Source organism: Thermostichus sp. MS-CIW-36 (assembly GCF_054059035.1).
The window spans coordinates 1-57284 of record NZ_JBSSBR010000011.1; the positions used below are offsets into that span (position 1 = coordinate 1).

Annotated in this window: 48 protein-coding genes, 2 tRNA genes, 1 pseudogene and 1 riboswitch (1 of these 52 running past the window's edge); of the genes and pseudogenes, 27 read left to right on the plus strand and 24 right to left on the minus strand. The window is 59.2% G+C overall.

The genetic code is table 11. From position 1 onward, the window contains the following. Positions 1 to 178, plus strand: a pseudogene (locus ACVWVQ_RS06690) (RNA-guided endonuclease InsQ/TnpB family protein); the annotation flags it as partial. A gap of 152 nt (positions 179 to 330) precedes the next feature. Here ACVWVQ_RS06690 and ACVWVQ_RS06695 read toward each other — a convergent pair. Beyond that, positions 331 to 2049: a transglutaminase domain-containing protein gene (locus tag ACVWVQ_RS06695; RefSeq protein ID WP_457507551.1), complete on the minus strand. Its 1719-nt coding sequence runs from the start codon at positions 2047 to 2049 to the stop codon at positions 331 to 333. A 342-nt stretch (positions 2050 to 2391) separates the two neighbouring features. Here ACVWVQ_RS06695 and ACVWVQ_RS06700 point away from each other — a divergent pair, with 342 nt between their 5' ends. Next, positions 2392 to 3246: a sulfite exporter TauE/SafE family protein gene (locus tag ACVWVQ_RS06700; RefSeq protein ID WP_457507553.1), complete on the plus strand. Its 855-nt coding sequence runs from the start codon at positions 2392 to 2394 to the stop codon at positions 3244 to 3246. A gap of 54 nt (positions 3247 to 3300) precedes the next feature. On the opposite strand, the gene ACVWVQ_RS06705 is transcribed toward ACVWVQ_RS06700, so the two are convergent. Continuing rightward, positions 3301 to 3522, minus strand: a complete 222-nt coding sequence (locus ACVWVQ_RS06705; protein ID WP_414357796.1) for a hypothetical protein — start codon at positions 3520 to 3522, stop codon at positions 3301 to 3303. Positions 3523 to 3646: 124 nt separating this feature from the next. On the opposite strand from ACVWVQ_RS06705, the gene ACVWVQ_RS06710 reads away from it, so the two are divergent. From ACVWVQ_RS06710 to ACVWVQ_RS06730, 5 genes are all read left to right on the plus strand, one after another. After that, on the plus strand, positions 3647 to 4291 hold the full coding sequence (locus ACVWVQ_RS06710) for a DUF3038 domain-containing protein (protein WP_414408213.1): 645 nt from the start codon (positions 3647 to 3649) through the stop codon (positions 4289 to 4291). A gap of 61 nt (positions 4292 to 4352) precedes the next feature. Then, a complete protein-coding gene (locus ACVWVQ_RS06715) occupies positions 4353 to 5300 on the plus strand; it encodes a DUF4335 domain-containing protein (RefSeq protein ID WP_457507555.1) in 948 nt (315 codons plus the stop codon). A gap of 399 nt (positions 5301 to 5699) precedes the next feature. After that, positions 5700 to 6737: a CobW family GTP-binding protein gene (locus ACVWVQ_RS06720; RefSeq protein WP_457507557.1), complete on the plus strand. Its 1038-nt coding sequence runs from the start codon at positions 5700 to 5702 to the stop codon at positions 6735 to 6737. 91 nt (positions 6738 to 6828) lie between these two features. After that, positions 6829 to 7155: a hypothetical protein gene (locus ACVWVQ_RS06725; protein ID WP_414329244.1), complete on the plus strand. Its 327-nt coding sequence runs from the start codon at positions 6829 to 6831 to the stop codon at positions 7153 to 7155. A 2-nt stretch (positions 7156 to 7157) separates the two neighbouring features. Further along, positions 7158 to 7379 (plus strand): hypothetical protein, encoded by a 222-nt coding sequence (locus ACVWVQ_RS06730; RefSeq protein WP_011432797.1) that lies wholly within the window; start codon positions 7158 to 7160, stop codon positions 7377 to 7379. A 45-nt stretch (positions 7380 to 7424) separates the two neighbouring features. Here ACVWVQ_RS06730 and guaA read toward each other — a convergent pair whose 3' ends face one another. Next, complete coding sequence (gene guaA, locus ACVWVQ_RS06735) at positions 7425 to 8975, minus strand: glutamine-hydrolyzing GMP synthase (RefSeq protein WP_457507616.1); 1551 nt, start codon at positions 8973 to 8975, stop codon at positions 7425 to 7427. Between the two features lie 420 nt (positions 8976 to 9395). Here guaA and ACVWVQ_RS06740 point away from each other — a divergent pair, with 420 nt between their 5' ends. The 3 genes from ACVWVQ_RS06740 (at position 9396) to ACVWVQ_RS06750 (ending at position 11645) form a co-directional block, all read left to right on the plus strand. Continuing rightward, a complete protein-coding gene (locus ACVWVQ_RS06740; RefSeq protein ID WP_414341740.1) occupies positions 9396 to 10385 on the plus strand; it encodes a hypothetical protein in 990 nt (329 codons plus the stop codon). Beyond that, complete coding sequence (gene rsmG / locus ACVWVQ_RS06745) at positions 10382 to 11164, plus strand: 16S rRNA (guanine(527)-N(7))-methyltransferase RsmG (protein ID WP_414428379.1); 783 nt, start codon at positions 10382 to 10384, stop codon at positions 11162 to 11164. The genes ACVWVQ_RS06740 and rsmG overlap by 4 nt, the downstream gene beginning before the upstream one ends. Before the next feature lie 196 nt (positions 11165 to 11360). Next, positions 11361 to 11645, plus strand: a complete 285-nt coding sequence (locus ACVWVQ_RS06750; RefSeq protein ID WP_011432793.1) for an RNA recognition motif domain-containing protein — start codon at positions 11361 to 11363, stop codon at positions 11643 to 11645. 68 nt (positions 11646 to 11713) lie between these two features. Here ACVWVQ_RS06750 and ACVWVQ_RS06755 read toward each other — a convergent pair whose 3' ends face one another. Together ACVWVQ_RS06755 and ACVWVQ_RS06760 are read right to left on the minus strand one after the other, a co-directional pair. Further along, positions 11714 to 12547, minus strand: a complete 834-nt coding sequence (locus ACVWVQ_RS06755) for a metal ABC transporter permease (protein ID WP_457507559.1) — start codon at positions 12545 to 12547, stop codon at positions 11714 to 11716. A gap of 16 nt (positions 12548 to 12563) precedes the next feature. Continuing rightward, complete coding sequence (locus ACVWVQ_RS06760; RefSeq protein WP_457507561.1) at positions 12564 to 13325, minus strand: metal ABC transporter ATP-binding protein; 762 nt, start codon at positions 13323 to 13325, stop codon at positions 12564 to 12566. Positions 13326 to 13384: 59 nt separating this feature from the next. On the opposite strand from ACVWVQ_RS06760, the gene ACVWVQ_RS06765 reads away from it, so the two are divergent. The 4 genes from ACVWVQ_RS06765 to ACVWVQ_RS06780 all read left to right on the plus strand — a co-directional run bounded on the left by ACVWVQ_RS06765 (position 13385) and on the right by ACVWVQ_RS06780 (position 18381). Then, entirely contained in the window at positions 13385 to 14326 is a 942-nt protein-coding gene (locus ACVWVQ_RS06765; RefSeq protein WP_457507563.1) for a metal ABC transporter solute-binding protein, Zn/Mn family, read from the plus strand. 72 nt (positions 14327 to 14398) lie between these two features. After that, entirely contained in the window at positions 14399 to 16204 is a 1806-nt protein-coding gene (gene aspS / locus ACVWVQ_RS06770; RefSeq protein ID WP_011432789.1) for an aspartate--tRNA ligase, read from the plus strand. 219 nt (positions 16205 to 16423) lie between these two features. Further along, a complete protein-coding gene (fabI, locus tag ACVWVQ_RS06775) occupies positions 16424 to 17200 on the plus strand; it encodes an enoyl-ACP reductase FabI (protein ID WP_011432788.1) in 777 nt (258 codons plus the stop codon). A gap of 32 nt (positions 17201 to 17232) precedes the next feature. After that, on the plus strand, positions 17233 to 18381 hold the full coding sequence (locus ACVWVQ_RS06780; protein WP_414341734.1) for an AI-2E family transporter: 1149 nt from the start codon (positions 17233 to 17235) through the stop codon (positions 18379 to 18381). Between the two features lie 149 nt (positions 18382 to 18530). On the opposite strand, the gene ACVWVQ_RS06785 is transcribed toward ACVWVQ_RS06780, so the two are convergent. From ACVWVQ_RS06785 to ACVWVQ_RS06795, 3 genes are all read right to left on the minus strand, one after another. Beyond that, positions 18531 to 19427, minus strand: coding sequence for a sulfatase-like hydrolase/transferase (locus ACVWVQ_RS06785; RefSeq protein ID WP_457507565.1), 897 nt, complete (start codon positions 19425 to 19427; stop codon positions 18531 to 18533). Continuing rightward, positions 19415 to 19855, minus strand: coding sequence for a hypothetical protein (locus tag ACVWVQ_RS06790; RefSeq protein ID WP_238376922.1), 441 nt, complete (start codon positions 19853 to 19855; stop codon positions 19415 to 19417). Before ACVWVQ_RS06790 ends, ACVWVQ_RS06785 begins: the two co-directional genes overlap by 13 nt. A 298-nt stretch (positions 19856 to 20153) precedes the next feature. Further along, positions 20154 to 20225 (minus strand) — tRNA-Val (locus ACVWVQ_RS06795). A gap of 156 nt (positions 20226 to 20381) precedes the next feature. On the opposite strand from ACVWVQ_RS06795, the gene ACVWVQ_RS06800 reads away from it, so the two are divergent. Next, positions 20382 to 21134, plus strand: a complete 753-nt coding sequence (locus ACVWVQ_RS06800) for a segregation/condensation protein A (protein WP_414349871.1) — start codon at positions 20382 to 20384, stop codon at positions 21132 to 21134. 151 nt (positions 21135 to 21285) lie between these two features. Here ACVWVQ_RS06800 and ACVWVQ_RS06805 read toward each other — a convergent pair whose 3' ends face one another. Then, positions 21286 to 21741, minus strand: coding sequence for a DUF6679 family protein (locus ACVWVQ_RS06805; protein WP_011432782.1), 456 nt, complete (start codon positions 21739 to 21741; stop codon positions 21286 to 21288). Between the two features lie 117 nt (positions 21742 to 21858). Further along, positions 21859 to 23286 carry a folate/biopterin family MFS transporter gene (locus tag ACVWVQ_RS06810; protein WP_457507567.1) on the minus strand — a complete coding sequence of 476 codons (1428 nt, stop codon included), beginning with the start codon at positions 23284 to 23286 and terminating at the stop codon, positions 21859 to 21861. A 441-nt stretch (positions 23287 to 23727) separates the two neighbouring features. Between ACVWVQ_RS06810 and ACVWVQ_RS06815 the strand changes: the two genes are divergently transcribed. Next, positions 23728 to 24639 (plus strand): alpha/beta fold hydrolase, encoded by a 912-nt coding sequence (locus ACVWVQ_RS06815; protein ID WP_457507569.1) that lies wholly within the window; start codon positions 23728 to 23730, stop codon positions 24637 to 24639. Here ACVWVQ_RS06815 and ACVWVQ_RS06820 read toward each other — a convergent pair. Then, entirely contained in the window at positions 24636 to 25091 is a 456-nt protein-coding gene (locus ACVWVQ_RS06820; RefSeq protein ID WP_414381947.1) for an HHL1-like protein, read from the minus strand. The two genes, ACVWVQ_RS06815 and ACVWVQ_RS06820, sit on opposite strands and share 4 nt — an antisense overlap. A 144-nt stretch (positions 25092 to 25235) precedes the next feature. Between ACVWVQ_RS06820 and ACVWVQ_RS06825 the strand changes: the two genes are divergently transcribed. Further along, positions 25236 to 25309: transfer RNA gene (locus ACVWVQ_RS06825), tRNA-Pro, on the plus strand. Between the two features lie 182 nt (positions 25310 to 25491). On the opposite strand, the gene ACVWVQ_RS06830 is transcribed toward ACVWVQ_RS06825, so the two are convergent. The 6 genes from ACVWVQ_RS06830 to ACVWVQ_RS06855 all read right to left on the minus strand — a co-directional run bounded on the left by ACVWVQ_RS06830 (position 25492) and on the right by ACVWVQ_RS06855 (position 35067). Next, positions 25492 to 28098, minus strand: a complete 2607-nt coding sequence (locus ACVWVQ_RS06830; protein WP_457507572.1) for a DUF3536 domain-containing protein — start codon at positions 28096 to 28098, stop codon at positions 25492 to 25494. A gap of 243 nt (positions 28099 to 28341) precedes the next feature. Continuing rightward, the gene (locus ACVWVQ_RS06835) at positions 28342 to 29418 is read right to left on the minus strand and encodes an ABC transporter substrate-binding protein (RefSeq protein ID WP_457507618.1); all 1077 of its coding nucleotides are present in this window, start codon (positions 29416 to 29418) and stop codon (positions 28342 to 28344) included. 283 nt (positions 29419 to 29701) lie between these two features. Continuing rightward, positions 29702 to 30724 carry a phospho-N-acetylmuramoyl-pentapeptide-transferase gene (gene mraY / locus ACVWVQ_RS06840; protein WP_457507620.1) on the minus strand — a complete coding sequence of 341 codons (1023 nt, stop codon included), beginning with the start codon at positions 30722 to 30724 and terminating at the stop codon, positions 29702 to 29704. Between the two features lie 343 nt (positions 30725 to 31067). Beyond that, complete coding sequence (locus tag ACVWVQ_RS06845) at positions 31068 to 33443, minus strand: phosphoketolase family protein (RefSeq protein ID WP_457507574.1); 2376 nt, start codon at positions 33441 to 33443, stop codon at positions 31068 to 31070. Positions 33444 to 33554: 111 nt separating this feature from the next. Next, on the minus strand, positions 33555 to 34670 hold the full coding sequence (locus ACVWVQ_RS06850) for a pentapeptide repeat-containing protein (protein ID WP_457507576.1): 1116 nt from the start codon (positions 34668 to 34670) through the stop codon (positions 33555 to 33557). 22 nt (positions 34671 to 34692) lie between these two features. After that, positions 34693 to 35067 (minus strand): DUF1257 domain-containing protein, encoded by a 375-nt coding sequence (locus tag ACVWVQ_RS06855; protein WP_457384385.1) that lies wholly within the window; start codon positions 35065 to 35067, stop codon positions 34693 to 34695. A gap of 1333 nt (positions 35068 to 36400) precedes the next feature. On the opposite strand from ACVWVQ_RS06855, the gene ACVWVQ_RS06860 reads away from it, so the two are divergent. Further along, positions 36401 to 37357 (plus strand): sigma-70 family RNA polymerase sigma factor, encoded by a 957-nt coding sequence (locus ACVWVQ_RS06860; protein WP_414375392.1) that lies wholly within the window; start codon positions 36401 to 36403, stop codon positions 37355 to 37357. A gap of 22 nt (positions 37358 to 37379) precedes the next feature. On the opposite strand, the gene gcvT is transcribed toward ACVWVQ_RS06860, so the two are convergent. Next, positions 37380 to 38528: a glycine cleavage system aminomethyltransferase GcvT gene (gene gcvT, locus ACVWVQ_RS06865; RefSeq protein WP_457507622.1), complete on the minus strand. Its 1149-nt coding sequence runs from the start codon at positions 38526 to 38528 to the stop codon at positions 37380 to 37382. A gap of 259 nt (positions 38529 to 38787) precedes the next feature. Continuing rightward, complete coding sequence (locus ACVWVQ_RS06870; RefSeq protein WP_457507578.1) at positions 38788 to 39225, minus strand: hypothetical protein; 438 nt, start codon at positions 39223 to 39225, stop codon at positions 38788 to 38790. A 210-nt stretch (positions 39226 to 39435) separates the two neighbouring features. On the opposite strand from ACVWVQ_RS06870, the gene ACVWVQ_RS06875 reads away from it, so the two are divergent. After that, positions 39436 to 39963, plus strand: a complete 528-nt coding sequence (locus tag ACVWVQ_RS06875; RefSeq protein ID WP_011434353.1) for an adenine phosphoribosyltransferase — start codon at positions 39436 to 39438, stop codon at positions 39961 to 39963. Positions 39964 to 39968: 5 nt separating this feature from the next. Here the strand turns inward: ACVWVQ_RS06875 and ACVWVQ_RS06880 are convergent, their stop codons facing one another. The 3 genes from ACVWVQ_RS06880 to glyA all read right to left on the minus strand — a co-directional run bounded on the left by ACVWVQ_RS06880 (position 39969) and on the right by glyA (position 43099). Continuing rightward, entirely contained in the window at positions 39969 to 40535 is a 567-nt protein-coding gene (locus tag ACVWVQ_RS06880; protein WP_148202776.1) for a hypothetical protein, read from the minus strand. A 71-nt stretch (positions 40536 to 40606) separates the two neighbouring features. Next, positions 40607 to 41725: a glycosyltransferase family 4 protein gene (locus tag ACVWVQ_RS06885; protein WP_414375029.1), complete on the minus strand. Its 1119-nt coding sequence runs from the start codon at positions 41723 to 41725 to the stop codon at positions 40607 to 40609. Positions 41726 to 41773: 48 nt separating this feature from the next. Continuing rightward, the gene (gene glyA / locus ACVWVQ_RS06890; RefSeq protein WP_457507580.1) at positions 41774 to 43099 is read right to left on the minus strand and encodes a serine hydroxymethyltransferase; all 1326 of its coding nucleotides are present in this window, start codon (positions 43097 to 43099) and stop codon (positions 41774 to 41776) included. Positions 43100 to 43360: 261 nt separating this feature from the next. Here glyA and psaM point away from each other — a divergent pair, with 261 nt between their 5' ends. The 3 genes from psaM (at position 43361) to purL (ending at position 48522) form a co-directional block, all read left to right on the plus strand. After that, positions 43361 to 43453, plus strand: coding sequence for a photosystem I reaction center subunit XII (gene psaM, locus ACVWVQ_RS06895; protein ID WP_011434349.1), 93 nt, complete (start codon positions 43361 to 43363; stop codon positions 43451 to 43453). A gap of 194 nt (positions 43454 to 43647) precedes the next feature. Beyond that, entirely contained in the window at positions 43648 to 46152 is a 2505-nt protein-coding gene (gene recG / locus ACVWVQ_RS06900; RefSeq protein ID WP_457507624.1) for an ATP-dependent DNA helicase RecG, read from the plus strand. A gap of 12 nt (positions 46153 to 46164) precedes the next feature. After that, entirely contained in the window at positions 46165 to 48522 is a 2358-nt protein-coding gene (gene purL / locus ACVWVQ_RS06905) for a phosphoribosylformylglycinamidine synthase subunit PurL (RefSeq protein WP_457507582.1), read from the plus strand. A gap of 135 nt (positions 48523 to 48657) precedes the next feature. On the opposite strand, the gene trxB is transcribed toward purL, so the two are convergent. Then, positions 48658 to 50073 (minus strand): thioredoxin-disulfide reductase, encoded by a 1416-nt coding sequence (trxB, locus tag ACVWVQ_RS06910; protein WP_457507584.1) that lies wholly within the window; start codon positions 50071 to 50073, stop codon positions 48658 to 48660. Positions 50074 to 50538: 465 nt separating this feature from the next. On the opposite strand from trxB, the gene glnA reads away from it, so the two are divergent. Continuing rightward, positions 50539 to 51963 (plus strand): type I glutamate--ammonia ligase, encoded by a 1425-nt coding sequence (glnA, locus tag ACVWVQ_RS06915; protein WP_457383959.1) that lies wholly within the window; start codon positions 50539 to 50541, stop codon positions 51961 to 51963. A gap of 248 nt (positions 51964 to 52211) precedes the next feature. Here the strand turns inward: glnA and ACVWVQ_RS06920 are convergent, their stop codons facing one another. After that, positions 52212 to 52664, minus strand: a complete 453-nt coding sequence (locus ACVWVQ_RS06920) for a DUF4278 domain-containing protein (RefSeq protein ID WP_011434342.1) — start codon at positions 52662 to 52664, stop codon at positions 52212 to 52214. A gap of 79 nt (positions 52665 to 52743) precedes the next feature. Next, a riboswitch (Glutamine riboswitch) is annotated at positions 52744 to 52839 on the minus strand. A 265-nt stretch (positions 52840 to 53104) separates the two neighbouring features. Between ACVWVQ_RS06920 and ACVWVQ_RS06925 the strand changes: the two genes are divergently transcribed. The 4 genes from ACVWVQ_RS06925 to cysW form a co-directional block, all read left to right on the plus strand. Further along, complete coding sequence (locus tag ACVWVQ_RS06925; RefSeq protein WP_457507586.1) at positions 53105 to 55006, plus strand: cation:proton antiporter; 1902 nt, start codon at positions 53105 to 53107, stop codon at positions 55004 to 55006. Between the two features lie 221 nt (positions 55007 to 55227). After that, a complete protein-coding gene (locus ACVWVQ_RS06930) occupies positions 55228 to 56283 on the plus strand; it encodes a sulfate/molybdate ABC transporter ATP-binding protein (RefSeq protein ID WP_457507588.1) in 1056 nt (351 codons plus the stop codon). Between the two features lie 6 nt (positions 56284 to 56289). Next, positions 56290 to 57102 (plus strand): sulfate ABC transporter permease subunit CysT, encoded by an 813-nt coding sequence (gene cysT / locus ACVWVQ_RS06935; protein WP_414356537.1) that lies wholly within the window; start codon positions 56290 to 56292, stop codon positions 57100 to 57102. After that, positions 57092 to 57284: the 5' end (the start) of a sulfate ABC transporter permease subunit CysW gene (gene cysW / locus ACVWVQ_RS06940; RefSeq protein ID WP_414343939.1), read on the plus strand. The gene runs 635 nt beyond the window's last position; only the first 193 of its 828 coding nucleotides appear in the window; the start codon lies at positions 57092 to 57094; its stop codon lies off the right edge, out of view. The genes cysT and cysW overlap by 11 nt, the downstream gene beginning before the upstream one ends.

Consider the following 57284-nt stretch of genomic DNA (forward strand, 5'->3'; position numbering starts at 1 on the left):
ACCACGAGATTGGCAAGGCGCTCTGGGTGTTATGCTCAGAGCTTTGCGGGATACCGCCTTTCTGTTTGGACTCCGTCCCGCTGACGCGGTCGCGTCAGCGTCGCGTAGTGACAACGGAAACGGACAGAATGCTATCGCTTCACCGCTGAGCAGTAACGCTCAGCAGTGTTCAGCGTAAATGTATCAGTTTGCCATCCGCCCCTAACGCTGTTCTCAGCCGAGAGCGGCTTACCCACACCACATCAGGAGCCACATTGTTATCTTCGGCAAAAATCACTCCCGGAGCAGTGTTGGCCAATCTCAGGCCCGTTTTCTCACTCTATTCGCCTTTCAAATTTCTTCTAAGATGCGAAACTGCACATGGTTAATGGCCAGCTCCCCAATTGAGGCTTGGTCGGTGTTGATCGTCTCGAAAGGGATCCCTTTGGCGATCTCGGCATGGGTCCAGGGCAAGCCCATGAAGTAGCGCTGCGAATAGGGGCGCTCCCCCCGATCGTCGGGGTTCGACTCCATCGGCACCCAACCCCAGCCGGGCAGATAAAACTCAATCCACACGTGGTTGTACTGGGGAAACAGCGGGATCCCTTTCAGTTCTGGATGAGGTGGGCATTTGTAGCGCCCCACCGTGCGGCAAGGGATCCCATTGAGGCGGGCCAAAGCCAACAGCACCCCCACATATTCGCCACAAGAACCGGAGCCACGCCGCAAAACCTCATCCGGCGGATCAATGCGAGAGGTGACCCGGTAGGAGAGCTTGTCGTAAACATAGGCCCGGATATTGAGCATTTTGCGCAGCAAGTTGGTCTCGCTGCCGACGGCCCGCCGCGCTGCCTCTCGAACAATCGAGGTGTCCATGGCCAGGTAGTCATCGTCCACCAAGTAGCGATCCCGTAGGTCTGGGGGCACGACGGCAGCCTCTACATCCAGTGGATCGATGCAGTACTTGATACTGTAGAGATCCAGCACCGCCCGCCAGCCAAACAAGCGCACCTCATGGGCCCCCAGGGATCCCAGCGAAAACACCGCCACCTGTTGGCCAGATTGCTCTTCCACTTCAAACGGCAGACCTACCCAGTGCAGGCTGCGCACCCGTTGGCGAAGGCTGTTGCAGGGCAAGGCAATTCGCCAGACCAAATCGGGCAGGAAGCGCGGCTCTTCTTGGGCAATTTCTTCCACATAGGTCAGCTCCACCCGATAGCCGTGGGAGAGGGTGTAGGTGGCGCGTTCCCCCAGACACTGGGGCTGAAAAACTACCGGACAGGCACTGGGGGAATCCTCGGCCTCGGTTCCACTGCCGCCAGAGGGGTCGGGGGAGCTAGGGGGATCCAAAGGCCGCAGGCGTAGGGGGGCCACCCAGGTTTTATCGCGCAGGGCCACCGACAAGGGATCTGGAGCGTTGGGGTTGTCGTGGATGTAGGCTTCTTCGTGGGCATAGGCCACCCAGAGTTGCCCCCGCCAATGGGCCAAGCCTGTTGGCCCAGGAGAAGGGGTGAGGATACGGGCCAGTTCTCGCCCGGTCTGGCGCTCCAGCACGTAGATCGTCTCTTCCACCCGATCACTCACCCAGAGGTAGTCTCCCTGCACCGCAATCTGTTCTCGGCCAACCCCAGGGGCAGGCATCTCCTGCACAATAAGGCCACGGCTGGGATCCAGTTGCAGGATTTTTTCCCGTCGGTAGCAGGTGGCATAGAGGTAGCGGTTTCCCGTGTGGGGATCGCTCCAGAGGGCGATCCCTTCGATAGGGTAGGGGCACCTACACACTGGAAAGGCTTCCAGGGATCCCGGTTGCTGCAGAGCGGACATGGGAATGCGCAAGATTTGCCCCTCTTGCTCCCGACTGAGCCAAATCCACGCTTGATCCCCTTCTGACTCTACCCACAAACCGTAAGCGCCTTGGAAAGAATGGACATGATGGGGATTGAGCAGCAGGGTGTTGTGCTCTTGAATTTCCACCAAATAGCCCCTCACCCGATCCAAGCCCAACAGGCGATCTCCCCAGGTGGCCAAACCTTCCAAAGCAACCAGCCCCAGAGGTTGCAGAGGGGCCACAGTTCCCTGTTGCCGCCCAGATGGAGGCCACCAAGCAGGCTGGGATCCTCTTGCCGTGGAACCTAGATTTTTCAGAGCACCCAGATCATTTGCCGGATGGATGGCAACCATGAAGGCTTCCTTGCCTATGGATGAAGTTGACATGCTGGCGCGATCTGCACCAAGGCGGTACGACTGTCCAATATTTACTGTCCAACATTATTATGATGCGCCTCTTTTCAACCCCACACCCAAGGCTTCTCGACCGATGTATCCCTGCTAGTCTTGCCAGGACTGGAGAATGTTACGATGATGGCGGCTTTTTGGCCAGCAAGATAGAGCAGCGGTGGGGAGTGGTAGGGGATGGAGTTGGCCTTGGCAATTGGCGGCCTGGTGGCAGGGATCCTAGCCGGGGTTCTGGGCATTGGCGGTGGAACGATCCTGGTGCCCTTACAGGTCAGCTTGGGGATCCCACCGGTTCAAGCTGCAGCCACCAGCAACCTTTCCATCGTTATGACCTCGATTGCAGGCAGCATCCAAAACTGGCGGATGGGCATGCTGGATCTGAAACGGGTGATCCTGCTGGGGATCCCAGCGTTGCTTACGGCTCAAGTAGGAGCAATTATCGCCAGTCGCCTTCCCAGCTACCTGCTGTTGACAGCCTTCGGGGTGTTGCTGCTGGCCAACACTTATCTGGTGGAGCTGCGCAAAAAGGTGGCCACCCAAGCCCTGGAGACAGAGTTCCCGCCTGCTGCTGTTCGCGACAGTGGTGCGAAGTCCTCAGGACAGATGTCTCCCTGGTTAGCCCGCGCCCTGACCGGTGGCGCTGCCGGTTTGTTGGCCGGGCTGTTTGGCATCGGCGGTGGGGTGATCCTGGTGCCAATGCAGATCCTGCTGCTGAAAGAGACAATCAAAGTGGCGATTCAGACCAGTCTGGGGGCCATTGTGATCACAGCAGTTGCTGCCACTGCCAGCCATGCGGGCCTCAGCGATTGGATCTGGAATGGCCTGGGGTTGGGGGACGGCACTATCCACCAAAATGTGCTCTGGATCCCTGGTTTGATCTTGGGGACAGGGGGGTTAATCGGTGTACAGATCAGCACACGCACCCTGCCCAAATTGCCCGATGAAACCGTCGGACTGCTGTTTCGGGGCTTTCTGACCATCCTTTCTCTCTACATTTTTTGGCAAGCTTGGCAAAGCTACCGAGCCCTGTGAAGTGATCCTGGTCTGCCTGAGCGCTCAAGACAGCAGTCCTTGGTCATTTCGATTCTACGTTGGACGCGCTTTCCCCTCAGAGGACAGGGATCCTGCTGTTTGGGATAGGGCACCTTGTTTGCAGGGGTCATGCACAGGGTAGCTGCCAAAGAGCTTCAAGGTTTCGGCAATCGATTCCAGCGCCGCAATCACCTCGGCATCCAGATAGGGCTGGCCAACAGGATTCTCCAGATCGACAAAGACATAAGTCCCTGCCTGTCGGATCCCGTTAGCCAAGCCCTTGCCCAGAGCAAAGGCCAGAAAGTCTTTTTTTCCTGCAAGCGCGGGGGGGTAGGTTGCAGGTTTGGCTCGGACAAGAGATCATAGAGTTTCGTCAAAACCCAAAGCTCCCATTGACAGCGTGACGGTGGAACACAAGCACATTCAGTTAGACAGTCGGCCCGCTGGCCTGAGTACAGCCACCGGTACCATCAAAGCCCAGTTGGACTTGCTACTGCTGGGGCTGGAGTCCCTGAGCGGAGAAAGTTCCGAAGCGGTTCTGTCCGCAGCCAAAGCCCTCAACTTGGAAGAGCAGATTGGCGATCGGGTGACTCTCTGGCGACTGCGCAACGCTAACCCCTTGCGCCGCAGCAGCGGTGGGCGCAAAAAGGTGGATATCGAAGAGGCCCGTGCCCTGGTGATGGTGATTGCCTATCTGGCTGCTCAGCAACAAGCCCGTATCCGCAGCACCTTGGAGCAACTGGAAGCCGCTGTCGATCAAGAGCTCAGCCCCTTCCGTCAACCGCTGGTGGGGGATTACTTGGATGAATTTCTCTCCCACTACCGCAGCCGCATGGTGGATGGGGATGTGCGCGATGAGAATAGCCTCACCGAGCTGGCCCTGCGCATCTTGATTGAGCTGATGTTCTACAGCAGCCCGAAGGGTGCTCAGCGCCTGTGGAAAGCCTTGCTCAGCCGTCCTGAGATGGATTTGCCCGCCGGCAGCGATCTGGAGGAAGAGGGGGTGGCCCACAGCTCCGGCCCCGATGCCTCACCCTCTTCTTGAGGCAGTTTTGTCAATTATCGCCTCTGTAGCCCTCTACCCGTGTTGTTCGCCCGCAGTTGCCATGCCCAACCTTACCCTGGTTAGCCACACCTATCAACAGCCCACTTCTACGCTGACTGTACGGGGAGAAGCCCCTGCCGATTCCAATTCTTCAGACTCCTCTGCAACGCCGCCGCTGCAAGCCATCCAGCGCAGCTTCGAGTGTCAGTTGGAAATCCGCCAGGGGGAGACAGTCAAAACTTTACACGGCGATAACGTTTGGCTCAACGATTTGATCACCGTAATCGACCGCTACGTGGGATCCCACTTGAGTGGGGAACCCAAGGGAACCTTCAGCGGTACCGTGGCCATCCGTCCGCTTGATTTTATTTTTCATCGTCTCACGGTGCGCCAAGGGGAAGATCGCATCGCACAAGTAGATCTGTCGATGACGCAGTTGTACGACCTGCTGGAGAACCTCTCCCAGGTGGCCGACGATATTCCCCAACTGGCCAGTCTGGGAACTTCGGTGGCGCGGGCTTGGTATCGACAGCCCACCGGGATTGCGGCCCTGCTGGTGGGAGGGATCGCAGTTGTGGCCGGTGTTGGGATCTGGGCCAGTCGCCCCCCTAGGGATCCCACAGTTTCCCCTTCCCCGCAAGAGCAGCTCACCACCCCTGCCTTGTCGGATCAGTCACAGCCTTTGGCCACATCCCCTCAAGAATCTGACCCAACAGCGGGAAGAGAGGCAGCAGGTGCAGATCTCCTTTCTCGTCTGCGAGACATTCTGGCGGAGCAGTGGCAGTCTCCCCCCGATTTGCCGGAGAGCTTGGTCTACCGGGTAACGGTGGATAGGACGGGATCCCCCCTGGCCGCCGAGCCGGAGAATGAGCTTGCCCGAGAGCGCCGAGCCGAAACCCCATTTGCCGACCTGCCGGAGCTACCGCCGGATCCCTTGCCAACAGGCGCCCAACAGTTCCGCGTCAGCCTAGAGCCGGGCAACCAGGTGGAAGTAACCCAGGACAGGTAGGCATCCCGACAGGCCAAGCTGGGGTGGGTCAGCACTATAGTCTACCTAGGGATGTTATCGATAGTCACTTCAGGTTAGGGTGAGACCCGTGGGCCACTGAGAACAGCTCTCTGGCCCCCTGCCTTCAACGTTTTAGGTGTTGGGTGCATTGTCCCAGCTTGAATCGAAATAACCCTACTTTCAGGGCCAGGGGATTAGAGGAAGCAATCTGACCCTGAAGAGTAAGCCAGAAAGAGAGAGGCCGCCGAGTTGGGAGAGCCAGGGCCACACTGGCGACGCCGCCAATGCCGAGGCGCAAAGGCTCTACCGACCGCATCTGAGAGGTTCACCCGGCCTCAGGGGACAAGGGCAATGAGGGTAAAGTGGAAGAGTTTCCTCTATTCGGATCGCTGCCATTCCATGACTGCAACCATCGAAGTGCCTAAGCGAGGCTTACCTGTCACCATCATCACAGGTTTTTTGGGCAGTGGGAAAACCACCCTTCTCAACCACATCCTCAACAACCAGAAAGGGATGCGCACAGCGGTGCTGGTCAACGAGTTCGGCGAGATCAGCATCGATGCGGAGCTGATCGTCTCCAGCGAAGAAGACTTGGTGGAGCTGAACAACGGCTGCATCTGCTGCACCATCCGGGACGACATCGCCGAGAGTGTTTTGCGGCTGATGGAACGCTCTGACCACATCGACTACTTGGTGGTGGAGACTACGGGATTGGCGGATCCCTTGCCGGTGGCCCTCACCTTTTTGGGGCCAGAATTGCGAGATCTGACGCGGCTGGACTCAATCATCACCCTGGTAGATGCCACCAACTTTGCCCCCGATCTGTTCAACAGCGACGTGGCCTATAGCCAAATTGCCTATGGAGATGTGATTCTCCTCAACAAAATCGATTTGGTCGAGGAAGCCGAGATCGAGCGTCTGGAAAAACGCATCCGCGAGATCAAAGAAGATGCCCGCATTTTGCGCACCGTCAACAGCGCAGTCCCCCTGGAGCTAATCTTGGATACCGATTTGTTTCAGGCCAGTTCCTTGCCCCAAGAAGAAGCCCATGATCACGACAGTCACGACCACCATGACCATGAGCACGATCATGACCACCACCACTCCCATCACAGCCACATCGAGGCTGACGGCTTTAACTCCCTAGCCTTTGAGAGCGATCAGCCCTTCTCTTTGGATGCTTTCCAAAATTTTCTCAACGAGTTGCCCGATGCAGTCTTTCGTGCCAAAGGGGTGTTGTGGTTCGAGGAAAGCCCAGAGCGACATATCTTTCACCTCAGCGGTCGGCGCTATACCCTCAGCAGCGATGAGTGGCCTCGCCAGCCCAAAAACCAGTTGGTGCTCATCGGTCAGCGCCTCGATACAGCCCAGCTGCGGAAAAAACTCCAAGCCTGTCTTGCCCGCCCGGCCACGCGGGGTCAAGGGTTTGGTCGCTGAATCAGGGATTGGCGGCAGTCCAGGCTCAAAACAGTCGGGCAATGTTCCAGCAGCCTCGATCATGAAGCCCTGAGGTGATGGCCCACTCTCCATGTCCGACATCTTTGTGATGATCCGCAATCAGGCCAACAACGCGCTCACCTCTATCGATGGGATCCCTTTTCTCAGTTTCCTGGAGCGAGAGGGGCAGTTGATTGCAGAAGAAACCATTGAGTTGATCTATGCGGACGCTGGATTTGATGACCTGCCAATTGGAGAATACACTGTGGGGGTACGGCATGAACGGGTGGAACCCCCGAAAGCCACCTGCCCGGTAAGCATTACCTCTGAGGACGAGGTTGTTTTGGTAACATTTGTTTACCTTGAGCCCGAGCGGGTTCTGCTGACTATTCACGTCTCTGTGGAGAAGAGGTTGTAGCTATGACTGTCAAGGTCATCCCATCGCGCTCGATCAAAGCCTTTCGCTATCGGGTGTTCTGTTTGGGACAGGATCTCTGGAATGCCCGGGATCCGATTAGCCGTGCCAACCTTGCTCTGCAACTGGCGGATGCCGCTACGACTTTGGCCCGAATGGAAGTCCAAGCCGCTCAGCCCTTCAGCTCAAGCCCTTCCTATTCCCTGCCGGAAGCTGGCCATAGGTAGCCATCGATCCAGCCGGGAATCGAGGCCAGACGCAAGGGATCCCGCCTACTCCCACTCGATGGTGCCAGGGGGCTTGGAAGTGATGTCGTAAACCACGCGGTTAACGCCGGGCACCTCATTGACAATGCGGTTGGAAATGGTGGCCAAGAGATCGTAGGGAACCCGCGCCCAATCGGCGGTCATACCGTCTTCGCTGGTAACCAGTCGCACCACCACCGGGCAGGCATAGGTGCGCTTGTCCCCCATCACCCCCACCGACCGCACTTCCGGCAGCAGCACGGCAAAGGCTTGCCAAAGGTTGGGATAGTAGCCGGAGCGGTTGATCTCCTGCCGCACGATCATGTCCGCATCTCGCAGGGTTTCCAGCCGTTCTTTGGTGACTTCGCCCACAATGCGGATGGCCAGCCCCGGCCCGGGAAAAGGATGGCGGCCAACAATTTCTTCCGGCAGCCCCAAAGAGCGGGCCAGTTGCCGCACCTCGTCTTTGAAGAGCTTGCGCAAAGGCTCCACCAGCTTAAAGCGCAGATTTTCCGGCAAGCCGCCGACATTGTGATGGCTTTTGATCTTGACGGCAATGCGTTCTCCGGTAACCGGATCCACATTGGTATTGGCAGACTCGATCACGTCTGGGTAGAGAGTGCCCTGGGCTAAGTACTCAAAAGGGCCCAGCCGCTGCGACTCCTCCTCAAACACGCGAATGAACTCTGCCCCGATCCGCTTGCGTTTTTCTTCGGGATCGGTGACCCCCTTCAACTGCCGGAGAAACCGCTCTTGCCCGTCCACATAGTTGACGGGGATGTGAAATTGCTCTTGGAAAAGGCGCAGCAGCCGTTGGGGCTCGTCCTTGCGCATGAATCCTTGGTCGATGAACACGCAGGTGAGCTGGTCGCCGATGGCCTTGTGTAGCAAAAAAGCCAAAGTGGAGCTGTCCACCCCCCCTGAGAGAGCCAAGAGCACCTTCTTGTTGCCCACGCGGGCGCGCACTTCTCGAATGGCCTCCTCCAGAAAAGCTTCCGTTGTCCAGGTGGGCTCGCAACCGCAGATGTGATAAACAAAGTTGCGAATGAGGAAGGCGCCAGCCTCTGAGTGGGCCACCTCCGGATGAAATTGCACCCCGTAGAGACGACGCCTTGGATCGGCAATGGCGGCACAGGGGGTGTTGTCGGTAGAGGCCAAGGTGTGAAAGCCCGGCGGCAGTTCGGTAACCGAATCCCCGTGGCTCATCCACATGATGCTGTTTTCCGGCAGGTTGGTGAGCAGATCGGTGGGATCCAAAATGTGCAGAGCGGCACGGCCATATTCCCCCTTCTGGGCTGCCTCCACCTTGCCCCCCAACTGCTGCACCATGAGTTGCATGCCGTAGCACACCCCCAGAACTGGGATCCCTAGGTTCCAAATCTCGGGGTCACACACCGGAGCGGCTGGCTCATACACCGAGTTGGGGCCCCCGGAGAGGATAATGCCCTGCGGTTGCAGTTGCCGCAGTTGCTCAGCAGTGGTGCGATAGGAAAGGATTTCCGAATAGACGTGGGTTTCGCGGATGCGGCGGGCAATGAGCTCAGAGTACTGGGATCCAAAATCGAGAATGACGATCATCTGGCGCTGCACTTCGAGGGGGGAAAGGCCGGAACTGGGAGGAGATGCAGAAGGGATCACAAAACCTGGCACAGTGCACAATAAAAAAGCCGGTCCAAGAGACTAGCTTGGCTATGGATACGATGGATACGAAAGAAACATTAAGGGCTCTTCCATGGTAACAGGGGTGGAGAGCTTGCACGCGGCTGCCTGCTCTAAAAAGCCTCTGTCAGGCTTGCCGAGAAAACAGCGCTTCTCGGAGGAGTCTCGCCGAAAAACCGCCTGATGAGCCCCTGAAAAAGCTGGCCACCGGCTGGGCATGACTCCCGCCAACAACGCAATACAGAAGCCAGATGACCTAGCAAAGTTAAGACTTATGATCGTGAAGGAGCGCTCCAGGCCGGTGGGGGTATTGGTAGGGATCCGCAGTGCCATTTTTTTATGTCGATTGTTGCCGAGTCCTTTCAAACCTATCTGCGCCGCCGCCGTCGTCTTCTAGCCCGCCGTCTCAAGCGACAGCAGGGCTGGGTCGTGGTTTTGGCTCTGCTGGCTTTGTACTTGCTCAGTTGGGATGCGCTGGGCGAAGATGGGTCACTATCGCACCTGTGGAGGGGACAACCCCTGTGGCTGGTGTTGATCCCGCTGTTGGGGGGAGGGCTGTACAGCTTGGGCGCCGGGGTGATCTGGATGCTGCGCCAGCGCTGGTCTGCCCAGCTGTTGGCCGAGATGATCAGCTTGCCCCATTTGACTTTGGCTGCCCTGATCTGGCTGGGGTTAGCCGTTTGGGGAGAGCACCTTTCGCCTTTCCTGTTGCGACAAAAAAACCAATTGTTGGCGGGCCTGTTGATCAGTTGGCTGTTGGCCCAGGGGTGGAGTTTTTTCCAGACAGGTTGGGTAGTAGAGGCTGGGCAACTGTGGGCCGACTATCTGCAGGAGCTGCGCGGTTCTGTATTACAGCCCTGCTACCAGCGCCTGGAAACCTGTCGTCTTTCGCTCCATCTTTACCACGCCATTTGGCAAGACCTGCAACTGGAAGAACTGGAGGCCCAGCACCTGATTCAACTGTTGTCTGAGTCGTTGCTGCCGCTGACCCTGCCGCTCAAGGTCTATGCTCAGCGGGTTCACCATTGCTGTCAGCAGTTGGCAGCCCTGCTGGCGCAAATGCAGGAGCGGGTAGAGCGGTTGGAGCAGGTGCTTTTGAATGTAGAGCTGGAGTTGGCCTCTCATCAGTTGCTTCAGGCTCAGCCGCAGCCGATTAACTTGCTGGCGGAAGATTGGGCCAGCTGTCAGGAGCTGGATTTGCAGGAGTTGGTTTGCTTAAACCAAGAGCTGCTGGGCACCGACCGTTCTTTGCAGGGCTTGACCCAAGAGCTGAAAGGCTGGGCCGACAGAGCCATCCCCGCTGGATTGAAACTGGGATCCCTGGGATGAAGAAGGCTGACGCTTCTTCCTCTGAGCCCCCACAGCTCAAGACGCTGTGGGAAAGCTGGCTGGCGGAGCTGGGTTGGCAGCCCTCTGAACAGCAGCAGCAACAACTGCAACAGCTCTATCCGCTGGTGATGGCCGGAAACCGAACCCAGAACCTGACCCGCATCACCGATCCCATCGACTTTTGGGAGAAACACCTGTGGGATTCGCTGCGGGGCCTACGCCTGCTGGGATCCTGGGAGGCAATCCAAGCTCAGCCCTGGCGGGGGATCGACATCGGCACCGGGGCAGGGTTTCCAGGGATCCCGGCCCAAATTGCCCTGCCCCAAACCCGCTTTACCCTGCTGGACAGCACCCAACGCAAGATTGCCTTTGTACAGGACACCTTGCAAAGGCTCTCCCTCACCCAAGCGCGGGCAGTGGCTCAGCGGGCCGAAATTTGGGGGCAAGACCCGCAGGAACGGGGCAGCTATGATATTGCTCTGGCCAGGGCCCTGGCCTCGGCGGAGACCTGCGCCGAGTATTGCCTGCCTCTGCTCAAGGTGGGGGGACGCGCCATCCTCTATCGCGGCCATTGGACCGAGGCAGAAGCCCAAACGCTGGAGCGGGCCCTCAAGATCCTGGGCGGAAAACTGATCCATGTAGAAGCCTTCACCACACCCCGCAGCCGTGGGGTGCGCCACTGCCTACTGCTGGAGAAAGTAGCCCCCACGCCGCCTCCTTATCCCCGCTCTCCCGGCACTCCCAAACGCCAACCGTTGGGCCAAAGCAATCGCCCATGAAGGTTAGGATCCTGAGTTTCCATCTTGCTACAAAAGCTTCTCCCAATTCTCGGACAAAAAGCTGCAAGGATAGCTTTGCAAATGCCATTGGGAAGACTAAGATGTGGTTGGCATGAGGTTCGGATTGAGCGAATGGTTTAACCAGGTGAGCCTCCGAACTGAACGCTAAAGGGTAAGGTTCGGAGTTTGCTACACCATGACCATTTTTGTGGGTAATTTGTCCTTCAAGGCCAGCGAAGAAGACCTGCGACTTGTGTTCGCCGAATACGGCACCGTTAAGCAAATTAAGCTGCCGGTGGATCGGGAGACTGGCCGTAAGCGAGGTTTTGCCTTTGTGGAACTGGAAAACGAAGCCGATGAGCAAAAGGCCATCGACGAGCTGGACGGTGCTACTTGGATGGGCCGGGATCTGAGGGTCAACAAGGCGTTGCCTCGGCAGACCAGCGCAGGCGGTCGGGATGGCCGCTCTTCCCGCTTTTGAGTTAACATGCATCTACCCTTCCTCAGATGAGGTTTGAGCCAGGGATCCCAACCCGCGATCCCTGGTTTCTAGCGCGTTCCTGAGAACACTCTGCCCAGAAAGGCCAGGCTAAACCAGGCGGAGGCCACCAGGACGATGGCTGGGCCGGAGGCGACGTTGAGGTAGTAGCTGGCGTACATCCCCAGCAGGCTGGCGCTCACCCCAAATAGGGATCCCAACAGCATCACCTGGTGCAATCGAGGCACCACCAGATAGGCGGTTGCCGCTGGCGTGATCAGCATGGCCAACACTAAGAGCACGCCCACTGCCTTCATGCTGGCCACCAACGTCAGGGAAGTGAGCACCATCAGCCCCCACCCCAGCCGCTCGGTGGGCAGGCCGGCTGCTTTGGCCCCCAAGGGATCGAAGCTGTAAAAGGTCAATTCCTTGAAGAAGAGGGCCACTAACCCCAACACCAAAAGGGTGATGCCCACCACTGTCAGCACATCGACAGCATTCACCCCCAGGAGGTTGCCGAAGAGGAAGTGGTTGAGATCGATGCGAGCCCGCCGTTGGATCAAAGTGATCAACAGGATCCCAAGGGCAAAAAAGGCCGAAAAGACGATCCCCATGGCTGCATCCGGCTTGAGGGGGCTGGCGGAGCGGATCCATTGAATTAAGAGGGCGCTGAGGAGACCGGCCACGAAGGCTCCCACAAACAGGTTGAGGCCCAGCATGTAGGCAATGGCCAGGCCCGGCAGCAGCGAATGGCTGATGGCATCCCCCAGGAGGGCCAAGCTTTGCACCAGCAGATAGCTGCCCACCACGGCACAGAGAATGCCGACGGCCACCGCCACCAGCAGAGCCCGTTGCATGAAGGCAAAACTTAAGGGATCCACCAAACCGTGCCAGAGGCGTTCCATGATGCTCCCCTTCGGGTCAAGCAGCCAAGCTCAAAGAGATGGCCTGGCCATAGGCTTGTCGCAACACCTGCGGCTGTAGCACCTGTTGCGGGGATCCCTGGGCAATTAAGACACGGTTGAGGAGGAGCACTTCGTCGAAGTAGGCCCGGGCCTGCCCCAAATCGTGGTGCACCACCATCACGATGTGGCCGGCATCTGCCAGCTCCCGCAACACCTGGAACAAAATAGCTTCGCTGGGCTGGTCGATCCCGGCAAAGGGTTCGTCAAGGGCGTAGATCTCCGCTTCTTGCGCCAAGGCCCGCGCCAGGAACACCCGCTGCTGTTGTCCCCCCGACAGCTTTCCAATGGGGCGATCCCGGTAGGCCCCCATCCCCACCCGCTCCAGGGCTTGAGCAGCCCGCTGCTGCCCCTTTTTCCCGATGCGGCGAAACCAGCCAGCAGCTCTCACCTGCCCCATCAACACCACATCCCACACCGTGGCAGGAAACGACCAGTCGATGGCCGAGCGCTGGGGTACATAGGCCACTTGCTCTCCCCGCAGCGCTTGTCCGCCGTAGCGCACTTCCCCCCGTTCCAGCGGCACCAACCCCAACAGCCCCTTGAGAAAGGTGCTTTTGCCGGCCCCGTTGGGCCCGAGGATGCCCGTGATGCGCCCCGGCGCGATTTCAGCTTGGATCCCTTGCAGCACCTGCAGGCTGCCGTAACGCACCGTCAGATCCCGCACCACCAGGGATCCCCTGGCCGGACCAAGAGGGAGAGGAGGAAGTTGCTTTTTCATTTTGTTTTCATTTTCGGTAAGTCCAGTGTACCCTAAAGGGACATCTAAACCATGAAACGATGATCAAAAGTCTTGTCTTCCTTTGGGGGCGGCGCCGTTGGGTAGCGGCCTTCGGCTTGGCGATCAGCAGTTTTCTGGCCCTAGCCGGTTCGGGTTGGGCGCGTCCCCGCGTTGTGGCTACCACTACGTTGATCGCCGATTGGGTGGAGCAGGTGGGCCAAGATCGCATCCAGCTCACCAGCCTGCTGCAGCCGGGGATGGATCCCCACATCTACGAGCCGGCACCGGCGGATGGGATGGCCCTAGAGCGGGCAGACTTGGTGTTTTACAACGGCTACAACCTGGAGCCGGGGTTGATGCGCCTCATCGAGGCCACAGCCCAACAGGCGCGGCGGGTTGCCTTGGCCGAGATCCTCGATCCCATCGTCACCAATGAGGAGGATGGGATCCCCACTCCCGACCCCCACGTGTGGGGCAATGTGGAAAACGTCATCCGCATGGTGGAGCGCATCGCCCAAGAGCTGGCGGAACAGGTGCCTGGCGAGGCGACCTTCTTCCAAACCAATGCTGCTGCCTATCGAGCAGAGCTGGAGGAGCTTCATGCCTGGATTGGGGAGCAAATTCAGACCATCCCCCCTCCCAACCGGGTTTTGGTGACCACTCACGATGCCTTTGCCTACTACACCCAAGCCTACGGCCTGAAAATGGGGGGATCCCTGCTGGGGATCAGCACCGAAGAACAGCCCAGCGCCCAGACAGTGGCCCGCTTAGTGGAGGAGATCCGCGCTCTGCGGGTGCCGGCTATCTTTGCTGAGACCACCCTCAACCCCGCTCTCCTCCAAACGGTGGCCACCGAAGCCGGGGTCAAGGTAGCCGAACAGAAACTGTACTCGGACTCTTTGGGGGAGCCAGGCAGCGGCGCCGAAACTTACGTTGCCATGATGCGCCACAACACCTGCACGATTGTGGTAGCCCTGGGCGGATCCCCTGAATGCTCTTGAGAAGCTGAGTCGAGGCAGGAGGTCTGAGTTTTGTATGATAGGGGCTCAGACCCTTGTTCTCTCACCTCTTCCATGCCTGCTGCCATCCATCGCCCGGCCCGCACCCTCTACTGTGGCGAAGTCCGCCCGGCCCACATTGGCCAGACCGTCACCCTCTACGGCTGGATCGACCGCCGCCGCGACCACGGGGGGGTGATCTTTCTGGATTTGCGGGATCGCTCTGGCATTGTGCAACTGGTGGCGGATCCGCAGAAAACTCCGCAGTCATATCCACTGGCGGGGGAAGTGCGCAACGAATATGTGGTGCGGGTAACGGGAACTGTCCAGCAACGGCCCCCCGACTCCTTCAACCCCCGGCTGGCCACCGGCGAGGTCGAGATCTATGCCGAACAGTTGGAAGTGCTCAGTCCAGTCGGCAAGCAGCTCCCCTTCAGCGTCTCGGGAGAAGAAGCAGAGGAAGTGCGAGAAGAGATCCGCCTGCGCTATCGCTACCTGGATTTGCGGCGGGAGCGCATGTCCCGTAACCTGCAACTGCGCCACCGGGTCATCCAGGCCATCCGCCGTTTCCTAGAAGACGAGGAGGGCTTTGTCGAGGTGGAGACTCCCATTCTCACCCGCTCCACCCCAGAAGGGGCCAGAGACTACCTGGTGCCCAGCCGCGTCAACCCCGGCGAGTGGTTTGCCCTGCCGCAGTCGCCCCAGCTCTTTAAGCAGCTGCTGATGGTGGCTGGCGTGGATCGCTACTACCAGATCGCCCGCTGCTTTCGGGATGAGGATCTGCGGGCGGATCGGCAGCCGGAGTTCACCCAGTTGGACATGGAGATGAGCTTCATGGATCAAGAAGGGATCCTGGAGCTCAACGAGCGACTGATCTGCCATATCTTCAAAACTGTCAAAGGGATCCACCTGCCCCGTCCCTTCCCGCGCCTGACCTATGCCGAGGCCATGGCCCGCTACGGCTCCGACAAGCCTGACACCCGCTTTGGGATGGAGTTGGTGGATGTTTCGGAGGTGTTTCAGGGATCCCGATTCAAAGTCTTCGCCAAAGTGCTGGCTGAGGGCGGTTTGATCAAAATCCTGCCAGTGCCCGGCGGCGATGAAAAGATCTCCAACACCCGCATCAAACCAGGCGGGGATCTGTTCAAGCTGGTCACCCAGTATGGGGCGGGCGGCTTGGCCTTTATCCGGGTGCGGCCCGACAGCCTCGATACCATCGGCGCCCTGAAAGAGAGCTTGAGCCCCGAGCAGGAGAAGCGGTTGCTGGATCTCACCCAGGCCAAGCCAGGGGATCTGTTGCTGTTTGGGGCAGGGCCGGCGGCAGTGGTGAACGAGTCTTTGGGCCGGCTGCGGCTGCACCTGGGCCAGGAGCTGGGTTTGATCCCAGAGAACGCCTTGAATCTCCTCTGGATCACCGACTTTCCCATGTTTGAGTTCAACGCCGAAGAAAATCGCCTGGAAGCCCTGCACCACCCCTTTACCGCCCCCCACCCCGACGACTTGGCCGACCTGAAAACGGCGCGGGCCCAGGCTTATGACCTGGTGTGGAACGGCGTGGAAGTAGGAGGGGGATCCCTGCGGATTTACCAGCGGGAAATTCAGGAGCAGGTTTTTCAAGCGATTGGCCTCACCCCCGAACAGGCGCGGGACAAGTTTGGCTTTTTGTTGGAAGCCTTTGAGTATGGCACCCCGCCCCACGGCGGCATTGCCTACGGCCTGGATCGGCTGGTGATGTTGCTGGCCGGGGAAGATTCCATCCGGGATGTCATCGCCTTTCCCAAAACCCAGCAGGCGCGATGTTTGCTCACCGGCGCTCCTTCCAGCGTTGAGGCGAAGCAGCTCAAGGAACTGCACGTTGCTTCCACCTATCAGCCCGGTTGAGGGAGGTATCTTCCAACGACCACGGGTGCTCGATGATTTCGGCACGGGTAACAGGGCTGCGGAGATCCAGCAGACAATATTCCTTTTCAACCAAAAGGACTTTCATTGTGGAAGCCGGGCCTTTTTAACGGGAGTTCAGGAGTGCCTGGGATCCCTTCTCCCAGCCCCAGCTCCCACCTGTGGGAGGATAGAAAGGAATACACCCCTACTTTTTTTGCCATGCTACAGCTGACGGGAAAGAAAGCCTTGGTAACCGGCATTGCCAACGAGCGCTCCATTGCCTGGGGCATTGCTCAGCAACTGCACAAAGCGGGGGCCAGCCTAGGGGTTACCTATCTGCCGGACGAGCGGGATCGCTTCAAAACCAAAGTTCAGCAACTCACGGATCCCTTGCAGCCAGATTTTCTCCTCCCCTGCGACGTGCAAAGCGATCAGCAGATCAGCGATCTGTTTCAGGGGGTAACCGAAAAATGGGGTCAGGTCGATATTCTGGTTCACTGCCTGGCCTATGTCAAAAAAGAGGAGCTGAGCGGCAACTTCAGCGATATCTCGCGGGAGGGGTTTGCCCTGGCCATGGATGTGAGCACCTACTCCCTGATTGCCCTCTGCCGGGCTGCCAAGCCCCTACTGAGATCCGGCAGCAGTGTCCTCACCTTGACCTACTTGGGAGGAGTGCGAGTGGTGCCCAACTACAACATGGCTGCCGTCACCAAAGCGGGCCTGGAAACCTGTGTCCGCTACCTGGCTGCCGAGCTGGGCCCTGCCGGGATCCGGGTGAACGCCATTTCTGCCGGCCCAATCCGCACCTTGGCCTCATCGGCCATTTCCGATTTTCATGCCATGCTGCATGCTGTGGAGGAGAAAGCTCCCCTACGGCGCAATGTCACTCAAATAGAGGTGGGCAATGTGGCGGCTTTTCTGGCCAGCGACCTGGCCAGCGGCATTACCGGCCAGGTGATCTACGTGGATAGTGGGTATAGCATCCTGGGTTTTTAAGCGCTTTGGGATCCCTTGGGGATGGCTCCGGCATGAATCGCTTCTCACCCTTGCAGCGGTTGCTGCTCACCTGGATCTTGATCGTCATCAGCGGCTGGCTGGCCATACAGGTGGGTCGGCTGTTTGGGCATTTGCTCACCACCATCCTGACAGCGGCGGTGCTGGCCTTTTTGCTCAACTACCCGGTGCAGGTGCTGCGGCGCTATCGGGTCAGTCGAGGTTTGGCGGTCACCCTGGTCTTTGCTCTCTCGGTGGTGCTGCTGGTCTTGGTGGGGATCGCCGTGGTGCCGGTCTTGGCCAAGCAAGTGGTGCAGCTGGGGGCGCGGATCCCAGAGTGGGTGGACACCTTACAAAATTGGCTCGACCAGATTAGCCTTTGGGCCGCCGAGCGCAACATCAACCTTGGCCAGACGGAGCTGGTCAATACCCTTCTCAACCGCCTGCAGGCCAGCGCCGAGAAAATTGCCGGCCAATCCCTGGATCTCCTTCTGGGTACGTTCAACCAGGTGATCGACTTGGTGCTGGTGCTGGTGTTGGCCCTCTACATGCTGCTCTACGGGGGCCAGTTCTGGCAGGGGTTGCTTAGCCTCTTCCCCAAACCTTGGGGGCCGCGCATTGGCGAAGCCCTAGCCCTCAGCTTTCAGAACTTCCTCATCAGCCAGTTGGTGTTGGGGTTCATCATGGCCCTGATGCTGGTGCCGGTTTTTGGGTTTTTGCGGGTACCTTTCGGGCTCCTGTTTGGCCTGCTGATCGGCCTGCTGGAGGTCATCCCCCTGGTGGGGGGGGTGATTGGCATTGGGGCGGCGGCGGTGTTGCTGGCCTTTCAGGACATTTGGCTCAGCCTTAAAGTGGTGCTGGTTTCCCTGATCGTGCAGCAGGTGAAGGATCGGGTCATCGCCCCCCGCCTGATGGGAGAGCTGATCGGGCTAAATCCAGTGTGGATCTTGATTGCCCTGTTGGTGGGGGCGCAACTGGGGGGCATCCTGGGCGTGATCGTCGCCATTCCCCTCAGCAGTGTGGTGAAAAGCCTTTACGAGATCGCCCGCTCTGCCGACCTGGCCGCCGAAGATGGGTTGGGTTCCGGTGTAAAAGGATCCCCGCAAGGGCTCCGTCCGAGTAGCGCCAACGGCGAACCCCGCCGGGATCCCACCCTGCCCAAGCCGGAGACCCAGCAGATCTAGCCACCCGAAAAAGGAAGAAGCTCTGTCCATGCGATTCAGGCGCGTTAACCGGCAGGCAAACAGAGGCTCAATCCTGGTAAGCCCAGTTGCTGGGCTATCGATGGCCACCCTTGTCCTCAGGGAGAGGGGCTGGGGGTGAGGGCCTCATCCTAGCGAATCTTGCCCTCGATAAAAGGCACCTCCAGCACTTTTTCGTGGTGGATAGGGCCGTGGCCGAAGTAGCCTCCCTCCCCAAACAGTTCGCCGTGATCGGCGGTAACCGTGATGTAAGTGTTTTGGGGAACCAGGTCAAACAATTGCTCGAAGATCCCGTCCAAGTAGCGCACGGCTTGGATCTGTCGCTGCCGTAGCTCTTCCAACTGGGCCGAATCGAAAAAGGGGATCCCTGCTTCTCCTCCCTCATCCAGGCGCTTCAACACCCCATTGACCCCGGAAATACGAGGCCACAAGCTGGGATCCTCATCGGGCAGCGCGTAGGGATAGTGAGTTTCGCCCACGTTTAACAGGTAAAAGCTGGGGCGATCCGGCTCGAAGCGCAACTGTTCCACCATGGCCGCCATATCGTTGTGCTGGGGCATGAGGCGGTAGGAATCGAAATCCCGATTCAGCAGCGTGCTGGGGTTGAGCACCGGCATGGAGACCATGGCGTGGGTGGTGTAGCCCAGTTGATGCTTCAGCAGCGTCGGCAAATAGAGATGAGGCAGCAGATGCTTGAACTCAATGGGTTGCCGGGTGCCGAGCCGCTCGTTGTAGCGCAGATAATCTTGCTTGTAGTGCTCGGACGCAAAAACGTGGATGGGGCTGGTGTGGGGCAGCAGGCCCATGAGCAGGTTGTAATGGGCAGGGGCCGTCCAGGAAGCGTAGCTCCAGCGCTTTTCCAGAGGGCCCAACTTCAGCAAGTGCTTGGGGTTGGCCGCCAGCAGGCTGTCGAAGCGGCAACTGTCTAGGACGATGAGCAGATAGTTGTTCTGTCCCCGCGGTTCAGGGCGGGGGTCGGGCTCAGACGCAGGAGCGGCAGACGATTTCCACCAGTTTAGGAATCCCATCCTTCCTCCTCCTCGTCGGCGTAGGGCCGCTGGACAATCCGCCAGTTGGGAGCTGCTGCCGCATCGTCGTCCTCAGGAGCGGGATCGCGAATGCGTTCCGGCGGGATATTGGAATAGGAATAGCGGCCTGCTTGGGGATCCGGCTCGTACTCCGGCAGATCTTGGGGCAAATAGTGGTCGGGGGGAATCAGCTGGGCTTCCAAAAAGCGAACTCGGTCGCTCAACTGAGTTAACTTACGGATTGCCTGTCGCTGAAACACCCGGTCGTGCAATCGCCAGGAGCCTACATACAAAAATCCCAGCCCCATCCCTGCCCCATAAGAGGCCAATAGCACCAACGATAGAGGAAGCGGGGATCCCGATTGCCCACCCACCACAACCCTTGCCGGGGATCCCCAGTTTTGGATGAGGAGAACGAGCAGGCTCAAGATCCACAAGCCCAGGAGTATGAAGCGAAGGTTTCTGATCGCGTTAGCGGGACGAAATTCTTGCATGGCCTCAACCCTACCCTTTATTAGGCTACCATTCTTCCCTTTCTCCACTGGCCTGGCAGCAAAGACGCTGGAAGCTCAAGCGGAGTTGTTCTCAACAGCCATTAGCCCTCTCCCTAAGGCGCGCTTCAGGGAGACCCCGGGGCGGAAAAAGTCGTTTCTAGCCGCCTGTATCTCTCCTCCAGGAGAAGGACTTGGACTGTTGAAGCTCGCTGCAGGAGCAGGTTTGCGGGTATGGGCGGTACAAGATTCGAACTTGTGACCCCTTCCGTGTGAAGGAAGTGCGCTACCACTGTGCTAACCGCCCGCAGATACCACTCTAGCAGCTATCGACTAGAGCAGGATCTCTATATTACCACGTCAGCGATTGAGCCAGAGGATTCGGATCGGCATGGGAGATGGCTAGAGATAGCCGGGATCCGGCCTGAGGGCTACAGTAAGGGTCAGGGAGCTGTGGGGTGCTATGGCCTACTCACCGACCGAAGAGGCAATTGCTCTGCTCATTGATTTGGCAGAACGAGGCGAGATCGATCCCTGGGATGTGCAGGTCATCGAGGTTATCGATCGCTTTCTGGCCCGTATGGCTCCCACCAGCAGCAGCCATGACCTGTCTGAGTCGGGACAAGCCCTGCTCCACGCTGCCATGTTGGTCTATCTTAAGGCGATGGCTTTGGCAGAACCAGAAGCAGAAGAAAGTGAGCCCAGCCCGGTGGAGGTAGAAGTGGATCCCTGGCCAAGCTGGTCTTTGGCGCACTTGGATCGCGTGTTGCAACCCAGGGCAGCACCCCGTCTTCAACGTACCCGGCCCATCACCCTCAAAGAACTCATCGCCCACCTGCAAGAGCTGGAAACCCTGCTGGAACACCAGCCCGAAGCTGCCCCAAAGCCGCTGGCCCAACGGATTTCTCGCCAGCAAGCGCTGTCGGCCATCACTCAGCTAGCCCACCCGGAAAACCTTTTGGAAACCACCGCCGAGCTGGAATCTCTGCTGGCTCAGCTTTGGCAGCAGGGTCTGACCCAGATCAGCTTTGTCGATCTCCAGCAACACTTTTGCCAAAAAAGCTATCAAAACGGCAGCAGCGGGACCATTCACCCCATTCAAGTCTTCTGGTCATTGCTGCTAATGGCTGCCCGCTCTCAGGTGGAGCTGTGCCAAGAGGAGTTCTACGGCCCACTGACCATCCGACCCTGCACAACTGAGGGCCTGGCAAAGTAGATCCCGCCCTTGGGATCCCCTTCATCTGCCAAGGTGAACTCTAGAGAACTTTTCTGGCCGTGGCCGGGCCATCCACCTCTAGGCTTCTGAGCTGGCGTCTGAACCTGAGGATGTCAAGCGCTCTTCTGCGCCGCTCTGGCAAACGGAGAACTCAATCCGTGCCTTCAGCATCGTGCCGGGCACGATCCGCCCGTTTGAGATCTTCCCCACTGGAGCGCACCGGCAGCTCGGCAGGAGCCTCCCGATCCAGGTAGTAATCCTCCACGAGGCGCTCGCTGCTGGGATGATCTTCTCCTTCGGTAGGCAACAGTGGCGGATGCAGCAATTCAGCCGGAGGGCAGTCTTCTGAGGTGAGCAAATCTGACGTGCTGAGCATCCCCTTGGGAATGGTGGAAAGGCGCTGAGCAACAGCTCCAATGCTTTCCAGGCGAATCATCTCCTCCCAGGAGCAGATCTCCTCCTCATCTTCTGTCTCGTAGCGAACTAGGATGGTGTCCCCTTCGATATCGAGGATCTTGGCCCGTTCCAGCCAGCGTCCCTGATCCCGCAGATAGATCCACACATCCTTGCCTTCGCGGCTGAGTTGATAGATCCTACGATGAAGCACGGTCCCCTCCTGAAGTGAAAGATCCGAGTGAGTTGTGGGGGCTACCCAGCTCATCCCTCCATCTTAGCGGCTGGACACCGAGGCTGTATGCCTTTCCCGAGGCCAGACAGAGTCTCTTTAGGTTGGGTCGGTTTCGGCCAGAGAGACCCCTTCCATCGCCAAGGCTGTCTCCGCTTCTTCTGCCTGCGCATCCCGCAGAAAGGATTCCAGAGAGGCATGAGCTTCCGCCTCCAGTTCTGCTCCGCCAAGGGTTATGCTCTCTTCCGGCAGCCAGCCCAAAAACGGCAGGGGCAAGAGGGTAGAAAGGTTGGTCAGGATCAGCAGCAGCCCCAGCCGGCTGAAATCGGTCTCCGTTACCCCCAGCCCATGCATCAGCAGGGATCCCAGCTCTTGGGAGAGAAACCCCGCCAAATTAAAGGCCGACATCAGCAGAGCAAAGAGGGTGGCCTCGATCCCAGGGGGGCAGAGGCGGGCGGCCAAGACCAGCACTGGCATAAAGGCAATTTGTCCTGCCACCGTCAGCACCAGGCTGTCCCCCAAGCTAAACCAATGATCGTCGATACCCCAATCCCGGTTGAGGTGATAGACCAAGATGAGGCTGGTCAGGCCCAACGCCGCCGAGATCACCGTCATCCAGCCGAACAGGGGCCGCAGTGGGATCCGCCGCAGATACACCTGGAAGATCCCTACCCCCAGCAAACTGGCGATGCTGGTAACCAAGCGCACCTGACCCAAAAATTCCGGCCCAAAGCCGAGATCGTTGGTGACAAAGTAAAAAAGAGCCGCATCGGCGCTGGGAGTGGCCTGCCAAACGAACACAAACAGCACCGGCAGCAAAATGCTGGGTTGCCGCAGCGCCCGCCACACCTGCCCCACCTGTTGTTGCAAGGGATCCCAGCTCTGGGACAACGCCACCGGTTGATCGGCAATAACCCAAGCTGCCAGAGCGATGAACAACGGCAAAAAGGCCGTCAGCCCAAACACCACCTGCGGCGGATAATGGGCTAAGAGCGCTCCTCCCAAATAGGCGGTGAGCAGGGATCCCAAGGCCGTTGCCCCCCAAGTCAAAGATTGCAGCGTGCCCGTCCCCGCCCAGTCACTGCCGTGTACCCGCTCCACCACCAGCGAATCTACGATTACATCCCCTACCGCCACCGCCAGGGATCCCAAAACCATCCACAGGGTGGCCAGACCAGCCGTCGGTGCCCACAGGGCCATCCCCAGCCAAGCCCCACACCCCAGAAGCCCCGACAGCAAGAGGTAGGGACGACGTCGATAGCCCGCCACCGGTACGGTATCCGACAGCAGGCCGTAGAGGGGTTTGAGGATCCAGGGGCTCATGGCAACGCCCATCAACGCCGCCACCTGAGACGGGCTGAGGCCCAAGCTATCCTTCAGGTAAAAGCTGGTGGCCAGCCGTGCCAGCCCCACCGCCCCCTGCACAAAGTACACCAAGAGGATTCCGAACAATTCCGGCGTCCAGTGGATATCCCGCAGCGGGGTCAGGGTGGATTGGTGCAGCCGTTGCAGCAGAGGATGAATCATGAGCGGTCGCAGTGTAGCGAGATGTTAGTTGGTGCGGTGTTGCCTTGGCAACAGCAAAACCATAAGAATCTTAACAGTCTCTTCACCTTAACCTGTCCAACTGGCTTCCGGCTCCGACCTCCTTGGACGGGTTGCGCTTCCCAGCGCTCTTTCTGCTCAACCCAGCCGAGCTACAAAATCTACAAAATAATGAGGTCGAAATGAGGTCGAAAGCTGATCCCCGGGTGCTATGCCATCCAGCCAAGGGCGGGGATCCCAAGAAGTCCAGCATGCTTTCGTCCCATGTTGACCGGCCCAACCCCACCTCGGCGGCACCTGAACCCGCAACTGCAGCAGCAGGCAGGGCAGTAGAGACGGGAGACAAAGGCATTCCGAAGCTATGATGAACAGGGATGGCTCTGAGTTTCTACCTACATCTTTAACTGGGTCTGTTTTCAGGCTGTGCTGACTGCTTCTTCTGCCGGTTCTGCGGTTGATGCCATTGCTCCTTTTGCTCCCCAAGTCTGGAGCTGGCGCGGACATGCCATTCGCTACGTGGTTCAGGGATCCGGATCCCCGCTGGTCTTGGTGCATGGATTTGGGGCTTCCATCGGCCATTGGCGGCACAACATCCCCGTGCTGGCTGCGGCAGGATACCGGGTCTATGCCCTGGATTTGCTCGGGTTTGGCGGCTCGGCCAAGCCTGCCCTCCCCTACACCCTGGATCTCTGGGCGGAGTTGCTGGTGGATTTTTGGCAGCAGCACATTCAGCAGCCTGCTGTGTTTATCGGCAATTCCATCGGTGCCTTGCTCAGCTTGATGATGGCTGCCCGGCATCCCCAGTTAACGGCAGGAGCAGTGTTGCTCAACTGCGCCGGGGGGTTGAACCATCGCTCCCATGAGCTCAGCCCGATTTTCCGCCTTTTCATGAGTGTTTTCACCGCTCTGGCGGCTTCTCCGGTGACGGGGCCGTTTTTGTTCGATCGGGTGCGGCAGCGGCAGCGTATTCGCGCAACTCTCAAGCAGGTGTACCGTAACCCCGCCGCCATTACGGATGAGCTGGTGGAGATTCTGTATGCCCCTTCCTGTGATGTGGGCGCTCAGCAGGTGTTTGCCTCGATTCTCACCGCTCCCCCTGGCCCAACTCCTGAAGCCCTATTGCCTCAGGTGCGCTGCCCGCTGTTGGTGCTCTGGGGAGAGGGGGATCCCTGGACGCCCATTCAACGGGGTCGCGGCTTTCAAAACCACGTGAAAGGGATCGACTACCAGTTCTTGCCCATTCCCAATACAGGCCATTGCCCCCATGACGAGCGCCCAGAGGTGGTCAACCCTCTGATTTTGGGCTGGCTGCCCAGGGCCTTTGCGGCGGTCTAAGCTTTTTTGGAGGTTCCTTTGCCGGAGAGGCCCAACCAACCTCGGATTTTGGCCATCCAGACTTGAAGGGGTGAAGGCTGGGGACGGATCGCCACCTGGATCGGCTCGTCTTGGAAGTCCTTGTCCTTAAGGCGAAACCCAAACTCCAGGTCATCTTTCACCTTGCCGAGACGGGGAAACAGCCTGACGGCTGCTTTTTTGAGTTCTTCCTCGTTTTGGAAAATGGCCTGGTGAATGGCGCTGGAACGCCCCACTGCTAGGGATCCCACCGGCAACCAAGGGTTGGGCTGGCCAGGCGCGGGCTGGCGACGGCGGGCAAAGATGTTGAACTCCGGCATCCCCTTGGCTTTCAGCTCGTCGTACCGTTTGGCGGCTTCCTTGCGCTTGGCAGTGTTGGAGCTGGCCGGTTTTTTCTCAGGCTTGGATTTGCGGAAACCCTTAGACTGACTCATACTTGGGCTGACGAGAGGGGGGATTTTTTGCAGCTTAGCGCAGATCGGATCCCCTTCTCTGCCGGGGATCCCTTGTCATCATTGTTCGTAGCCGGCGTGCTATACTTGTTGAGCTTCGGCGGGCGGTTAGAGGGGCCCGTCAGTCGGGATGTAGCGCAGCTTGGTAGCGCACTTCGTTCGGGACGAAGGGGTCGCAGGTTCGAATCCTGTCATCCCGATAGGCTTGAAGTTCACTTAGCTGTCAACTGGTAGTTTTTCGGGTCAGGGTGAGACGCCTGGGCTGCTGAGAAAAGCCCTACAAGCCTGTGCATTATTGCTCCGCAATGCTGACGCGAAGATGCGACGACGCGACCAACGTTTTGGGTGTAGGTGCAGTGTCCTATTTTGAATTGAAATGACCCTAATCTTGGAGTTGTAAGTGACGCAGCCAGGCGTTGACGTTAACCCGAATCCGCTGCCCAATCTGTAAGAGGCGGTGCAGGTTTTCGGCGGAAATGTCTCGGCAATCTTCTTGGGGCCAAGCTGGGCAACGCGGGCCAATTTGACGCTCCAGCGCTGTCAGATAGAGCTCTTGCAGGCGATCCAAGTTGATGGGCAGGCGCAGGTCTGCAGCCAATTGCAGCCATTCTTCCAGGTTGTAGAGCTGTTCGCCGAAGGTCTCCGGCTCAAAAGCGTGGGCAAGGTGCCACATCCCCCGCTGTAGGAGCCGATCCAGAACCCGGGCTGCCTCTTCCCGCCGCAACTGGCATCCCAACTGCTCGGCCTCGCGCACAATTGCCCGCAATTCCAGCAGGTGATCCCGCTTGCCCTCTTCCATTTCCATCGCCCGCAAACTGGTCAACAGGCGTTGGTTGAGGGTGATCTGAGCGGCGGCCAACAACTCTTCCGGGATCGGCAGGCCGTCGGCCCGAAAGGCCATCAAGACCCCGTAATTGTCCAGGTAGGTTTGGCGGTAGAGCTGGGCCAGGCGGTCTAGGGTATCTTGAGTGAGCCAGCGCATCATCTGCTGCCGATCTTCGTCGTCGAGGGCGTTCAAGTCGAAGGTTTCCGGCCCAAATAGGTCTTGCAGGGTCAGGATCATCTGGATCCGACTGTGGGATCCGGCCAGCAGCCGCGCTTTTATCTGCTCGTAGATGCGCCGCCCGGCAAACGGCTTGACGCCACATTGAAAGTCCCAGCCGCCGAGATGGAGCATGGCGTAGATCAGGTCGTGCTCTTCGCGGGTGGTGGGAAAGGAGAGCTTCACCCGCCCGATGGCCAGCGTCGATCCTCCTATCGTCAGGCGATCTTGATCCACTTGATCCAGCACATATCCCTGGGAACGGGGGATCCCGTCAAAAAGGGAAAACATGGCGTGCCGGGCCACCAGCCGCTGCGGGCTGATCAAGCTGGGGCGCACCAAGGCGCAATAGACCCCCTTGCCGTCTCTGTAGAGGTCGAGGTTGCTGGGGGCCTTGCTCAGGCGCTGTAAAAACTCCTCTTCTAGGTTGACATCCGCCACTGCTGCTGCCAACTGGATAGCCCGTGCCGCGTAGCGCAGGATCTGCACCCCTTCAGGACGGGATAGCTCCTCGAAAAACCAGCCACAACTGGTGAACATCAACTGGCTGTAGCGCTGCATCTCCAACAGGCGCAGCACTTGCACCCGATCTTCGGCGGTGAGGCGGTGGCTCTGGTGCTCCTGCAAAAAGGCATCACAGCGCTCCCGATCCAAAATCACCTCGATGTAACGATCCCGCGCCAGCCAGGGATCCCGCAGGTAGGCTCTGGCTTCTGTCTCGTAGATCTCGGCCAGCTGATCCCGCAGCCAGTTGAGGGCCTCCCGCAGCGGTTGCCGCCAGCGTTGGTGCCACCCTCCCGCCGCTCCACAGCCACAGTCTCGCGACCACCGTCCTACCCCGTGGGCACAGCTCCAGGCGGTGACCGGTTTCAGTTGCACCTCCCAAGTGGGGGGATGTTGGCTGAGAAAATGGCTGTAGTTGCCCACCTGCCAGCCCCGGCGGGGAAATTCCTCGCAAAAGGCATAGGCCAGCGTGCGTTCTACACCCCGCTTGTGGTGGCCAAAAGTCTCGCCATCGGTGGCACAGTTGACCAGATAGGCTTCCCCCTCTTTGTCCGGGCGCAGAGCGGAACGGATCCGCTCCGCCAGAGAGTGGGTGCTGTAGACGATATCCCCAAAGCCCAAGTCACGGGAAATGGGGCCATCGAAAAAGAAAATATCCAAGTACCCCTCCCGATCGGGGGTAAAGCAGCGGTAGGGCCGACGGGGATCGATCTGGCCTTGGCTAACGTCGATCCACTCCGTTTGTCCCAAGGGGCGAATGCGCTGCGCTTGGCTGGGGGCCAAAATGACGAAGCGGATCCCACACTCAACCAAGGCTGTGACCGTTGCTGCATCGATAGCGGTTTCGGCCAGCCACATCCCCTGGGGATGGCGCCCAAAGCGGTGTTGAAAATCGGCAATTCCCCAGCGGATCTGGGTGTACTTGTCTCGCTCGTTGGCCAGGGGCAGGATGACGTGGTTGTAGACTTGGGCGATGGCATTGCCATGACCCTCCAGCCGCTCAGCGCTGAGACGGTCGCCGGCCAAAATGCGTTGGTAAACTTCAATGTCATGCTCCTCTAACCAAGAGAGGAGAGTGGGGCCGAAGTTAAAACTCAGGAATTCATAGTTGTTGACAATACGCACCACCCTTCCCTGGTCATCCAGAACGCGGGCAAAGGCGTTGGGGCGGTAACATTCCGCCAAAATGCGTTCGTTCCAGTCGTGAAAGGGGCTGGCGCTCGGCTGTCGCTGAATGCGGTTGAGGCAGGGATCCTCCCGAGGCGGCTGATAAAAATGGCCGTGCAACACCACGTAGGGAGCAGTTGCCTTTGGCCGTGCCGGGGAAAGATCGGCAGCACCTACTGGACAAGGAGCCGTTTGCGTCGGCGGGTCGGAGACCGAATCGCTGGGCTCTGACTGTGCCGCTGGCCTATCGGAATTTTTGGAGCCACTCGGCAGCATAGGATCGTACTCCTTTTAGAGGCCCCCAACTGGGTTACAGGGGAACGCACTGTTAACTTAAGTTCATATCCATACGTTACAGCGATCCCCGATCTGCAACGGTGAATGTAAAAGATTCAGTTGGAAATTTGACAGGGAACAAACATCGGTCAGTAATCTTTGCGTTTTCCTCACAACAGAAGGGATCCAGCCGGGATCCCTTCCTGAACGGGTCTCAGTCTCTGCCCAGTTGGATCCCCGGACTTAGCCGGTGGGGGCCGATTTGCCGGTGGCCATTTCCCACACCGAATAATCCACCACCGCAGCAGGCGGATCGGCGCTGAGAATGCCCAAAGATTTCAAGGTTTCCACGTTGGCCCGATACACCGAAGGCACCAGCAACCCAGCATTGCCTTCCAGGGTGGGGCCCGCCTGATACAGCTTGGCAATTTCAGCCATTTGCCAGGTTTGGTGCTTGAGGGGATCCGCTTCCGAGCCGGATCCTTTGCAGGTTGCGCCGCAGAAGGTGAGAACCACCTGCACCGTTTCTTCTGGGTTGGCCACAGCGTAATCCCAACCCTTGATCGAGGCTTTCACCAATTTGGCCGCGATGGCTTTGCCCGATTGGCCGGATCCCTTAAAGTTGCTTTCGTTTAAAACGCGCTCGGTGGTGAACAGCAGGTCTTCCAAGAGGTTGATGCCGTAGTCTGGCAGGTGCATGACGTTGAGTTCGCTCAGGGGGTAGCCCAAACCCACGATCTGATTCAGCTCGTTGTAGAGCATGGCCGAGGCTACATCCACCTTATCGGGAAAAACCAGGGCCGGATCGAAGCCATAGGTGATCAGCTCCACATCGGGGTTGGTCACCCCTGTATCCAGGCTGGTGGTCAAGTTGAAGGCTTTCATCAGAGCCAGGGCCGGATATTCGTTGCCAGAAGGCCAAATGCCCACCTTTTTACCTTTGAAATCGGCAGGGCTTTTGATCCCGCTGGATTTGAGAGACACCATCGCGTAGCCCGACTTCTGAAAGATCTGGGCGATGTGAACCACGGGCAGCCCCTGAGCCCGGGCAGTCAGCAGGTCGGTGATCCAAGTGTTGCCAAAGTCGGCTCCGCCCACGACCACTGTCTGGATGGGGGATTGATCTCCAATCGGCAGCAGCTCGACGTTCAGACCTTCGGCTTCGTAAAATCCTTTTTCCTTGGCGATCAGGTATCCGGCAAACTGGGCTTGCGGAAACCATTTCAGTTGAAGTTTCACATCCACCAACCGGCTCTGGGCCTGGGATCCCATCCCCAGCAGGGTCGTCAGTGCCAGCGCCATGCCCAATACCAACGACATCAATACCAACGACATCAAAGGGATCCCGCGCTTACGCTTGAAGAGGCGGGGCAGGTGAGATAGGGCGTGAACAGTACGGCGGCCTAGATCCATAGTGCAACCCTTGCTTCTTAAGAACGGTGTGCCAAGACTGTAGAGGATCTGCCTCTGGGCAGAATGTTCACCACGCTCACAATGCCTGGAGGGAGATCAAATCTGCGGGGCCAACTTTCCGTCGGCTTTGGAATGACCCCTTCGAGGTCAGGCCCCCATTGGAATCACCGTGCATCCCCAGCTCGCCAACTCAAATTCCCGCCCAGTGCCACCAGGCCCAGCCCAGCCCCACTAGCAGCGCCGTTACCCCGTAGAAGGATCCCACCACCTGCACCTCTGACCAGCCCCCCAGCTCCAGATGGTGGTGCAAGGGCGACATGCGCAGCAGCCGTTGGCCTGTGCCGGTTTTGCGTTTGGTGTATTGGAAGTAGCCCACCTGCAGCATCACCGACAGCGCCTCTGCCACCAGCACTCCCCCCATCAGGGCCAAGGCCCAGAGCTGATCCCCCAGCAGCGCCAACCCGGCCAGAGCGCCCCCCAACCCCAGGGATCCGGTATCACCCATGAACAGCCGCGCCCGGTGGTGGTTGTGAACCAGAAACCCCAAGCAAGCACCGCTCAAGGCGAAGGCCAACACCGATAGCTCCGGATCCCTGTGAAGGAGCCCCAGCCCAATCAGCAGGATGGCCACCACCCCTGCCGCCAAGCCGTCCATACCATCGGTGAGGTTTACGGCATTATTGGTGCCCACCAACACAAACAGGGCCAAGGGCCAGAACAGCCAGCCCAGAGAGAGGGTGCCTATCCCCGGCAAGGTCAGACTGGTCGGGATCCCCTGCCAGGCCAGGTAGACACAAAACCCAAGGGCGACCCCCACCTGGAGCAACAGCTTGTGTTGGGGAGACAACCCCTTGTTGGATTGCTGTCGGATCACCAGCCAATCGTCCAGCCAGCCGACAAAACCGTAGGCCAGCGCGAGCAGCGCGACAGCCAGCCAATGGGGATCCCAGCCGCTCCAGATCCCCGCCACCAGCAGCCCCACGGGCAAAAAGCTGATCCCGCCCATGGTGGGTGTGCCTGCTTTTTTCTGGTGGGATTGGGGCCCCTCCTGGCGGATCACCTGCCCTGCCTTCCAGCGCCGCAATCCGGGGATGAGCAGGGATCCCAGCAGGGCCGAACCCAACACGCTCAATCCAAAAGGAACAAACACCTGGGGGCGGATCCCGATCACAAGGGTCGAGAGGGCCAAACCCAGCCCCAGCGAGAGCGCCATCCCTCCCCACTCCGTCTCTTCCACCTCCAGATCGAGAGGTGTATCCGCATCCACCCTTTCTGAACCCCTCACACCCTCAACCTCTAGACTTCAGAAAACTCCGGCAGGCAGAGCCCAAGAAAACTCTATCCTGCCAGAGCTCAGAGGCGAAAGCTATGGTGATTTCAGGTTAGGGTGAGATGCCTAGGCTACGGAGAAAAGCCCCATAGCTCTATGCATTATTGCTCCGCAACGCTGACGCGACGACGCGACTGCGGGACGACGCGATGACGGAACCAACGTTTTCGGTGGGGGTGCGGTGTCCCAGTTTGAATTGAAATGGCCATAGTTGGTGGGGATCCCTTCAGTAGGGCCACTTCCAGTTGCGCACCTCCGGCAGATCTTCTCCATGCTCGCGGATGTAGTGTTTGTGCTCCACCAGCTTGTCTTGGATGATCTGCTTGATGTGGGCCCGCTCGTACTTGAAGCGCTCCACCCGATCCAACACATCATCGGCCAAGCTGAAGCGATCCACCTCGTTGAGGACACACATGTCGAAGGGGGTGGTGGTGGTGCCCTCCTCCTTGTAGCCGCGCACGTGCAAGTTGTGGTGGTTGGGGCGACGGTAGGTGAGGCGGTGAATCAGCCAGGGATAGCCGTGGAAGGCAAACACGATGGGCTTGTCCGGCGTGAAGATGCTGGCGTAATCCACATCGCTGATGCCGTGGGGGTGTTCGCTGGGCGGCTGCAGCTTCATCAAGTTCACCACATTCACCACCCGGATCTTGATGTCCGGCAGGTGCTGCCGTAGGAAGTCCACCGCCGCCAGGGTTTCCATCGTCGGCACATCGCCGCAGCAGGCCATCACCACATCCGGCTCTGAACCCTGATCGTTGCTGGCCCATTCCCAGATGCCCAAGCCCTGGGTGCAGTGCTTGATGGCCGCATCCATATCCAGGTACTGCAGGGCCGGCTGTTTGCCCGCCACGATCACATTCACGTAGTGGCGACTGCGCAGACAGTGGTCGGCCACCGAGAGCAAAGTATTGGTATCCGGGGGCAGGTAGACGCGGATGATTTCGGCCTTTTTGTTGACCACGTGATCCAAAAAGCCGGGATCCTGGTGGCTGAAGCCGTTGTGATCCTGCCGCCACACATGGGAAGTCAGCAGGTAGTTGAGGGAAGGAATGGGCCGCCGCCAAGGAATGTGCCGGGTGGTTTTCAACCATTTGGCGTGTTGGTTGAACATCGAGTCCACCAGGTGGATGAAGGCTTCGTAACAGGAAAAGAACCCGTGTCGCCCGGTCAACAGGTAGCCTTCTAGCCAGCCCTGACAGACGTGCTCGCTGAGGATCTCCATCACCCGTCCATCTGGGGAGAGGTGCTCGTCGCAATCGTAGATGGGAGCTACCCAGGTGCGGTCGCTGGCCTCAAACACAGCATCCAAGCGGTTGGAAGCGGTTTCATCGGGGCCAAAGAGGCGGAAGTTGTGGGGGTTGAGCTTCATCACATCCCGCAGAAATTGCCCCAGAACTCGGGTGGCTTCGGCTTCGGTGGTGCCGGGGCGGGGGACAGGCACGGCGTAGCGACGGAAATCCGGCATTTTCAGCTCCCGCGTCAGCAGGCCGCCGTTGGCGTGGGGCAAAGCGCCCATGCGTTTTTCCCCTTTGGGAGCCAGCTCTTGCAGCTCCGGCAGCAGACGGCCATTTTCATCGAAGAGTTCTTCCGGCTTGTAGCTGCGCATCCAGTCTTCCAGAGCTTTGAGGTGATCGGGTTTTTTGGCCAGATCCGCCAGGGGCACTTGGTGGGAGCGCCAGAAATCTTCCACCTTTTTGCCGTCCACCTCTTTGGGGCCGGTCCAGCCTTTGGGGGTGCGCAGGATGATCATCGGCCATTGGGGACGAGTGGGATCCCCTTTGCTGCGGGCATGCTGCTGGATTTCTTGGATCTCGTGGATCACCGTGTCCAAAGTGGCGGCCATCAACTGGTGCATCTCTGCCGGCTCGCAGCCTTCTACGAAGTAGGGTTTGTAGCCGTAGCCCACAAACAGATTTTGCAGCTCGTCACGGCTGAGGCGGGCCAAAACGGTGGGATTGGCGATCTTGTAGCCGTTCAGGTGCAGAATCGGCAGCACTGCTCCGTCGTGGATGGGGTTGAGGAACTTGTTGGAATGCCAGGAAGCGGCCAAGGGGCCGGTTTCCGCTTCTCCATCCCCCACCACACAGGCCACCAGCAGATCGGGGTTATCAAAGGCAGCCCCAAAGGCGTGGGCCAGGGCATAGCCCAGTTCTCCCCCCTCGTGGATGGAGCCAGGGGTTTCCGGAGCCACGTGGCTGGGCACGCCGCCGGGGAAGGAGAATTGCTTGAAGAGCTTGCGCATGCCTTCGGCGTCTTGGCCGATGTTGGGATACACCTCGCTGTAGGTGCCTTCCAAGTAGGTGTTGGCCACCAGAGCAGGGCCACCGTGGCCGGGGCCGGTGATGTAGAGGATGTTGAGGTTTTCCCGTTTGATGATGCGGTTGAGATGCACGTAGATGAAGTTCAACCCGGGTGTGGTGCCCCAGTGCCCCAGCAGGCGTGGCTTCACATGTTCCAGTTTTAGGGGTTCTCGCAGCAGCGGGTTGTCCATCAAATAGATTTGCCCGACCGACAGATAGTTGGCGGCCCGCCAGTAGGCATCCATTTTGCGAAGCTCGTCGGCGGTGAGCGGTTTTGTCGAGAGCTGTTCTGCCAGAACCATAGCTGTACCCCATAGGTATCTCTACTCCTATGGTGATCCGGGTTTGCCCAATTGCCGGGGGATCTTGGGATTCCTTTGGATTTGGCTCATTGGGTGAGCGGTAGGCACCTGTTACCACCACCAGGGCTTGATCGGGGTGCCGTCGGGAAAGATCAGGCCGGCAATCCGGGATCCGCTGTGCTTTAACCCTTCGATCTGAGCTCCTTCCAGGTTGGCTTGGGTTAGGTTGGCCCCGCTGACATCGGCCCGCCGCAGGTTAGCCCCCTGAAACTGGGCCTGACGCAGCTCGGCGCCGCTGAGATTGGCCCCTTCCAGGTCGGCATTTTGCAAGTTGGCCCCCCGCAAGTCCGCCCGCTGTAGGTTGGCTCCCCCCAAATCTGCTCCCTCTAGGTTGGATCCGCGCAGATCCGCCCGGTTCAGATCCGCTCCCCTCAGCCGGATCTGACAGAGCACCAGTTCCCGCAGATCGGCTTTGCTCAGGTCTTGGCCGGAGAAATCCTGTCCCTGTCCCCCCCAGTTCTGCAACTGCCAGATGTGGCGCACCCGTTCTTCTAGGTGGGTCTCTTCCGAAAGCCGGGATCCCCGCAGGCTGGTGCCGCTAACTTTTACCCCCCTCAGGTCGGATCCCCGCAGGTCGGCTCCCTGTAAGTCGGCTCCGCTCAGCTTGGCCCCTTGCAAATCCGCTTGGCGCAGATCCGCCCGGCGCAGGTGGGCGCCGTTGAAGTTGCAAAAGCGCAAGTTGGCCCGCCTCAGGTTGGCCTCCCACAGGTTGATCCCCCCCAGCCGTGCTTCTTGAAGGTCGGCTCCCTCCAGGTCTGCATAGGCAAAATCCCGCTCCCCCCGCCGATAGGCCACGATCACCCCTTGCGCTCCCCCCACCGGGCGAAAAGGGCTGTAGGTGCGACAGGCCCGTTCTGCCTCCGGCTGGCCAAGCTGAGACAACAGCCGCCAAGCTGCCAAGCGGACTGCCCAAGAGCTATTGCCGGCGAGGGCTTCAATGAGTTCGGCCAGGCCCGCCGACCCGTACTGCAGCAACTGGGGCAGGGTGGCCAAGCGCACGGCTTCATCGCTGTGGGTGAGTCGTCTCCGCGCCCCCTCGATACCTCCCAACACCAAGGCGTGGGCAGGGGCGCTCCCGGTTGCCATTTGCCCCCCCAACACCAGATCCCAAGGTTGGGGCCGGGATCCCTGGTCAGTCCTGACAGCCGGCTGAGGCTTACCTACCATGGGCGGATGCCGATGGGCCTAGCTATACCCAACGCCCCACCACCACGCGGATGGTGCCATCCTCCAGCACTTCTTCGGCCTCGATGGTATAGCCCTGCTCACGGGCTGAGCGCAGCAAACTTTTGTGGGCATAGCGCTGCAAGATCGGCTCCAGAAAGGTCTTGGGATCGATGCCCGCCCCCCACAGATCGGCCACCAGCTCGTAGTGATCCCCGTTGCGACGAAACCCGATGTCGAAGCCATTCTTTTGCCGGATCACCAGATCGGCGCGGGTGCGGTTCCAGAGATAGCCCCGCAGGCTGGCATTCCGCTGCACAGCGTAGCCCAATTCCTTCAGAGTCTCTTCCAGGAGATCGGCGTCTTTGATTTGCACTTGCAGGGTGGTGAAGTGAGACATGGCAGATCCAATCCTTTGACGGATGGAGATTGGGATCCTCACTATAAAGCCCCCTTGCAGTTATGGAAGAAATTTGACATAACCCCCTGCCTAAAGGCGGGAGATTCTGGTTCCTGGTTCTGCGGCAGCACTTACCGCCTTGGGTTGCCCCTCCAAAGCAGCGGTGCTCATCGCGGCAGCGGGCCGTAGGCCTTTCTCCCCAGGCGTTCCCCCAAGCGCTCCGCGCCGCTGATGCGAATGCGGGGCGGTTCCCTCTCGCGCCAGCGGGACAGAGTCCTTATGCCCCTAGGCACCGTTGCAAACAACAACCACAAAACCTATCGAGGCTGTATCCGGTCGTGAGACTGTTGGGCTTTTAAAGCGGCTGACTACCCTGCTGTCGCAGGCAGCGTAGCACAAAGCCGCCCTAGTCGCGTCAGCGGGCCGTAGGCCTTAGGGCGGGGCTTTAAACCCAGTTTTTTGGTCAACCATCCCGCAGCGGGTCGCGCGAGCGGAACGGAGTTCCCAATTTTTTCCCTTAAGAGTGCAGCACACCTGGGCCTGGATGGCGGCTGGACTGCTCAGAGCAGGGTTGACCTGACCTGCCTTGTTATGTGGGTGCGCGCTGCGGCGTTGGCGATGGCGGTGCAGAGCACCGATGCCGGGGATCCGCGCCTAGCGTGTTCGGTGATACAGAAATCTTAGATCTGCATCTAGTGTCCAAAGTCGAGTATTGGCGATAACTTCCACTAGGTTTAGAGGCAGAAGCAAAAACCCGTCCCACAGGGATCCGTCCTCATCTGTTTCCGGCTGAGGTTGTCGGCGATGACGTGCCAAATTCACCTCAAGGCATTCCAAAAACCTGCTGATGAACCTTTCTATTCCCTGCCGAGCAAGCCCTTCCGATAGTTCTGCAAACAGAAATATCCATTTCTAGTTCTAACAAAATGAGTGAAAAAATTTGCTTTCTTAGCTTATGAGCAATCTGATTTAGCATCAAAAACTTGTTGATTGTTTAGAACAATCTTTCGTAACTTTCCTAAGCCTCAAATCCAGGCTTATGAAATGGTTAATTTCTCGGCTACCCTTTTAGTAGAGTTTTTAATCAACAAAATGGGCAGCTAGACGCTCCTAATAGAGTCTAGTGAGCCAGACTCAATAAATTTAGTGAGTCAAGCACTCGATTCTGGCTCAAGTTTTTAGAGTTAAAGCCTTTACGAAAGGGCTTTTGTGCTGGTATGAATAAGGTGCTGTTTGCAGAAAGGTCAGCTTCACACACAGGAAGACGGCTTGATGCAACAACAGGAGAAGTGGCGATTCTGACAGGACATGAATTTATGGTGTGGGGTTTGATATGTCGGAAAGTCTTGACTTGCAAGATGCGGTGGGGCGTTTCTTGAAGACGATTGGGCGCTACTCGTTGCTCACCGCTGAAGAAGAACTCCGTTTGGCTCACCAGGTGCAGCGGATGGTGGCGCTCCTAGAACAGCGGCAGCCCCACGAGTCGGTGGAAGATTGGAGCCGGCGGTTGGGGATCCCCTTGGCAGAGCTGCAGCAGATCCTGCGGCAGGGGGAAGCAGCCAAGAAACGAATGGTGGAGTGTAACCTTCGCTTGGTGGTGTCGATTGCTAAGCGCTATCGCAATCGCGGCTTGCCGTTTCTGGATTTGATTCAGGAAGGCACGATCGGCCTCACCCGCGCCGTGGAAAAGTTCGATCCCACCCGTGGTTACAAGTTCTCCACCTATGCCACTTGGTGGATCCGGCAAAGTGTGAACCGGGGCATCCAGAACAAGGGGCGGATGATCCGTCTGCCGGCCCACATGTACGAAAAAGTCTCCCAGGTGAAGCGGCGCTACCGCGAGTTATCTGCCGAAAGGGGATCCCGCCCCCAGGCAGAAGAAGTTTTTGATTCTCTGGATATCGGCGATAACTACCGTGAGCTGATCACCCGCCACATGGCAGAGATGCGGTCTTTGAATGTGGGGGTAGGGGATGAAGATGGCACCGAACTGCAGCACTTTATCCCAGATGAAGACAACGACCCTGTCGAACACCTAACCCAGGTTGCCCATCGAGAGGAAGTCCGCGCTCTGGTGGGCCAACTGAGCGAACGAGAGCGACAGGTCATTGTGGCTCGCTATGGGCTGGATGGATCCAGAGGTCTAACGCTGCGGGAAATTGGGGAGCACATCGGTCTTTCGCGGGAGCGAGTACGACAGATTGAACGGCGGGCCTTGCGGAAGTTGCGGCGGCTGCAGCAGGAATACTCCACTCCCAAGACCGGCAAACGGCTCAACCCCCTGGGTTAACCGGAGCCTGCGCCTGTTCCCGTCAGCGGTGCGGAGCACGATAGAAAGGTTTTTTCACTACTTCCGCAGGCCGGCGTTGCCCCCGAATCTCAATTTCCAGCCGGGATCCCACCTTGGCCCAAGCCGGAGCGACATAGCCCAAGCCGATGCCGTAGCCCAAACTGGGAGAATGGGTGCCGCTGGTTACCCGTCCGATCGGCTCAGGGGAGTTGGGAGCGTAGATGGCATAGCCGCTGCGGGGAATGGCCCGTCCGCGATAGGGGTGCGGAACACTTTCCAACATGCGAAACCCCACCAGTTGGCGAGGGATCCCTTGCTCCCGTTGGCTTTCGATGGCGGGCTTGCCGATATAGTCTTCTGGGTTGTTCACCAACCAGCCCAAGCCGGCTTCCAAGGGAGTGGTGCTCTCGTCCATGTCCTGCCCGTAGAGATGGAGCGCGGCCTCCAGACGTAGGGTATCGCGGCAGCCCAGCCCACAGGGTTGCACGCCGGCCTGAATCAGTTGCTCCCAAAGGCGGATGCCATCTTCGGGGCTGAGCATAACTTCAAAGCCATCTTCTCCGGTGTAGCCGGTGCGGGCCACAAAGATAGTCTCTCCCGAGGTTCCCGCTGCTGTGGCAAACCGACCGTGCTGAAACTGGCGCAAAGCCTTCAGGGATCCCTCTAAAAAGGGCTGGAGAACCTCCTCGGCTGCCGGCCCCTGCACCGCCAACAGAACCTGAGCATCGGAGTGATCCTGCAGGTTAACTCCGGGGATCCCTTGGAAGTGGTGGTTGAGCCAATCCCAATCTTTCTGCCGGGTGGCTGCATTGACGATCACGCTCCAGTGCTCCAGCTCACCCTCCGGTGGATGCCGGTAGAAGATGACATCATCCAAAATGCCCCCCAGTGGATTGAGCAGGACGGTGTACCGACCGGATCCCACAGGAACAGCGCTCAGATCGCTGGGAACCAGACGGCTGAGGTGGGATCCCAGATCCGTCCCCCAGAGGGTGAACTTGCCCATGTGGGAAATGTCGAATGTCCCCACCCTCTCCCGTACTGATCGATGTTCTGCTATCACTCCCCGATACTGCACCGGCATTTCCCAGCCGGCAAAAGGGACAAATCGCGCCCCCAAAGCTTGATGAAGGGGGAACAAGGGGGTGCGCTGCAGCGGGGTTGAACTCATCAGGGATCCCTTTGGCGTCCAGCGTAACGACCAGAATAAACTCACCGTCGCGCATTTTGGGGATCCTGTCCATCGACGACGGTGGGAGCTGGTACCCTGGGTCTTCTCCACACCCTGAGCTGCGTTGGCAACCTGTAGGGATCCCTGCGGTTCTACCCAGATCCGTCGCAGTGCTTCGCGTGATGTCTTCACGGCATCGGGTCAAGACTCGGTGAAGGGGGAATCTCCTGCTACTTGCCTTACGTTAGCGGGAGGAGCGTCAATCAATCACCACATTCTTCGGGCCGGCGTTGACCTCTGGGCGACCCTGGTTGAAGTTGGCCAGGAAGGTGTCTGGATCTTTGAGGCTGAAGACCAGCTTTTTGCAGGGCACTTGCAGCCCTACCGGCCCCAGCAACGGAATAAAAAGAGGCTTCTCCTGCACCAGTGGAATGGCGATCACCCCTTGGGCACTGGTTACCGGGCCAACGATCCCCTGAAAATCGGTGCGCACGCCCAGTCCGTAGTACCAAGGCCAGGGGAAGCGCTCCCCTTGTCCCAACTCGCTCAGGGAGAACGTCTCGTTGAACAGGCTGCCCGCCCGCACAATGAGCTTGTCTTGCAGCAGATCGACATAGGCCGACTCGCTACTCACCCCAAACAGAGCCAGCGGCAAACTGGCTAGGGGATTGGAGTCGATGGCCATGTAATAACGCATGAGAAGTCTCCGAGTTCACAGATGGGTGACCAGGTGAGCCGCGGCCCCTAGCCTTGCCAATTATAAAAAATCTTCCCCGTTGCTCGACTGACCAAAAGGGATCCCATCTGCCCATTAGCTAACCGAGTATGATGGGTTGCTTGGAGCGTCCTTTGAGGACTCCGTCCCGCTAACGCGAACAGCAAGCCACTGGCCAGCGAGGAAAACAGGATGGATCTGCGAGCCCTCATTCGCTTGGTGCCCGATTTTCCCAGACCCGGCATCCTCTTTCGGGATATGACCCCCCTGCTGCAGGATCCGGCAGGCTTCCGGGCGGCTATTGAACAGTTGGCCGCCGGCACCACCGGCATGGGATCCCTAGATTATGTGGTCGGCATCGAGTCGCGGGGGTTCATTTTAGGGGCTGCTTTGGCACAACACCTGGGCTTGGGCTTTGTCCCGGTTCGCAAGCCAGGCAAACTGCCGCCGCCGGTGCTCAGCCAGACTTACAGCCTGGAATACGGCCAAGACCAGCTCCAACTGCACGCCCACGCCCTGCGGCCTGGAGAGCGGGTGTTGATCGTGGATGATGTCATTGCCACCGGGGGTACAGCCGCTGCCACCGCCCAATTGGTGGCCCAGAGCGGCGCTGAGGTGGGGGGATTTGCCTTCTTAATCGAGCTGGCCTTTTTGTCCGGCTGCAAGGCTCTTCCCCCTGGGATCCCTGCCCATGTGGTGATGGTAGAGGAAGGCAACTGAGTTCCTCAAGTAAGGTGCACCGACTGTTGGACGAGGATCCCTGGTGTTTTGGGCAAAGGTTGGCTCAAGCGGCTGATCTGAGCCTGCGCCTGCAGTTGTTCGTCAATCCAGTCCGCCAGTTCCCGCATGTAAAGCGCCACATGGATCGCCTGGTCGCGCTGTGCTGGCTCCACACCTTTTTCCGCCAGGCGGGCCAGAATTACGGGATCGCTCAGCTCCTCCAGGGCGGCAAAGTCTTCCGGTTGGTCGAACCCCAGCTCTGCCATTTTCTCGAACACATACCCCAGCCGCAGGCCGGTGGCCTCGCACTGCCCCTCCAGTTGCCAGGGATCCCTCAAGGCCAGGGCAACAGTTCGGTAGGCGGTTTGGGCGATGGAGCGCCAGGTGCCGCGGTGGATGCGCAGGCTGAGTTGCTGCCGATCCCAGCCCAGGGCTTCTCGCACCAACAGGCCGCAATTGCAGCGGGTGCTGTCCCGCCAGCAGTACTCCCAGTCCCAGAAGCCCCAGTGTTGAGATTGGATACGATCCGCGGTGCGGCGCAGGAGAGCTGCCAACTCAGGTGTGGGGCGCATGGGGCAACACAGAGCTAAAACGCTAAAACAGCTCCAGTCTAGGCAGGCGAGCGATGGAGAACAAGCCCGGCTCAATCTTCTTGACATTCCTGGTCGTGATGGCGCGAAGCAACATATCCCTGTTCGGGCCTGTCCTCCGAGGGCAAAGCTCGTCGCCGTTGGCGATGCCGTTGCCAAGCCCCCCAGGCCACCCCCCCCAGCACCAGCGAGGCTCCCCCCAGGTAGGTGCCTCCTGCCGGCAAGCCCGCCAAGGCCAAGGCCAGGGATCCCCCCCAGAGGGTCATGGCGTAGATGAGCAGCACTGAATGCCGATGGGATAGGCCGGCTTTGAGCAAGCGGTGGTGCAAGTGGCCTTTGTCGGGATGGAAAGGCGACTTCCCCCTGGCCAGCCGCTTGAGGATTACGGTGGACATATCCAGGATCGGCACCGCCAAGATAAAGAAAGGCAGAGCCACTGCCAGCGTGGTCACCCCCTTGGCCACCCCGATCACCCCGATCCCAGCCAGGGTAAAGCCCAAAAAATAGGCCCCCCCATCCCCCATGAAGATCTGCGCCGGGTTGAAGTTGTAGCGCAAAAAGCCTAGGCAAGCTCCCGCCAAAGCCGCCGCCAGCATGGCCGCCGCCGGTCGATCCAGCAGCAGGGTTACGATCAGCATCACCACTGCCGCAATTCCCGACACCCCTGCCGCCAGCCCATCCAGCCCGTCCATGAAGTTGATGGCGTTGGCCATCCCCACCAGCCAGAACAGGGTAATCAGCAGGCTCAACCACACCGGAAAGGGCCAGATCCCTCTCCCGGGCAGACTGATGAACTCAATGCGCACCCCTACTCCCCAAGCGGCAGCAGCCACGCCGAATTGCATCAACAAGCGGGAAAAAGGCGACAGGTGAAACAGGTCGTCCGCCAGGCCAATCAAAAAAAACAAAACCCCACCGATCGTCACCCCCCAAATCTCGTACTCCTGCTCGGTGCGCAAGCCCCCAAAAGCTCCGGCTCCCCAGAGCAACAGCAGGGCCACCAAGTTGCCAAAAAAGATGGAAACCCCCCCCAGGCGTACCATCGGCTGCCGGTGGATCTTGCGCTCATCGGGAAAATCCAACTGGCCACTGCGGATCCCGACTGCCTTCACCATTGGGGTTGCCCACAGAACCACACAGGCAGCAGCAAGGAACGCGACCAAGTAGGGCATGGCAAGCCGCAGAGATGTATCGAGGACTCTGTCCCGCTACGCAGACGGTTAGCCCAGATGGGGGTAGAGGGGGAAACGGCGACAGAGCCGGGCTACCCGCTGGCGACACTCTTCCAACACAGCAGGCTCCTCAGGCTGAAACAGACAATCGGCGATGATCTCCCCAATTTCTTCAAATTCTACTGGCCCCAAGCCGCGGGTGGTCAAGGCTGGGGATCCCAGACGCAGGCCGCTAGCTACAAAGGGCGGCTGTGGGTCGAAGGGAATGGTGTTCTTATTGGCGGTGATGTGGATCTCCCCCATCAGCCGATCCGCCCGCTTGCCCGTCATCACCGGATCCGCCGCCCCAGTCTTTTCCAGCACCGCCGAAACCGAGCGCAGATCCAGCAATATCAGGTGATTGTCGGTGCCCCCCGAAACTAGCCGGATGCCCCGCCGCTGCAGGGATCCCGCCAGGGCTTGGGCATTGGCGATAACTTGGGCCGAGTACTGGGCAAAGCTGGGCTGCAGGGCTTCTCCAAAGGCCACCGCCTTGCCAGCAATAACATGCTCCAGCGGCCCCCCCTGGCTGCCGGGGAACACTGCCTTATCCAGCTTTTTGCCCAATTCTGGGTCGCGGGTGAGAATGAGTCCCCCGCGCGGCCCTCGCAGCGTCTTGTGGGTAGTGGTGGTCACCACATCGCAGAGGGGCACGGGGTTGGGGTGATGTCCAGTGGCCACCAAGCCGGCAATGTGGGCAATGTCGGCCAGAAGATAGGCCCCCACCTCGTCGGCAATGGCGCGGAAAGCGGCAAAGTCAATTGTCCGCGGATAGGCAGAGTAGCCGCAGATGATCAGCTTGGGCCGGTGCTGCAGGGCCAGATCCCGCACTTGGTCAAAATCAATCCGCTCCGTCTGCGGATGCACCCCGTAGTGCACCACGCGGAACCACTTGCCGGAGACGTTTACCGGGGAGCCGTGGGTAAGGTGGCCGCCGTGGGCCAGATCCATGCCCATAATTGTGTCTCCTGGCTGCAGCAGGGCCAGGAAAACAGCGAAATTGGCCTGCGCCCCCGAGTGGGGCTGCACATTGGCGTGGGCTGCCCCGAACAATTGCTTAGCCCGGTCAATGGCCAGTTGTTCAATCTCGTCAATAAACTCGCAGCCGCCGTAGTAGCGCTTGCCCGGCAGCCCTTCTGCATACTTGTTGGTGAGCACCGAGCCCTGGGCTGCCAAGACGGCAGGAGAGGTGAAGTTCTCGCTGGCGATCATCTCCAGGTGATCCCGCTGCCGGTTGAGCTCTTGCTGGATCAGGCGGTAAACCAAGGGATCCGTTTCCGCCAGGATGGCCAAGCTATCCCGTGAGGTGGTCAGACTTTGTGGAGCAGCTACCATGATGACGCCAAGACCGAACTTCGCAGGAGGAATGGGCAAGAACTGCTTCGCCGTCGCAACAGCGTTGCGAAGCAACATCGTAGCATGACCCGCAAACCAGCAGTGCAGGCCCCGGCTTTTATACTTGGGGTCAACCGAGATGGACAGGGGCTGCTTTGTAAAGAATGTTGAGCTTTTCTTCTCGATGTCAGGGCTACCCCTCAAGCTACGGTAGAGTGAGGGGGCTGACTTTTGTGCAATTCCACTGTTAGGGAGTTGGCTATGACGGACGCGCAAGTTTTCACCATCCTGGCGATTGCCTTGGTTCCGGCAGTGATGGCTCTGCTTTTGGGATCCGCCTTGGCCCGTAGCTGAAGCCCCCTCATCCCCAGGGATCCCTTTGGCCTGCCCCGTCGCGACAGCGTTGCGGAGTAACAAGGCAGGCTTTTTTCTCTATCAAGACATGGAGAGTGTGGCTTGCGCTGTTGTGCTTGTTCGGCTGTACTGCCGTTGTTGGCTAAAGTTGAATTGATAAGGAGTATTCCCGGCAGCCAAGCAACTTGACGCAGGTGGATCTACAGCGGCTCCAGCGCGCCCTTTCTCTGGAAGCAGAGTTGGGGTTTACCAATCTCCAGGGGCGAGAGCAGACCTTCTCTCAGTTTGTGGGGAGCGTGTTTGGACAGGATCCCCCCTCCGACTGGGTGCTGGATGGAGATGACCGGCGGCGGTGGCGAGAACTGGGATCCCGCTATACCTTGTACCCGGAGCTGGAGCTGCCCGAACGCCAGCACCTGGTGGCCGAAACTCGCCGCTGGCTGGAGCGAGTCCGACGTCAGCAAGAGCAGCCCCAACCGTTCGCACCAACGGGGCGGAGCCCTCGTTCCCACCCACCTAGCCCGCTGGCGGCCTCGTCGCAACAGCGGTGGGGTTCCCAGAGCCCCATTTCCCCGCCTCTCCCCGCCAGCCTTAGCCTGGAGCAGCCGCTGCAATTTCTCAAAGGCATTGGCCCCAAGTCGGCGGAAAAGCTGGCACAACTGGGCCTGCACACCGTGCGGGATGCCCTGTACTACTTTCCCCGGGATCACCTGGACTACTCCCAGCAGGTGCTCATCCGCCAGGCCAAGGTGGGAGAAACCGTGACTCTGGTGGGGACGGTTAAAAGCTGCACCTGCTTCACCAGCCCCAAAAACCCCACCCTGACCATCTTTAACTTGAAAATCGCCGACAAGAGCGGCACCCTCACCCTCAGCCGCTTCTACAGCGGGCGGCAGTTTGCCCAGCGCAGTTGGCAAGCTTCTCTGGAGCGGCAATACCCCAAGGGAGCGGTGGTGGCTGCCAGTGGCTTGGTGAAAAAGGGTAGGCTGGGCCTGACGTTGGACAACCCCCAAATTGAAGTACTGGCCAGCGAGGGCAGCCTGCAGGACAGTTCTGGGGTTGGCAAGATCCTGCCCGTCTACCCTCTCTCGGAAGGGATCCCCGCCGATCTGGTGCGCAAGGCGGTGCAACTGGCCCTGCCGGCGGCGGCGTTGGTGGAGGATCCCTTGCCCCCCGACTTAAAACAGCAGTTTCACCTGTTGGATCTGCCCACGGCGCTGCAGCAGATTCATTTTCCCGAGACGGCAGAATGTCTGGCCCAAGCGCGGCGAAGGTTGGTGTTTGACGAGTTCTTCTACCTGCAATTGGGCCTCTTGCAGCGGCGGCAGCGCTACCGCACCCAAGCCCAGGCCGTGCCCCGCTACCAGCCGGCTCGAGGGGAGCTATTGGATCGCTTCTATCAAATCCTGCCCTTTCAGCTCACGGCTGCCCAGCAGCGGGCCATTGACGAGATCCTGGCGGACTTGCGGGATCCCTTGCCCATGAACCGCCTGCTCCAAGGGGATGTGGGATCCGGCAAAACCGTGGTGGCGGTGGCGGCTTTGCTGGCAGCCATTCAATCCGGCTGGCAAACGGCCCTGATGGCTCCCACCGAGGTCTTGGCCGAGCAACACTACCGCAAGTTGGTGGAATGGCTAAGCCAGCTACAGGTGCCCGTCGAACTGTTGACCGGCTCCACCCCTCCCGCCAAACGCCGGGAGATCTTGCGGCAGTTGCAGACTGGGGAATTGCCCTTGGTGGTGGGCACGCATGCTTTAATCCAGCCGGCGGTACAGTTTCGCAACCTGGGGCTGGTCATCATCGACGAGCAGCACCGCTTTGGAGTAGAGCAGCGGGCCGCCCTGCAACAAAAAGGGGATCACCCCGATGTGCTCACCATGACCGCCACCCCCATCCCCCGCACCCTCACCCTGGCCCTGCATGGGGATCTGGATGTTACCCAGATTGACGAGTTGCCCCCGGGGCGCAAGCCCGTGCATACGGTGGTGGCTCGACCTGGAGATCGCCTACAAGTGGTGCGGCTGATGGAGCGGGAAATTGCCCAAGGGCGGCAGGCTTACGTGGTGCTGCCTCTCATTGAGGAGTCGGAGAAGCTGGATCTGAAATCCGCCATTGAGGAACACCAGCGTCTGCAGGAAAAAGTCTTCCCCCAATTTCGGGTGGGCCTGCTGCACGGGCGCTTGACCAGTAGCGAGAAGGAAGCTGTCATTGCGGCCTTTCGCCGGCGGGAGCTGGATATTCTGGTCTCTACCACGGTGGTGGAGGTGGGGGTAGATGTGCCCAATGCCTCGGTGATGCTGGTGGAGCATGCGGAGCGCTTTGGGCTCTCCCAACTGCACCAACTGCGGGGGCGGGTAGGGCGGGGATCTGACCAGGCCTACTGCATCCTGATGACAGGATCCAAAAGCGAGGAGGCCCTGCGGCGGCTCAAGGTGCTGGAGCAGTCCCACGACGGGTTTTTCATTGCCGAGATGGATCTGCGCTTCCGCGGCCCAGGGGAGGTGATGGGTACCCGCCAGTCGGGGCTGCCGGATTTTGCCCTGGCCAGCCTCATGGACGATCAAGAGGTGCTGCACCTGGCCCGCCAAGCGGCAGAACAGCTCCTGGCCCTTGACCCCGACTTGAAGCGGTGGCCCCCCTTAAGCCGCATACTGGAAGAGCGGCAGGCCCGTCTCCTGGGCCCTGGGCTGCTGACCTAATGGCTATAGGCGATGTATACCCTCGAAGACTTAAAGGCCCACGGCCTTTCCCCAGACGAATACCAGAAGATCCAGCAGCAGCTGGGACGGGATCCTAACCCCACGGAGCTGGCCATGTTTGGGGTGATGTGGTCGGAGCACTGCTGCTACAAGAACTCCCGCCCTCTGCTGAAAAACTTTCCCACCACGGGCGAGCGGGTAGTGGTGGGGCCGGGGGAAAATGCCGGCGTAGTGGATTTGGGGGAGGGGGATTGGCTGGCTTTTAAGATCGAGTCCCACAACCATCCTTCAGCGGTGGAGCCCTTTCAGGGGGCGGCCACAGGTGTGGGAGGGATCCTGCGGGATATCTTTACCCTGGGCGCCCGTCCCATTGCCCTCCTCAACTCGCTGCGCTTTGGGCCGCTGACCGATCCCCGCAACCGCCGCTTGATGGCCAGGGTGGTGGAGGGCATTGCCCACTACGGCAACTGTGTTGGGGTGCCCACCGTAGGCGGCGAGGTGGCCGTGGATCCCTGCTACACGGGCAATCCTCTGGTGAACGTGATGGCCTTGGGGCTGCTGGAGACCCCTACGGTTGTCAAATCTGCAGCCCAAGGGGTGGGAAATCCCGTTTTGTATGTAGGCTCCACCACCGGGCGGGATGGCATCCGCGGGGCCAGCTTTGCCAGCGCCGTTCGCGTCAGCGGGACGAAGTCCTCACTTGGGGAGCACTCCCAACGGGATCTGCCGGCGGTGCAGGTGGGGGATCCCTTCCTGGGCAAATGTCTCATCGAGGCCTGTCTGGAGGCCTTTGCCACAGGAGCTGTGGTGGCTGCCCAGGATATGGGGGCAGCCGGGATCACCTGCTCCACCGCGGAGATGGCCGCCAAGGGAGGGGTGGGGATCCGCTTTGACCTCGACCGAGTGCCGGCGCGGGAAAGCGGCATGGCTGCCTGGGAATACCTGCTCTCGGAATCCCAGGAGCGGATGCTGCTGGTGGTGCAAAAAGGCCGCGAGGCGGAGTTAATTGAGAGCTTCCAGCGCTGGGGCCTTCAGGCCCGTGTGGTTGGGGAAGTGCTGGCAGATCCGGTGGTGGAAATTTGGCACCAGGGATCCCGGGTGGCGGAGGTGCCGGCGCGGGCTTTGGCGGAAGATACCCCTGTGTATGTGCGCCCCATCTTGCAGGAGCCCCCCGCCTATGTCCAAGAGGCTTGGCAATGGGATCCCGCCACGCTGCCCCTCTGTAACTGCCAGGGGATCCACCTCGCTCAGGCAACGCTGGCATGGAAAGAGGTGCTGCTGCAGCTTTTGGCCAGCCCCACCCTGGCCAGCAAAGCTTGGATCTATCGCCAATACGACCACCAGGTGCAAAACAACACCGTCCTTTGGCCGGGTCAGGGAGATGCGGCGGTTATCCGCATCCGTTCCCAAAAGTTTGGCGTGGGCGAGGTGCCGCCCCTGCGAGCTTCCCGCAAGGCCATCGCTGCCACCCTGGATGGCAATGGCCGCTGGGTGTATTTGGATCCCTACGAGGGGGCCAAGGCAGCCGTGGCGGAAGCTGCCCGCAACCTCACCTGTGTGGGGGCCGATCCCCTAGCTGTTACCGATAACCTTAACTTTGGCAATCCCGAAAACCCGGTGGTGTACTGGCAGCTGGCCCTGGCCTGTCGGGGGATTGGAGATGCCTGCCGTGCCCTCGGTACGCCGGTAACGGGGGGAAACGTTTCTCTCTACAACGAGACCCTCACCCCCCAGGGATCGCAGGCTATCTACCCTACCCCTGTCATTGGCATGGTGGGTCTTATTCCCGACTTGAAATGCATCTGTGGCCAGGGGTGGCAGCAAGAAGGGGATCTCATTTACCTCCTGGGATCCCAGGCCCTCACCAGCTTGGGGGGCAGCGAGTATTTGGCGGTCATCCACCAGCAAGTTACGGGCCGGCCCGCGCCAGTGGATCTGGAATTGGAAAAGCGGGTGCAAGCTGCCTGTCGCCATGGAATCCGCCAGGGCTGGGTGCGCTCTGCCCACGACTGCAGCGAGGGGGGATTGGCTGTGGCTTTGGCAGAAGCCTGCTTGAGCGGAGGCCGCGGCGCAACCCTCTCCCTGGCTCCTGGATCCTTGCGCTGGGATCAGGCCCTGTTTGGCGAGGGATCCAGCCGCATCCTGGTTTCTGTGGATCCGGCCCAGCGCTCTGCTTGGGAAGCCTACTTAGAAGCGCAGCTTGCCGGCCAGTGGCAGCTTTTGGGAGAGGTGGGATCCCCTGAGGATCCCTTGGTGTTGACCACTGCGGAAGGGGATCCCGTGTTGTCGGTGTCTTTGGCGGCAATGCAGGCCGCCTATCACGGCGCCTTTGCAGACCATCCAGACCCCAGTTATTTCCAATCCAAATGAAACTGCTTCGTTGGATTATCCCTAGCCCTCCTCTCGTTCTGGGAAAGGGATCGGCGGCGAGGGAATAGCTCAAACCAAGGCATAACCCACGACCACCCCTTAAAGCCAGGGGTTGAAGAGGACGGGGAAAATGTCCTAACACAAATTTGCCTGGATCACCTCTCGATATTGGGATTTGGGCTTAACGCCGACCAACTGGGCCACCAGGGCCTTGTCTTTGAAAAACTGCACCGTTGGGGTGCCCGTCACCCCCCCTGCCTCTGCAATCTCCGGATCTTTCTCGATGTCGATCTCCACCACGTGCAGCTTGTCGGAGAACTCGTCGATGATTTTGTTCAAGATCGGCTTGAGGGCATGACAGGGGCCACAGGTGGGGGCAGTGTACTTGACCATGAGCAGGCGGTCGCTTTCGTGATAAAGCCGCCGCAGAGCATAGCTCCCTTCATGGCAAGTTTTGCTGAAGTCTAAGTCATCCTGTCCATTCTCCTCAAAGCTGGCCTCCTCAACAGCAGGATCCCCAGCAGACTCTGCCTCAGAAGCAGCGGCAGGGCTGGGTTCAGGAGGACTCTGGGCAAGGACATGGTACTCTTGGGCCAAGCCGTGTTCGGAGAGCCAACGCTCCGCCAACATCGCTGCCATACAGCCGGTACCGGCGGCGGTGATGGCCTGACGAAACTCGTGATCCTGCACATCTCCAGCGGCAAAGACCCCTTCCACACTAGTGGCCACGGAGCCCGGTCGGGTGACGATGTAGCCGATTTCATCCAGTTCCAGTTGCCCTTTAAATAGGTCTGTGTTGGGCTTATGGCCAATGGCATAAAATAGGCCACCTACCGGCATCTCGCGGATTTCGCCGGTTTGGTTGTGGCGCACTTTCACCCCGGTCAGACGCAGACCATCCCCCACCACTTCCACCGCTTCGCTGTGCCAGTGCACGGTAATCTTGGGATTGTTGAGGACACGATCTTGCATGGCTTTGCTGGCCCGCATTTTGTCACTCCGCACCAGCATATGCACATGGGATCCAAACTTGGTCAGGTAGGTGGCTTCCTCACAAGCAGTATCGCCGCCGCCAATGACCACCAGTTCCACCCCTCTGAACATAGGCATAGCCCCATCGCAGATCGCACAGGCCGACATGCCCCGGTTCCAATAGGTCTCCTCTCCGGGCAGGTGTAGGCGCTTGGCTGTGGCCCCGGTGGCGATGATCAGGCTGTGGGTGCGCAATTCCCGCTCGTCAGAACGGACGACAAAGGGCCGCTGGCTTAAATCGACGAAGGTGACATCTTCAGTGTAGAGTTCCGCCCCCCACCGCTGCGCTTGGGCTCGCATGTTCTTCATCAGTTGGGGGCCGGTGATGCCTTCGGGAAAGCCCGGAAAGTTTTCCACCTCGGTGGTGGTCATCAGTTGCCCGCCAGGGATCCCGCCCGCCTGGAACCCCTCAAACACAACCGGCTTCAGGTTGGCACGCCCAGCGTAAATGGCTGCTGTAAACCCAGCAGGGCCGGAGCCGATGATCACCACATTCTCAACCCGACTTTGCTCTGTCATCCGATGTCTCTCCTTCTGCAATGGGAATAAAAGCCAAACTCATAACGACTACGCTTTAGCTTAACACCAATTGGCGAACCGGTCGAGGCCGAGGCCTATTAGCCTCATTTTCGCTCGCCTCAGGCCATTGGGGCCTTTTTTGCCCATCCCATAGGGTTATCTCTGCCCAGAGGTTGGCCAAGTGGCGGCCATTGCCCAAGTTTTGGATCCCCAACACCCAATCCCGGTTGACCCAAGCCAGAAGGAAAAGAGGTGTCTGAGATGGCCAGCAATTTGGTCTTGGTCAGAAAGCGGAGCTCAAATGAATTTTGTATCAGAAACTACAAAATACCCGTGTTGGCCTTTCTAGGATGAGTGAGCGTTTTTGGCCTGTCTGGGTCGAAGCGTGGGGATCACCTGCTGGGATCCCATTTGTTTCAGCCACAGTTCCCCCAGTCCTAACCGCAACCCAATCAGGAGAGAGTAATGGCATCCACGCCCCAAGAAGTGCTTCAGATGATCCAGGACAACAACGTCCAGATAGTGGATCTCAAGTTTGTGGATATCTTTGGCACCTGGCAGCATGTTTCCTTCCACACCTCGATGATCAAGGAAGAAACCTTCACCGAGGGGCTTCCCTTTGACGGATCCAGTATCCGGGGCTGGAAAGCGATCAACGAGTCGGACATGTACATGGTGCCGGATCCCAAGACGGCTTGGATCGATCCCTTTCTGGAGGTGCCCACCCTCAGCATAACTTGCAGCATTGTTGAGCCGCGCACCGGCCAGCCTTATAGCCGTTGTCCCCGCAGCCTTGCCGCCCGTGCCGTTGCCTATCTGCAATCGACGGGCATTGCCGATACTGCCTACTTCGGGCCGGAGGCAGAGTTTTTCATCTTTGAGGATGTTCGTTTCGACCAAACCCAAAACTCGGCCTACTACTTCGTGGATTCCATCGAAGGTCGCTGGAACTCGGGCCGCGAGGAGAAAGGTGGCAACCTGGGCTACAAGCCTCGCTACAAAGAGGGCTATTTCCCGGCCCCGCCCACCGATGCCCATCAAAACATCCGCACCGAGATGCTGCTGACCATGGGCAAGTTGGGGGTGCCCATTGAGAAGCATCACCACGAGGTGGCTACCGGCGGGCAAGGGGAGTTGGGCTATCGCTTTGCCGATCTGATCACGGCTGCCGACTACATGATGGTTTACAAATACGTGCTCCGGAACGTGGCCCGCAAGCACGGCAAAACCGTCACCTTCATGCCCAAGCCCCTATTTAACGACAACGGCACTGGCATGCACACCCACCAGTCCCTCTGGAAGGATGGTCAGCCTTTGTTCTATAGCGAAGGCACCTATGCCAACCTGAGCGAGACGGCTCTCTACTACATCGGTGGCCTGCTCAAGCATGCCCCGGCGATCCTGGCCTTCACCAACCCCACCACCAACTCCTACAAGCGCTTGGTGCCCGGTTTTGAGGCGCCGGTGAACCTGGCTTACTCCCAGGGCAACCGTTCCGCCGCCATTCGCATTCCGGTGACCGGCAACAATCCCAAGGCCAAGCGTCTGGAGTTCCGCTGCCCGGATGCCACCTGCAACCCCTACATCGCCTTTTCGGCCATGCTGATGGCTGGCCTGGACGGGATCAAGAATAAGATCCATCCCGGCGAGCCCTTGGACAAAGATATCTACGATCTGGAGCCGGAAGAGCTGGCCAAGATCCCTTCCACGCCTGGATCCCTGCTGGATGCCCTGGAAAACCTGCAGAAGGATCATGCCTTCTTGCTGGAGGGAGGCGTCTTCACCGAAGATCTGATCCAGACCTACATCGAGTACAAGATCGACAACGAGATCAACCCCATGAATCTGCGGCCTCACCCCTACGAGTTCGCCCTTTACTTCGACGCCTAAGCGGTGTGGCCGATTCTGCAGCGGGATCCCTGATGGGATCCCGTTTTTTTCCGAGGAAATAGCACCCCTCAATTGTGGATCCCTTGGGCAACTTAGCTACTTTTGGTCAACAGCACCTCGTGCCAGCGTTGAAGCGTCCTGTGCCGTCCATCGACCTGAGGAAGCTCAACCCAGAAACCAAAAGGGGATCCCCAGCCGGGATCCCTTCTCGCTGAGCTCATGCCAGAGCATCAACAGTTACGGGCAGATCAGCTCATGCTGACACGGCTACGGTCGTAGTTGAGCCGAAAGGTGGGATGCACTTTTCCTTGGATGCGGTTCCAGAAGTTGCGCACGTTGACATGCAGGCCAATCTGCTCTGTACCGCGGAGCAGCATGGATTGCTGGCGAATCCGAATCAAGCGTTGATGGCTCATCATCAAGCGGCGAGACAGCTCATCCAAGACATGAGAACGGCCATTGGCAGCCACCGGGGCAGATGCCTCTGCCGTCTGAACGGGTTGAGCCGGCCCTTCGGCCGCCTTGAGATGATGAGCAACACCCCGATAGAGCAGGTCAAGGTTGGTGGGCAAAACCACCGGCTTGCTCAGGTGGCGGAACCGCCAGTCCAGCCCCCGGTAACGACCCCCCACTTTGCCGGGAGAAACCGCTGCAGTTGCAGAAGAGGGGGTGTAATCGACGCCACGGTAAAAGAGTGCCATGATCTTCGCCTCCAATGAGTTGAGTTTTCATCCGTTCGCCTTCTCCCAAGAGAAGCCCCACGGTTACCAGAAGAGTTGAGGCGCGTTCCTTCGGGATCTCTCCCTACTTCCGTCCTCTGGCTGCGATGTCGCTCTACCCATGATGAGCCGCCCAGCACGCGAGAGGATGAACGATTTCTATCTACATTCTGTATTATAAGCTACGGTTTTGGGGTGTTGTCAGCAACTTTTAACAAAAATTTCCACTGAGTTTCCGTCCAGCTTCCTCTGAATCCAGGCTGGATCTGAATCCGGGCTGGGCCAGCCGGGATCCTCGGGGGCAGCAGGGTGCAGAGCTTGAAGCCGAGTTCTTCGCTCTGTCCGAGATGCCAGAGGAAGCATTATCGTGGAAGAATCCTCAGGATTGGCTACAAAAGTTCACATTCCTCGGTGAGTGCCCTGTGCAGGAAGACTTTCGTCTGATTTTGGACATTGTGACGGTATTGGCGGCAGCGGCAGCGGGTGGATTTTTGGCCTCACTGCTGAGGCAGCCGGTGTTGCTGGGCTACTTATTAGCCGGGATCTTAGTGGGGCCCACCGGGCTGGGGTGGATCAAAGAGTTGGTTCAGGTGGAAACCCTGGCTCAATTTGGGGTGACCTTTTTGCTGTTCACCTTGGGGGTGGAGTTTTCCCTGAAAGAATTGCGCAAAGTGCGGGGGATCGCCATTGGCGGCGGCATTTTGCAAATCAGCCTGACGATTTTGATCACGGCGGTGCTGGCAGTGGTCAGCGGCTGGTTGACGCCGGTGCAAGGGATCTTTTTAGGGGCCGTACTCTCCTTGTCTTCCACGGCGGTGGTGCTCAAAAGCCTCACCGAGACCAACCAGATGGACACTCCCCAAGCCCAAGCCATGTTGGGGATCCTGATTGTGCAGGACTTGGCGGTGGGGCTGATGCTGGCGGTGTTGCCGGCTTTGGATTGTCCCTTGCCGGAGCTGGCGGGATCCCTGGCCAGGGCCTTGGCAGAAATCGGCTTGGTGGGGCTGGGGGCGGTGGTAGGCGGGATTTGGCTGGTTCCCGGTTTCCTGCGTCTGCTGGCTCAGCAGGAGAGCAAAGAGGTGTTTCTGCTGGGGGTGATCAGCCTCTGCGTGGGGATTGCCCTGTTGACGGAGCGGCTGGGCATTTCCAGCGAGATTGGGGCCTTCATTGCCGGGCTGATGATCTCGGAGGTGGAATACGCCGACCAAACCCTGGACTATGTGGAGCCTTTGCGGGATGTGTTTGCCGCTCTCTTTTTTGCGGCCATCGGCATGCTCATCGATCCCAGCTTTATCCTCGGCCATCTGTTGCTGATCCTGGGGCTGGTGGGGCTGGTGATGGTGGGCAAGTTTTGCATCGTGGCTCCCTTGGCGCGGCTGTTTGGCTACGCTCTGCCGGCAGCGGTGGTGGTGGGGCTGGGCCTATCGCAAATCGGCGAATTCTCCTTTGTGCTGGCCAGCGAGGGGCAGGCTTTGGGATTGGTGTCGCGGCAGATCTATTTGTTGATTGTCAGCACCACAGCCGTTACCCTTCTGCTCACCCCCTTTCTGCTGAGGGGCGCTCCTCGACTGTTTTCCGGGCTACACGGGATCCCCTTCTTGGCCCGTTGGTTGGAATTGGGCGAGCGGCCTCGTGCTCTGGCCCCTGAGGCTCCTCAACAGGGGCATGTGGTGGTGTGCGGCTATGGGCAGGTGGGGCAAGATATTGTGCGCATTCTGGAAGCCCGTCGTCACCCCCTCTTGGTTATCGATCAGTCAGAACGGGTGATCCAACACCTGCGTTCCCGTGGGATCCCTTACTTGTATGGGAATGCCGCCAGCGCCTTGGTGCTGGAGAAAGCTTGCCTGCCCCAGGCCCGCGCTCTGGTCATTGCCCTGCCGGATCGCATGAGCATCCGCCTCTGCCTAAAACGAGCTCTGGAGTTGGCGCCGCGATTGGATGTGGTGGTGCGAGCTACCGACAAGGAAGACATCGAACAGCTCTATCAGTTGGGGGCCAGAGAAGTTGTCCATCCCGAATTCGAGGCCAGCTTGGGTCTGTGCAGCCATGTGTTGCTGGAATTGGGAGAACCCCCAGACATCATTCAGCAGGAGATCCTGGCCATTCGCAGCAGCCACTACCGCGATCTGCGCCCTCTCCACCCCAGTTGCCTGATCCCTGCCCCCCTCAGTTGGCTAACGCAGCAGGCCCAACCCCTATCCCCAGAAAGCCCTGCCAACAGTAGCCATGACAGCAGCCCGGCAGAATCTTCCTCGGCGTGGTGGGAACGCTGGCAGCGGCCCGTTCAGCCGGAATGGGCAGGGATCCCTGGCTCTGCCGATTGACGCACCACCCCTGCTACACGCGAAGCACTCCAACGGATTTGGGTAGGGAGTCTCCCTTGTTTTGGATCCCCGTTCAAGTTATCCTGGGAGCTGTATCAACGGTTTGTTGACAGGTTTACCGTAGATTAGCCGCGAGTTTAACTGCCCTCACCCTCTCAAGAAGACTCAGCCGGCAACCGATCCAGCAACTTCTCAGGCAAACCACTAGATAGGCAGAACCTATGGGTATCACCATCGAAGGGGTATCGAAGCGTTTTGGCGAGTTTCAGGCCCTTCACCCCACCGATCTCACCATTCCTACGGGATCCCTGGTTGCCCTCTTGGGGCCATCGGGTTCTGGCAAATCCACCCTGCTGCGTCTCATTGCCGGCCTAGAAAAGCCGGATACGGGGCGGATTTTCCTCACCGGGCGGGATGCTACCCATGCCAGCGTTCAAGAGCGCAACATTGGTTTTGTCTTTCAGCACTACGCCCTGTTCAAGCACATGACGGTGCGGCAGAACATCGCCTTTGGCTTGGAGATCCGCAAGGCTTCACGGGCCGAGATTCGGGCACGGGTGGATGAGCTGCTGGAGCTGGTGCAGCTATCGGGGTTCGGGGATCGCTACCCCTCTCAACTCTCTGGGGGGCAGCGGCAGCGGGTGGCCCTAGCCCGCGCTTTGGCGGTGGAGCCGCAGGTGTTGCTGTTGGATGAGCCCTTTGGGGCCCTGGATGCCAAAGTCCGCAAAGAGCTGCGCAAGTGGTTGCGGCGCCTGCACGATGAGGTGCATGTGACAACGGTATTTGTAACCCATGATCAAGAGGAAGCCATGGAGGTGGCGGATCAGATCGTGGTGATGAACCAGGGGCGGATCGAACAGGTGGGATCCCCGGCAGAAATCTATGACCATCCAGCTACACCCTTTGTGATGAGCTTTGTCGGCCCGGTCAACGAGCTTTCTCCCCGCTCCCAACTCTTTTGCCAGCTTCCCGAGGTGCAGGCCGGCCCGCATCAGCTTTTTTTGCGCCCCCACGATGTGCAGATTGAGGTCAACCCCGGCAGCAGTGGTGTTTCTGCCCGCGTTAAGGAGATCATCCACCTGGGTCGGGAGATTCAGGCGGAGCTGATTCTTAGCGATGGCGGATCCCTGTGGGCCCATCTCAGCCGCGAGCAATATGCCAACCAACCCCTGCAGGTGGGGCAGCAGGTCTATGTGCGCCCCAAGGTGGTGAAAGCCTTTCCCGTCAAAAAAAACGACAAAAAAACCGAAATGACCGCAATGCCGGTGGGAGCTTGAGAAACGTTGCTGCAAGCTTTGTCTCAACTGTCTTGGCCGTGGCGGCTGACCCTGGGCTATCTCTTCTTGATGTTGATTCTGCCGCTGGCTGCCTTGATTGCCAAGTCCAGCAGCGTGGGCTGGGCGGAGTTTTGGCGGATCGCGACGGATCCCGTGGCCCTCTCCGCCTATGAAGTTACTTTTGTAACCGCGTTGCTGGCGGCCCTGATCAACGGCGTGATGGGCACCCTGACTGCCTGGGTGCTGGTGCGCTACGCCTTCCCCGGCAAAAAGCTTCTCGAGGGGTTGATCGATCTGCCGTTTGCTTTGCCCACCGCCGTGGCCGGCCTCACCCTGGCAACGGTTTACAGCAGCAACGGCTGGGTGGGATCCCTTTTGGCCCCCTTGGGGATCCGCATCTCCTTTACCCGCTTGGGGGTGGGGGTGGCGATGCTGTTTATTTCTTTTCCCTTTGTGGTGCGGACGGTGCAGCCGGTGTTGCAGGAGCTGGAGAAAGATGTGGAAGAGGCAGCCTGGAGTTTGGGGGCTTCCCGCTTTCAGACCTTCCGGCGCGTGGTGCTGCCCCAGATCCTGCCGGCGGTGCTCACCGGGGTAGCCCTAGGGTTTTCCCGCGCCGTGGGGGAATACGGCTCTGTGGTGATCATCGCTTCCAGCATTCCCTTTCGGGACTTGATTGCGGCGGTGCTGGTGATTCAGCGGCTGGAACAACACGACTATGCTGGGGCAACGGTGATCGGAACGGTGATGTTGGGGATCTCTTTCCTGTCGCTGGTGGTAATTAACCTTCTGCAAGCCTGGGGAAGTCGCCATGAAACCTGACGAGGTAGCAGGTGTCAAACCGAAGCCCTCAACATGGCTGTCGGGCCTGTTGATCGGGATCGTCGGGCTCTACATCGCGCTGCTGCTGGGGATCCCGGTGGTGAACATCTTCTATCAGGCGTTTCGAGAAGGGATCCCAGCCTTTCTCCATCGCCTGACGGAGCGGGAGTTGCTCAGTGCCC

Coding starts and splice junctions, on each gene's coding strand:
- ACVWVQ_RS06885 (WP_414375029.1), bottom strand. CDS start 41,725: ATGCCCTACTTGGTCGCGTTCCTTGCTGCTGCCTGTGTGGTTCTGTGG.
- ACVWVQ_RS06730 (WP_011432797.1), top strand. CDS start 7,158: ATGACTGTCAAGGTCATCCCATCGCGCTCGATCAAAGCCTTTCGCTAT.
- ACVWVQ_RS06755 (WP_457507559.1), bottom strand. CDS start 12,547: ATGGAACGCCTCTGGCACGGTTTGGTGGATCCCTTAAGTTTTGCCTTC.
- ACVWVQ_RS06715 (WP_457507555.1), top strand. CDS start 4,353: ATGCCCAACCTTACCCTGGTTAGCCACACCTATCAACAGCCCACTTCT.
- fabI (WP_011432788.1), top strand. CDS start 16,424: ATGCTACAGCTGACGGGAAAGAAAGCCTTGGTAACCGGCATTGCCAAC.
- ACVWVQ_RS06810 (WP_457507567.1), bottom strand. CDS start 23,286: ATGATTCATCCTCTGCTGCAACGGCTGCACCAATCCACCCTGACCCCG.
- ACVWVQ_RS06750 (WP_011432793.1), top strand. CDS start 11,361: ATGACCATTTTTGTGGGTAATTTGTCCTTCAAGGCCAGCGAAGAAGAC.
- glyA (WP_457507580.1), bottom strand. CDS start 43,099: ATGGTAGCTGCTCCACAAAGTCTGACCACCTCACGGGATAGCTTGGCC.
- ACVWVQ_RS06845 (WP_457507574.1), bottom strand. CDS start 33,443: ATGGTTCTGGCAGAACAGCTCTCGACAAAACCGCTCACCGCCGACGAG.
- psaM (WP_011434349.1), top strand. CDS start 43,361: ATGACGGACGCGCAAGTTTTCACCATCCTGGCGATTGCCTTGGTTCCG.
- ACVWVQ_RS06920 (WP_011434342.1), bottom strand. CDS start 52,664: ATGGCACTCTTTTACCGTGGCGTCGATTACACCCCCTCTTCTGCAACT.
- glnA (WP_457383959.1), top strand. CDS start 50,539: ATGGCATCCACGCCCCAAGAAGTGCTTCAGATGATCCAGGACAACAAC.
- ACVWVQ_RS06765 (WP_457507563.1), top strand. CDS start 13,385: ATGATCAAAAGTCTTGTCTTCCTTTGGGGGCGGCGCCGTTGGGTAGCG.
- ACVWVQ_RS06780 (WP_414341734.1), top strand. CDS start 17,233: ATGAATCGCTTCTCACCCTTGCAGCGGTTGCTGCTCACCTGGATCTTG.
- ACVWVQ_RS06835 (WP_457507618.1), bottom strand. CDS start 29,418: ATGTCGTTGGTATTGGGCATGGCGCTGGCACTGACGACCCTGCTGGGG.
- aspS (WP_011432789.1), top strand. CDS start 14,399: ATGCCTGCTGCCATCCATCGCCCGGCCCGCACCCTCTACTGTGGCGAA.
- ACVWVQ_RS06875 (WP_011434353.1), top strand. CDS start 39,436: ATGGATCTGCGAGCCCTCATTCGCTTGGTGCCCGATTTTCCCAGACCC.
- ACVWVQ_RS06760 (WP_457507561.1), bottom strand. CDS start 13,325: ATGAAAAAGCAACTTCCTCCTCTCCCTCTTGGTCCGGCCAGGGGATCC.
- ACVWVQ_RS06740 (WP_414341740.1), top strand. CDS start 9,396: ATGTCGATTGTTGCCGAGTCCTTTCAAACCTATCTGCGCCGCCGCCGT.
- gcvT (WP_457507622.1), bottom strand. CDS start 38,528: ATGAGTTCAACCCCGCTGCAGCGCACCCCCTTGTTCCCCCTTCATCAA.
- ACVWVQ_RS06720 (WP_457507557.1), top strand. CDS start 5,700: ATGACTGCAACCATCGAAGTGCCTAAGCGAGGCTTACCTGTCACCATC.
- ACVWVQ_RS06820 (WP_414381947.1), bottom strand. CDS start 25,091: ATGAGTCAGTCTAAGGGTTTCCGCAAATCCAAGCCTGAGAAAAAACCG.
- ACVWVQ_RS06850 (WP_457507576.1), bottom strand. CDS start 34,670: ATGGTAGGTAAGCCTCAGCCGGCTGTCAGGACTGACCAGGGATCCCGG.
- guaA (WP_457507616.1), bottom strand. CDS start 8,975: ATGATCGTCATTCTCGATTTTGGATCCCAGTACTCTGAGCTCATTGCC.
- rsmG (WP_414428379.1), top strand. CDS start 10,382: ATGAAGAAGGCTGACGCTTCTTCCTCTGAGCCCCCACAGCTCAAGACG.
- ACVWVQ_RS06880 (WP_148202776.1), bottom strand. CDS start 40,535: ATGCGCCCCACACCTGAGTTGGCAGCTCTCCTGCGCCGCACCGCGGAT.
- mraY (WP_457507620.1), bottom strand. CDS start 30,724: ATGGCGCTCTCGCTGGGGCTGGGTTTGGCCCTCTCGACCCTTGTGATC.
- ACVWVQ_RS06930 (WP_457507588.1), top strand. CDS start 55,228: ATGGGTATCACCATCGAAGGGGTATCGAAGCGTTTTGGCGAGTTTCAG.
- ACVWVQ_RS06725 (WP_414329244.1), top strand. CDS start 6,829: ATGTCCGACATCTTTGTGATGATCCGCAATCAGGCCAACAACGCGCTC.
- ACVWVQ_RS06700 (WP_457507553.1), top strand. CDS start 2,392: ATGGAGTTGGCCTTGGCAATTGGCGGCCTGGTGGCAGGGATCCTAGCC.
- ACVWVQ_RS06870 (WP_457507578.1), bottom strand. CDS start 39,225: ATGCGTTATTACATGGCCATCGACTCCAATCCCCTAGCCAGTTTGCCG.
- ACVWVQ_RS06800 (WP_414349871.1), top strand. CDS start 20,382: ATGGCCTACTCACCGACCGAAGAGGCAATTGCTCTGCTCATTGATTTG.
- ACVWVQ_RS06855 (WP_457384385.1), bottom strand. CDS start 35,067: ATGTCTCACTTCACCACCCTGCAAGTGCAAATCAAAGACGCCGATCTC.
- ACVWVQ_RS06860 (WP_414375392.1), top strand. CDS start 36,401: ATGTCGGAAAGTCTTGACTTGCAAGATGCGGTGGGGCGTTTCTTGAAG.
- purL (WP_457507582.1), top strand. CDS start 46,165: ATGTATACCCTCGAAGACTTAAAGGCCCACGGCCTTTCCCCAGACGAA.
- trxB (WP_457507584.1), bottom strand. CDS start 50,073: ATGACAGAGCAAAGTCGGGTTGAGAATGTGGTGATCATCGGCTCCGGC.
- ACVWVQ_RS06785 (WP_457507565.1), bottom strand. CDS start 19,427: ATGGGATTCCTAAACTGGTGGAAATCGTCTGCCGCTCCTGCGTCTGAG.
- ACVWVQ_RS06830 (WP_457507572.1), bottom strand. CDS start 28,098: ATGCTGCCGAGTGGCTCCAAAAATTCCGATAGGCCAGCGGCACAGTCA.